The 57,671-nt window shown below is 44.0% G+C and carries 56 protein-coding genes and 1 pseudogene (2 of these 57 cut by a window edge); 27 read left to right on the top strand and 30 right to left on the bottom strand.

The window, feature by feature from the left end:
- Both JGK11_RS06550 and JGK11_RS06555 read left to right on the top strand, forming a co-directional pair.
- Window positions 1-1,024 carry the 3' portion of an adenylate/guanylate cyclase domain-containing protein gene (locus JGK11_RS06550; RefSeq protein WP_293156167.1) on the top strand. 59 nt of this gene lie to the left of the window's left edge, so only the last 1,024 of its 1,083 coding nucleotides appear in the window; the start codon falls outside the window, past its left edge; the stop codon is at window positions 1,022-1,024.
- 548 nt (window positions 1,025-1,572) lie between these two features.
- A complete protein-coding gene (locus JGK11_RS06555; protein WP_293211033.1) occupies window positions 1,573-2,826 on the top strand; it encodes a URC4/urg3 family protein in 1,254 nt (417 codons plus the stop codon).
- Between the two features lie 492 nt (window positions 2,827-3,318).
- Here JGK11_RS06555 and JGK11_RS06560 read toward each other — a convergent pair whose 3' ends face one another.
- From JGK11_RS06560 to JGK11_RS06570, 3 genes are all read right to left on the bottom strand, one after another.
- Window positions 3,319-3,780 (bottom strand): helix-turn-helix domain-containing protein, encoded by a 462-nt coding sequence (locus JGK11_RS06560; protein WP_293182419.1) that lies wholly within the window; start codon window positions 3,778-3,780, stop codon window positions 3,319-3,321.
- A 142-nt stretch (window positions 3,781-3,922) separates the two neighbouring features.
- On the bottom strand, window positions 3,923-4,498 hold the full coding sequence (locus JGK11_RS06565) for a DUF4360 domain-containing protein (RefSeq protein ID WP_293182417.1): 576 nt from the start codon (window positions 4,496-4,498) through the stop codon (window positions 3,923-3,925).
- Window positions 4,499-4,703: 205 nt separating this feature from the next.
- The gene (locus tag JGK11_RS06570; protein ID WP_293211035.1) at window positions 4,704-5,057 is read right to left on the bottom strand and encodes a hypothetical protein; all 354 of its coding nucleotides are present in this window, start codon (window positions 5,055-5,057) and stop codon (window positions 4,704-4,706) included.
- A gap of 151 nt (window positions 5,058-5,208) precedes the next feature.
- Between JGK11_RS06570 and JGK11_RS32825 the strand changes: the two genes are divergently transcribed.
- Window positions 5,209-5,391, top strand: coding sequence for a hypothetical protein (locus JGK11_RS32825; protein WP_325315263.1), 183 nt, complete (start codon window positions 5,209-5,211; stop codon window positions 5,389-5,391).
- 308 nt (window positions 5,392-5,699) lie between these two features.
- Window positions 5,700-5,846, top strand: a complete 147-nt coding sequence (locus JGK11_RS06580; RefSeq protein WP_293156176.1) for a hypothetical protein — start codon at window positions 5,700-5,702, stop codon at window positions 5,844-5,846.
- A gap of 439 nt (window positions 5,847-6,285) precedes the next feature.
- On the opposite strand, the gene JGK11_RS06585 is transcribed toward JGK11_RS06580, so the two are convergent.
- Window positions 6,286-8,205, bottom strand: coding sequence for a hypothetical protein (locus tag JGK11_RS06585; protein WP_293197103.1), 1,920 nt, complete (start codon window positions 8,203-8,205; stop codon window positions 6,286-6,288).
- 38 nt (window positions 8,206-8,243) lie between these two features.
- Window positions 8,244-9,623, bottom strand: coding sequence for a glycosyltransferase family 4 protein (locus JGK11_RS06590; protein ID WP_293190293.1), 1,380 nt, complete (start codon window positions 9,621-9,623; stop codon window positions 8,244-8,246).
- 76 nt (window positions 9,624-9,699) lie between these two features.
- Here JGK11_RS06590 and JGK11_RS06595 point away from each other — a divergent pair, with 76 nt between their 5' ends.
- Both JGK11_RS06595 and JGK11_RS06600 read left to right on the top strand, forming a co-directional pair.
- Complete coding sequence (locus tag JGK11_RS06595) at window positions 9,700-10,170, top strand: tetratricopeptide repeat protein (RefSeq protein WP_293182411.1); 471 nt, start codon at window positions 9,700-9,702, stop codon at window positions 10,168-10,170.
- A gap of 121 nt (window positions 10,171-10,291) precedes the next feature.
- Window positions 10,292-11,272, top strand: a complete 981-nt coding sequence (locus JGK11_RS06600) for a glycosyltransferase (RefSeq protein WP_293211037.1) — start codon at window positions 10,292-10,294, stop codon at window positions 11,270-11,272.
- Window positions 11,273-11,459: 187 nt separating this feature from the next.
- Here the strand turns inward: JGK11_RS06600 and JGK11_RS06605 are convergent, their stop codons facing one another.
- Window positions 11,460-11,711: a hypothetical protein gene (locus tag JGK11_RS06605; RefSeq protein WP_293211039.1), complete on the bottom strand. Its 252-nt coding sequence runs from the start codon at window positions 11,709-11,711 to the stop codon at window positions 11,460-11,462.
- A gap of 197 nt (window positions 11,712-11,908) precedes the next feature.
- Here JGK11_RS06605 and JGK11_RS06610 point away from each other — a divergent pair, with 197 nt between their 5' ends.
- Window positions 11,909-12,139 carry a hypothetical protein gene (locus tag JGK11_RS06610; protein ID WP_293211042.1) on the top strand — a complete coding sequence of 77 codons (231 nt, stop codon included), beginning with the start codon at window positions 11,909-11,911 and terminating at the stop codon, window positions 12,137-12,139.
- A 65-nt stretch (window positions 12,140-12,204) separates the two neighbouring features.
- Here JGK11_RS06610 and JGK11_RS06615 read toward each other — a convergent pair whose 3' ends face one another.
- The 4 genes from JGK11_RS06615 to JGK11_RS06630 form a co-directional block, all read right to left on the bottom strand.
- Window positions 12,205-12,495: an antibiotic biosynthesis monooxygenase gene (locus tag JGK11_RS06615; RefSeq protein ID WP_293211044.1), complete on the bottom strand. Its 291-nt coding sequence runs from the start codon at window positions 12,493-12,495 to the stop codon at window positions 12,205-12,207.
- A gap of 13 nt (window positions 12,496-12,508) precedes the next feature.
- Window positions 12,509-12,775 (bottom strand): type II toxin-antitoxin system YafQ family toxin, encoded by a 267-nt coding sequence (locus JGK11_RS06620; RefSeq protein ID WP_293211046.1) that lies wholly within the window; start codon window positions 12,773-12,775, stop codon window positions 12,509-12,511.
- A gap of 2 nt (window positions 12,776-12,777) precedes the next feature.
- A complete protein-coding gene (locus JGK11_RS06625; protein WP_293211048.1) occupies window positions 12,778-12,984 on the bottom strand; it encodes a hypothetical protein in 207 nt (68 codons plus the stop codon).
- A 132-nt stretch (window positions 12,985-13,116) separates the two neighbouring features.
- Window positions 13,117-13,833 carry a DUF4336 domain-containing protein gene (locus JGK11_RS06630; RefSeq protein WP_293211051.1) on the bottom strand — a complete coding sequence of 239 codons (717 nt, stop codon included), beginning with the start codon at window positions 13,831-13,833 and terminating at the stop codon, window positions 13,117-13,119.
- Window positions 13,834-13,962: 129 nt separating this feature from the next.
- Here JGK11_RS06630 and JGK11_RS06635 point away from each other — a divergent pair, with 129 nt between their 5' ends.
- Complete coding sequence (locus JGK11_RS06635; RefSeq protein ID WP_293211069.1) at window positions 13,963-14,649, top strand: diacylglycerol/polyprenol kinase family protein; 687 nt, start codon at window positions 13,963-13,965, stop codon at window positions 14,647-14,649.
- 349 nt (window positions 14,650-14,998) lie between these two features.
- Here JGK11_RS06635 and JGK11_RS06640 read toward each other — a convergent pair whose 3' ends face one another.
- Together JGK11_RS06640 and JGK11_RS06645 are read right to left on the bottom strand one after the other, a co-directional pair.
- Window positions 14,999-15,148, bottom strand: coding sequence for an isochorismate synthase (locus tag JGK11_RS06640; protein ID WP_293182399.1), 150 nt, complete (start codon window positions 15,146-15,148; stop codon window positions 14,999-15,001).
- Between the two features lie 95 nt (window positions 15,149-15,243).
- Window positions 15,244-15,378 carry a hypothetical protein gene (locus JGK11_RS06645; protein WP_293182397.1) on the bottom strand — a complete coding sequence of 45 codons (135 nt, stop codon included), beginning with the start codon at window positions 15,376-15,378 and terminating at the stop codon, window positions 15,244-15,246.
- A 154-nt stretch (window positions 15,379-15,532) separates the two neighbouring features.
- On the opposite strand from JGK11_RS06645, the gene JGK11_RS06650 reads away from it, so the two are divergent.
- From JGK11_RS06650 to crn3, 7 genes are all read left to right on the top strand, one after another.
- Window positions 15,533-16,936, top strand: a complete 1,404-nt coding sequence (locus tag JGK11_RS06650) for a nicotinate phosphoribosyltransferase (protein WP_293182395.1) — start codon at window positions 15,533-15,535, stop codon at window positions 16,934-16,936.
- A 156-nt stretch (window positions 16,937-17,092) separates the two neighbouring features.
- Window positions 17,093-17,692, top strand: a complete 600-nt coding sequence (locus JGK11_RS06655; protein ID WP_293190241.1) for a nicotinate-nucleotide adenylyltransferase — start codon at window positions 17,093-17,095, stop codon at window positions 17,690-17,692.
- A complete protein-coding gene (locus JGK11_RS06660) occupies window positions 17,653-18,402 on the top strand; it encodes an NUDIX domain-containing protein (protein ID WP_293190239.1) in 750 nt (249 codons plus the stop codon). Before JGK11_RS06655 ends, JGK11_RS06660 begins: the two co-directional genes overlap by 40 nt.
- Window positions 18,403-18,603: 201 nt before the next feature.
- Window positions 18,604-18,909 carry an isochorismate lyase gene (locus JGK11_RS06665; protein WP_293182391.1) on the top strand — a complete coding sequence of 102 codons (306 nt, stop codon included), beginning with the start codon at window positions 18,604-18,606 and terminating at the stop codon, window positions 18,907-18,909.
- Between the two features lie 208 nt (window positions 18,910-19,117).
- Window positions 19,118-20,875 carry an NAD+ synthase gene (locus tag JGK11_RS06670; RefSeq protein WP_293211053.1) on the top strand — a complete coding sequence of 586 codons (1,758 nt, stop codon included), beginning with the start codon at window positions 19,118-19,120 and terminating at the stop codon, window positions 20,873-20,875.
- Window positions 20,859-21,812: a DUF192 domain-containing protein gene (locus JGK11_RS06675; RefSeq protein ID WP_293211055.1), complete on the top strand. Its 954-nt coding sequence runs from the start codon at window positions 20,859-20,861 to the stop codon at window positions 21,810-21,812. Before JGK11_RS06670 ends, JGK11_RS06675 begins: the two co-directional genes overlap by 17 nt.
- 276 nt (window positions 21,813-22,088) lie before the next feature.
- A complete protein-coding gene (gene crn3, locus JGK11_RS06680; RefSeq protein WP_293182385.1) occupies window positions 22,089-22,418 on the top strand; it encodes a CRISPR-associated ring nuclease Crn3/Csx3 in 330 nt (109 codons plus the stop codon).
- A 78-nt stretch (window positions 22,419-22,496) separates the two neighbouring features.
- On the opposite strand, the gene JGK11_RS06685 is transcribed toward crn3, so the two are convergent.
- The 3 genes from JGK11_RS06685 to JGK11_RS06695 form a co-directional block, all read right to left on the bottom strand.
- Window positions 22,497-22,895, bottom strand: a complete 399-nt coding sequence (locus tag JGK11_RS06685; protein WP_293211057.1) for a hypothetical protein — start codon at window positions 22,893-22,895, stop codon at window positions 22,497-22,499.
- Window positions 22,896-23,005: 110 nt separating this feature from the next.
- Window positions 23,006-23,197, bottom strand: coding sequence for a hypothetical protein (locus JGK11_RS06690; protein ID WP_293197108.1), 192 nt, complete (start codon window positions 23,195-23,197; stop codon window positions 23,006-23,008).
- Between the two features lie 84 nt (window positions 23,198-23,281).
- Window positions 23,282-25,687 carry an ATP-binding protein gene (locus JGK11_RS06695; protein WP_293182379.1) on the bottom strand — a complete coding sequence of 802 codons (2,406 nt, stop codon included), beginning with the start codon at window positions 25,685-25,687 and terminating at the stop codon, window positions 23,282-23,284.
- Window positions 25,688-25,906: 219 nt separating this feature from the next.
- Here JGK11_RS06695 and JGK11_RS06700 point away from each other — a divergent pair, with 219 nt between their 5' ends.
- Window positions 25,907-26,164, top strand: coding sequence for a hypothetical protein (locus JGK11_RS06700; RefSeq protein ID WP_293156235.1), 258 nt, complete (start codon window positions 25,907-25,909; stop codon window positions 26,162-26,164).
- A gap of 588 nt (window positions 26,165-26,752) precedes the next feature.
- Here JGK11_RS06700 and JGK11_RS06705 read toward each other — a convergent pair.
- On the bottom strand, window positions 26,753-27,886 hold the full coding sequence (locus tag JGK11_RS06705) for an adenylate/guanylate cyclase domain-containing protein (protein ID WP_293182377.1): 1,134 nt from the start codon (window positions 27,884-27,886) through the stop codon (window positions 26,753-26,755).
- 367 nt (window positions 27,887-28,253) lie between these two features.
- On the opposite strand from JGK11_RS06705, the gene JGK11_RS06710 reads away from it, so the two are divergent.
- Together JGK11_RS06710 and JGK11_RS06715 are read left to right on the top strand one after the other, a co-directional pair.
- On the top strand, window positions 28,254-28,436 hold the full coding sequence (locus JGK11_RS06710) for a hypothetical protein (protein ID WP_293182375.1): 183 nt from the start codon (window positions 28,254-28,256) through the stop codon (window positions 28,434-28,436).
- 165 nt (window positions 28,437-28,601) lie between these two features.
- The gene (locus JGK11_RS06715) at window positions 28,602-29,531 is read left to right on the top strand and encodes a phosphoribulokinase (RefSeq protein ID WP_293197109.1); all 930 of its coding nucleotides are present in this window, start codon (window positions 28,602-28,604) and stop codon (window positions 29,529-29,531) included.
- A 124-nt stretch (window positions 29,532-29,655) separates the two neighbouring features.
- Here JGK11_RS06715 and JGK11_RS06720 read toward each other — a convergent pair whose 3' ends face one another.
- The gene (locus JGK11_RS06720; protein WP_293182371.1) at window positions 29,656-29,844 is read right to left on the bottom strand and encodes a hypothetical protein; all 189 of its coding nucleotides are present in this window, start codon (window positions 29,842-29,844) and stop codon (window positions 29,656-29,658) included.
- 110 nt (window positions 29,845-29,954) lie between these two features.
- Between JGK11_RS06720 and JGK11_RS06725 the strand changes: the two genes are divergently transcribed.
- Window positions 29,955-30,935 carry an ABC transporter ATP-binding protein gene (locus tag JGK11_RS06725; protein WP_293182463.1) on the top strand — a complete coding sequence of 327 codons (981 nt, stop codon included), beginning with the start codon at window positions 29,955-29,957 and terminating at the stop codon, window positions 30,933-30,935.
- Window positions 30,936-31,105: 170 nt separating this feature from the next.
- On the opposite strand, the gene JGK11_RS06730 is transcribed toward JGK11_RS06725, so the two are convergent.
- The 4 genes from JGK11_RS06730 to JGK11_RS06745 form a co-directional block, all read right to left on the bottom strand.
- Complete coding sequence (locus JGK11_RS06730; RefSeq protein WP_293156254.1) at window positions 31,106-31,342, bottom strand: hypothetical protein; 237 nt, start codon at window positions 31,340-31,342, stop codon at window positions 31,106-31,108.
- 352 nt (window positions 31,343-31,694) lie between these two features.
- The gene (locus JGK11_RS06735) at window positions 31,695-32,489 is read right to left on the bottom strand and encodes a YdcF family protein (protein WP_293190229.1); all 795 of its coding nucleotides are present in this window, start codon (window positions 32,487-32,489) and stop codon (window positions 31,695-31,697) included.
- Between the two features lie 406 nt (window positions 32,490-32,895).
- A complete protein-coding gene (locus tag JGK11_RS06740; RefSeq protein ID WP_293156260.1) occupies window positions 32,896-33,219 on the bottom strand; it encodes a hypothetical protein in 324 nt (107 codons plus the stop codon).
- An 87-nt stretch (window positions 33,220-33,306) separates the two neighbouring features.
- Entirely contained in the window at window positions 33,307-34,866 is a 1,560-nt protein-coding gene (locus JGK11_RS06745; protein WP_293190227.1) for a bifunctional aminoglycoside phosphotransferase/ATP-binding protein, read from the bottom strand.
- 179 nt (window positions 34,867-35,045) lie between these two features.
- Here JGK11_RS06745 and JGK11_RS06750 point away from each other — a divergent pair, with 179 nt between their 5' ends.
- From JGK11_RS06750 to JGK11_RS06770, 4 genes and pseudogenes are all read left to right on the top strand, one after another.
- Window positions 35,046-36,062 carry an adenosine kinase gene (locus JGK11_RS06750; protein ID WP_293182365.1) on the top strand — a complete coding sequence of 339 codons (1,017 nt, stop codon included), beginning with the start codon at window positions 35,046-35,048 and terminating at the stop codon, window positions 36,060-36,062.
- Between the two features lie 619 nt (window positions 36,063-36,681).
- Window positions 36,682-37,585: pseudogene (locus JGK11_RS06760) on the top strand (IS630 family transposase).
- Between the two features lie 109 nt (window positions 37,586-37,694).
- Window positions 37,695-40,760: a poly(A) polymerase gene (locus JGK11_RS06765; protein WP_293211059.1), complete on the top strand. Its 3,066-nt coding sequence runs from the start codon at window positions 37,695-37,697 to the stop codon at window positions 40,758-40,760.
- 228 nt (window positions 40,761-40,988) lie between these two features.
- Window positions 40,989-42,098, top strand: a complete 1,110-nt coding sequence (locus JGK11_RS06770) for a hypothetical protein (protein ID WP_293182359.1) — start codon at window positions 40,989-40,991, stop codon at window positions 42,096-42,098.
- Window positions 42,099-42,545: 447 nt separating this feature from the next.
- Here JGK11_RS06770 and JGK11_RS06775 read toward each other — a convergent pair whose 3' ends face one another.
- The 4 genes from JGK11_RS06775 to JGK11_RS06790 form a co-directional block, all read right to left on the bottom strand.
- Window positions 42,546-45,230: a PAS domain S-box protein gene (locus JGK11_RS06775; protein ID WP_293190224.1), complete on the bottom strand. Its 2,685-nt coding sequence runs from the start codon at window positions 45,228-45,230 to the stop codon at window positions 42,546-42,548.
- A 20-nt stretch (window positions 45,231-45,250) separates the two neighbouring features.
- Window positions 45,251-45,556 carry a CpeR family transcriptional regulator gene (locus JGK11_RS06780; protein WP_293182355.1) on the bottom strand — a complete coding sequence of 102 codons (306 nt, stop codon included), beginning with the start codon at window positions 45,554-45,556 and terminating at the stop codon, window positions 45,251-45,253.
- A gap of 557 nt (window positions 45,557-46,113) precedes the next feature.
- Window positions 46,114-46,866 carry a phycobilisome rod-core linker polypeptide gene (locus JGK11_RS06785; RefSeq protein ID WP_293211061.1) on the bottom strand — a complete coding sequence of 251 codons (753 nt, stop codon included), beginning with the start codon at window positions 46,864-46,866 and terminating at the stop codon, window positions 46,114-46,116.
- 334 nt (window positions 46,867-47,200) lie between these two features.
- Entirely contained in the window at window positions 47,201-48,061 is an 861-nt protein-coding gene (locus tag JGK11_RS06790; protein ID WP_293182351.1) for a phycobilisome linker polypeptide, read from the bottom strand.
- 394 nt (window positions 48,062-48,455) lie between these two features.
- On the opposite strand from JGK11_RS06790, the gene JGK11_RS06795 reads away from it, so the two are divergent.
- Window positions 48,456-49,181 (top strand): response regulator transcription factor, encoded by a 726-nt coding sequence (locus tag JGK11_RS06795; RefSeq protein WP_293182349.1) that lies wholly within the window; start codon window positions 48,456-48,458, stop codon window positions 49,179-49,181.
- A gap of 547 nt (window positions 49,182-49,728) precedes the next feature.
- Here the strand turns inward: JGK11_RS06795 and JGK11_RS06800 are convergent.
- On the bottom strand, window positions 49,729-49,962 hold the full coding sequence (locus tag JGK11_RS06800; protein WP_293182347.1) for a ferredoxin-thioredoxin reductase variable chain: 234 nt from the start codon (window positions 49,960-49,962) through the stop codon (window positions 49,729-49,731).
- A gap of 48 nt (window positions 49,963-50,010) precedes the next feature.
- Between JGK11_RS06800 and JGK11_RS06805 the strand changes: the two genes are divergently transcribed.
- Window positions 50,011-50,142: a hypothetical protein gene (locus tag JGK11_RS06805; RefSeq protein WP_293182345.1), complete on the top strand. Its 132-nt coding sequence runs from the start codon at window positions 50,011-50,013 to the stop codon at window positions 50,140-50,142.
- Window positions 50,143-50,212: 70 nt separating this feature from the next.
- On the opposite strand, the gene JGK11_RS06810 is transcribed toward JGK11_RS06805, so the two are convergent.
- The 4 genes from JGK11_RS06810 to JGK11_RS06825 all read right to left on the bottom strand — a co-directional run bounded on the left by JGK11_RS06810 (window position 50,213) and on the right by JGK11_RS06825 (window position 55,029).
- Window positions 50,213-52,996 (bottom strand): DUF3536 domain-containing protein, encoded by a 2,784-nt coding sequence (locus tag JGK11_RS06810; protein WP_293197113.1) that lies wholly within the window; start codon window positions 52,994-52,996, stop codon window positions 50,213-50,215.
- 976 nt (window positions 52,997-53,972) lie between these two features.
- The gene (locus tag JGK11_RS06815; RefSeq protein ID WP_293186869.1) at window positions 53,973-54,389 is read right to left on the bottom strand and encodes a VOC family protein; all 417 of its coding nucleotides are present in this window, start codon (window positions 54,387-54,389) and stop codon (window positions 53,973-53,975) included.
- A gap of 147 nt (window positions 54,390-54,536) precedes the next feature.
- On the bottom strand, window positions 54,537-54,830 hold the full coding sequence (locus JGK11_RS06820) for an antibiotic biosynthesis monooxygenase (RefSeq protein WP_293186868.1): 294 nt from the start codon (window positions 54,828-54,830) through the stop codon (window positions 54,537-54,539).
- A gap of 4 nt (window positions 54,831-54,834) precedes the next feature.
- Window positions 54,835-55,029, bottom strand: coding sequence for a GrpB family protein (locus JGK11_RS06825; protein WP_293186867.1), 195 nt, complete (start codon window positions 55,027-55,029; stop codon window positions 54,835-54,837).
- A gap of 46 nt (window positions 55,030-55,075) precedes the next feature.
- Here JGK11_RS06825 and JGK11_RS06830 point away from each other — a divergent pair, with 46 nt between their 5' ends.
- Both JGK11_RS06830 and JGK11_RS06835 read left to right on the top strand, forming a co-directional pair.
- Complete coding sequence (locus JGK11_RS06830) at window positions 55,076-55,510, top strand: hypothetical protein (RefSeq protein WP_293186866.1); 435 nt, start codon at window positions 55,076-55,078, stop codon at window positions 55,508-55,510.
- A 10-nt stretch (window positions 55,511-55,520) separates the two neighbouring features.
- Window positions 55,521-57,671: the 5' portion of a ParA family protein gene (locus JGK11_RS06835; RefSeq protein WP_293211063.1), read on the top strand. 537 nt of this gene lie beyond the right edge of the window; only the first 2,151 of its 2,688 coding nucleotides appear in the window; the start codon lies at window positions 55,521-55,523; its stop codon lies beyond the right edge, outside the window.

A 57,671-nucleotide genomic window follows, 5' to 3' on the forward strand; every position in this document is an offset into this window, starting at 1 on the left:
AGTTAAAAAATTATCTCAGTCGGACTTAAGTAGTTTGTTGAACGAGCATAAAACTTTTATTTCAGATATTAGTACCAGAAATGAAGGAAGTTTGATCAAAGGCGAAGGTGATTCATTTTGGCTGATTTTTCCCAGCGTCACAGCAGCCGCGATGGCAGCCTTAGAAATGCAGCAAGAATTGAGAACCCAACAATCTAGCAAATCGAACGACGAACGATTGGCTATTCGCGTGTCGATTACCTTGGGAGATGTCTTGCATCAAGATAAAGATATCTTTGGCGATACGGTCAATTTAACAGCGCGTATAGAATCAGTAACTCCCCAGGATGAAATATATTTGTCCCAAGCAGCATGGCTGGCGCTCAACAAAGCAGAAGTGCAAACATCTTTTGTCAATGAGTTTTCCTTGAAAGGGATGAGCGAACCTGAAAAGGTTTACAAAGTTGACCAAAGTTACAAGACGCGAATTGTGGAAAATCAAGCAATAATTAAAGCGGATTTGAGAGGTTTTATTGCTTATCAAGAATCTAATTCTATCAGAGATGTTGAATATTTGCTCACCAACTTTGATACTTTTGAAAAAAACATTTGCGAAGAATACGGTGGCACAATTCGCAGTATTGTTGGCGATTCGCATTTGTTGACTTTCCCAGAAGCTCACTCAGCCCTAGCGGCCATGGAAAGTTTGTGCGAAAATTGGAAACTTTTTATACACGGTCATAAAATACCTTGCGGTTTGTCGGTGGGAGTTGCTAAAGGAAATTTGTATATATTTCGCTCTTGCACTTACGGAAAAGATATTAACATTGCCGACAGGCTGGAAGATTTAAGCAAAATAGTATCTCCAGCTACTGAAAAAAATTCGGTAATAGTTTCAGACCAAATAAAACGCGAAGTTAGTGGCTCGAAGTGGGAATACAAGCTGATCAAAATCGATAAAAATGCGATTTTAGATAATCTGTTAGATTACAGTCAGTTTGACTTTTTTCAGGAAAATGATGTTTACCGATGTTTAGTTGTTTAACACTCGGCTGCCGTTCTACGATAGTTGGTAGTGCCCACGAAAGTCCGCTCCATTTTGCGGACTTTCGTGGGCACGTGCGATCGAATGTAATTACGGTTAATCGATCGGACACGATATAATCCTGTGTCGGGAGATAGTGAGGGAGTTGAACTTTCTGTTGATAGTTTCCCTCTCTGACTGCGTTTATCAAGTCCTAGAAACTCCGCAAAGTTCGATCGACTACTTTCAGGGTATGTTGGGCTATATCAGTATTCAACTATTGATAGTCCTCGTTTCCCTTGCAGTAGTAATAGTTACACTCGTAGCGAAGGTGTTTGCCAGATTGGAAGCAATACTGTCTGACTGTATAAAACCATACACTGTAAAGGTTTTTACTCAACCGACAGAGTTCTCGCAAGGTGTTAAACTCTTTGGTGGCAAGTCCGCGTATCTGATTTTTTGAGTCAGGTACATAGAGCTTTCCCTAGAACTATGGCTAGTCTAGGAAAAGCCTAGCCAAAATGTAAAGCCGATGCTCAAAGCACGGGGTTTCAAACCAAAAATTTTCGATGAAGTTGAATAATATTGAGCTAGAGGCTGTAAAATATCTGAGAACACCAACTGCGATTCGCCAAAAGTGCGATCGGCTTTTTAACTTAGCCTCCGAAAATAAACTCAATTTCTTCTGTGTCGATTTATCCGAACTCGACAAAGCAGCAAATTATGTAATCGACACAACCCGCCAACAGTATCCCGATTTTAATATTCCGTTTCACAGTCAGTGGCGGCATTTTGAAGCCGGCAACCAACCGCGCCTCGCTCAATTCGATGCAGCTTTAACAGAATTTTCAGTCATAGAACAAGCAAAGATAAAATTTGATTTAGCCATTGTCAGCGTTTTACTCGATGCCAGTACCGGCGCAGATTGGCAGTATTGCGAAGCAGAAACCAAAGAAGTTTATCGCCGTTCAGAAGGGTTGGCAGTAGCCACTTTTCGGATGTTTTGTCAGGGTATTTTTTCCAGCAATCCAGATTTTCCTTGGCAAGCCGATTTTCGCGGGCTTTCTCAATTAAAATTAGAAACCTTAGCGGCCGGATTTCAAGTAAGTCGAGACAATCCGCTAGTTGGTTTAACAGGCAGATTAGAATTGTTGCAGCGTTTGGGGAATGCAATTTGCCAACATCCATTATTGTTTGGCAGCGAGAACCAGCGTCCCGGCAATTTGGCACAATACTTGCTTGACAGTCTGGTTTCTGGAGTCAAAACTGTGGATTGTGCTAAAATATTGAGCGCTGTTTTGACAGGTTTTGGGGAAAATTGGCCGGGAAAATATGCCATTGGTGGCGTTAATTTAGGTGAGGTTTGGCGGCATCGGGCTTTGCAAGGAGAAAATCTGGGAGATGAATTTGTGCCGTTTCACCAACTCTCGCAGTGGTTGACTTATTCGCTGTTGGAACCGCTGCAAGAACTCGGTTTGTACGTCGTGCGATTGGACGAGTTGACGGGATTAGCGGGGTATCGTAACGGCGGTTTGTGTTTGGATATGGGGCTGTTACGGGCAAAAGATTCGGCTATTTTTGAGCAGAAGTATTTGCCGGGTTCGGAAGTTGTAGTAGAATGGCGATCGCTCACTGTGATTCTTTTAGATAAAATTGCAGCAGCTATGCGATACAAGCTGGATTTGAGTGCGACAAAATTGCCACTGGTGAAGATTTTGCAGGGAGGAACTTGGGCGGCGGGGCGAAAAATTGCCACAGAATTGAGGGCTGCTGGAGTACCGCCAATTCATATTGAAAGTGACGGGACTTTTTTTAATAGTTGACAGTGGACAGTTGACAGAAGTCAAGCGTGAAGTCAGAAGAAGGAAGGTTCGGAATGCAAGTCCGATGGCACTGAAAAAGTCTAACTGAATTGTTGTAGCAAGGATTTTTTAAAGCTGTATTTTTTTGCCAAGAAATCGTGGTTAAGCGAATTCTAGTTTAATATTAGTCAATATTGATGTTAATTATTAGGTACGTTGTTGCGCTTAAGCGCTCTTTATAATACAATACAGTTTACTTAAGATTGTCCTTATTGCTTTATATCTAAGAAAGAGCGCTCAAGCGCAACTACGTACCTTTATTGCAGTATCTATTTTTCAGAGGAGTTTCACGAATAGCAGTATATTAGTCAACTGTATTGCTTTATATCTAAGAAAGAGTATATTAGTCAACTGTATTGCTTTATATCTAAGAAAGAGCGCTTAAGCGCAACTACGTACCTTTATTGCAGTATCTATTTTTCAGAGGAGTTGTTTTTAAATTCGATAGCTGCATCATTTTTTTTTGTTATTCAAACGCCTTGGTGCTTTTAATTTTGCTTTCATGCGATAGTGTAATTGCTTGTGTAATGTTTGATATTTGACTGATATTTGATAGTTATCTTCTACCCAGGCCGCAATTTCTTTGTAAGTTGTGAATTCACAGGATTCCTCACTTAACTTTTCTGCAATTCCTGCTATTACTGCTGAGGGAATTATTCTGGGTCTACCAGTTGCTTGCCGTATTTTTAACAGTTCTTGCAGACCGCCAGCACTATATTGTTTTAACCATCTATGTACAGTAATTCTATGTACACCTAAACGTTCAGCTACATCTGTAAGGCTTTGGCTATATCCAGCCTTTAACCAATAAAGTGCCTGGATTTTTGAGCGATTAGTCAAGGTTCGTTGCTGCGACAGAAGTTGTTTTAATTCCTCGGCTGTTACATCAATTCTTTCTTGGTAGTTTACTTTCATAGAACATTCCTCAAAGCCTAAGCGTCATTGTAGCATATCTTTGGGTAAATTCTCTAAGCTTTAGCAGTTTTGATGAGCGCACAAATGACCCGATTTCGTAAAGAAATCGGGTCATGCGTGTTATGTTTTTTAGCGGTTATGGTTAGCGGCAAGTGCGATATTTGACGTGATAAACTAAACCGCGATGAGCTAAATCGAAGGAGTCAACGGTGGCTGTGCCGGCACCGCGGGCTGTCATCGAAGCATTTACTCGCATATTTACACTGTCGCCACAGCGAGACCACACATCTGCTACAGTGGCTAAGCTATCTCGAACGTTGTAGTTGGTTTCGCCGTTGAAAGTGCGAGAAAAAACTGGGCCCTTGGCTCCAGCAAAAAAGTATTCTGCTCTGAGGTTTCCGCTGGTTTTAGGAGCAACGTAACCGCGATAATCGGCATCGTAAATCGAAATTTGGAAGCCTTGGGGTACTTTGATGGGAATGCTCAAATTGCAGCTTTTCCGGGTCTCTGCTGAGACGTTTCCTTGGGCTACAAACTTATCAAATAGGATGCTGAGTTCTTGACCGTCGGGGCTGACGCTGACGCTGGCGGATCTGTCTGGGCAACCGCTACCGCCGTAGCTTGCACCTAATATTTGAACTGATGGGTTAGCAGCCAAGGCTGGGCTGATAGCAGCAGTGGTTAATACTGTGGCTAGCAATAGTTTTACAAATTTCATGGATGTTCTCCTTAATGTTTTTTTGTTAGGACAAACCTGAATTATTCAAGGAAGATTGAGGCGATACCCTTCCAATTAGGAGATGGCAAGCCTTTACTGAAAAGGCAGTCAGACTCTGACTGGGAGCTAGATCGCTGTACCTGGCTCGGAGCTTGATCAAGTAGCATTAGTTGATGGACTAATACTTGTTTTGTCCTGATACTTTCTAAGATTCATGGCATTTAGAGATTGTTCCGGAAAATTCGATGATAAAAAATTGATTTTTTTTTACAGGTGTTTGCGGGAACAAAGCTCTGTTTTTTTTGTCTGCTGCTGCGCGGAAAAATGTTTTTTCAGCAGCAAATATTTTCCCGTGGCTATTTGTTGAGAAAAGATGCTTGCATTCTGGAATTATAGGCTTTGTAGCTGTAGTGAAATGATCTGTGTGGTAGCGGGTAACGGTAAAAAAGAGGAGAGATGTATTCTCAGGCAGATCTAGGTAGGGAGAGATGATAGTAAGGTAGATTAACTCTTCACAAAAAAATGAGTTAGTGTTATCGACCATCTTTTGATACAGCACAAGTTAACTCTCGTGCTGCAAGCTCAAGCGCACACGGGAAAATTTCGTTAACTGCTGAAAGAAATTGGGATGCTGCTAGCCTGTGAGGTGACGCGAGATTTGCTGCTGAAATACGAAGAAATGGAAATGCCGATCGCTAAAGTGAGATGTTTTGATTGTCGATCGCATTCTGGTTGCTGCTAACTCAGCAGTGGCGGCAGTCGATCGGCTTAAACAAGTGAATCCGAAGTCTATTAAGTTTTTGTCCTTGCTGGCGGCGCTGGAGGGAATCGATATTGTACTGGGACTTGCAGATGTGGCGATCGCCTTTATTGCCCTTTGTAAATTGAATTAAATATATTTTTGCTGTATATGCTAATACATTCATTTAACAAAACTTTGTTAACATGAATCTTGGTTTGATATTGCCATAATTTATAAATAGTTACATCTTTATGTCAGGAAAAACCTATATATAGCAAGGATTACAGGATTCTTAAGATTTTATTCACAAATTGCATTATCAAGATGTATTTACTGCATCTAATCGTTAAATTCTATGTATTTAGTATAACTAATGGCAGCAATTACTACATAAAATAGAGGTATGATGCTCACTGCTTACGATCGACTAATAACTTTTTTTGAACGAGGAAAAAAACAATGGAGACTACAGCACAGAAGCAAGCCCCACATCAGACTGCTGAGGAAGTGAAAATTAACGATATCAACAGCTTGGAGTTTGAGCTTTGGGCTAAAGCGGTCAAACGACAGATGATTGCAGCACTCTCTAAAAAGGCCGCGATCTAACATCTCTGGGTTTTTGTGTGCAAGTGGTGTAAATTAACTTAACAAAATTGTTGTCTGCATTGTTGTCCGATCTCTATAGGGGGAGATCGAGAGAAGAGAAGGAGAGGGGGAGAGGGGGAGAGGGGGAGAGGGGGAGAAGAAAACTTTTTGCTTCTTCCTTGTTTTGAACGCACGGGTGGCCGGAAACTGGGTTTTTTTGCGGAAATACTTCTGTTGCGACGGGCAGAAATGGTAAAAAAACTGGTTTCTTTGTACCAAGAGTGTGTCCGTGACTTTTATTTCTGCCGAAGGTTTTTTCCCGGATTACCAGAAAAACATGGTTTAAAGCCTCTGCCTTAAGCGGGAGAAATTAAAACAAGACTATTCATTACTCGAATCCTCAAACTTCCAGGTAGAGGTCGCCCTCAACTGTCAACTGTCAACTGTCAACTGTCAACTGTCAAGATCGCTTATCAACCGCCGCTAGCAATCGCAGATTTCCGTCTTGAATCTGCACCGCTTTTACGGTTCCCACAGCGACTCTTTGTTGACCGTTAGCCATCGCTACTTCTATCTTAATCTTGGGGTCAGCCTGCAAGCCCAGGCGCCCCCACAACCATTTGATTTGAGTAGCAGGAAAAGAGCGGACTTCTACATCGGCAAAGGGCGGATTAACCCAGCGGGTTCCGTCGTAAAAACTGGCTACTTGTACCTGATACCAAACTTGTTCTCCGGTCAATTTTAACTCGTTTTTCGCTTCTGGTTCCAGCCACTCAGCGGGATTAATACTGCTAATTAAAGTAGCAGAACCCATAATTTGACTTTTGTGGTATTCTAAACTTTCAGCTTGAGAAATTGCTTCCTCAAGTTTATTGACCAAATTGCGAATTCTAGTTCGAGTTTCGCTGTCAGTATCTGGTTGCTGGTCGAGCCAATTCATCGCCTCGCGAGTTCCGTCTTGAGAGGCTACAATCAGGGTGCCCCAAGCTTTGACATCGGCGTCAGCGGCATTGACTCTCAAGGCGGCGTCTACGCGGTTCATGATCCGCCCGCCTTCATTTTTGAGGGTGGTGGCAATTTCGTGAGTGTTGCTGGGATCGGCTTCAAATACTTGCAAAGCTTGACTCCAGCGGCCGTCTATCAATTCTGCGAGAACTTGTTGGCTGGGACTGGCCCAAGATGCGATCGCCTGAGCACGAGTAATTTTAGCATGAAATTCGATCGTCTCTAGTTGAGCTTGGGCGACTGCGGGCCAATTCTGACCGGCTTTGGCTTTAGCTGAACGCATGACATTTAATCCGGGAGACCAAAGTCCGCTTTTTGCCAGTCGCAGCCCATTTTTATAAGTCTGGTCATTGAAGGCAAATTCTTCTAAGGAAATCGCGGTTAATTGAACTGGGTTCGGGATAAATTTGCGCGAACCAATTTGATAAATGGTAAATTGCGGTTCTAAACCAATTGTTTGGTCGATCGCCAACTGGGGGTTTTGCCCCTTAACAATTTGCTGCCAATTCGGCGCTTGTCCGGCCGCACTCGCCCAATCCAACAGCGAGATTAAATGATTTTGACTGGGGTTGTAGCGAACGACTTGTCCGTAGGGAATTTTCTTGTCGCCCCGCACGAGTTTACCGCTGACATTAAACCAAATGCCCAATTCGGGGGGCTTGCCGTCAAAGCGGCGCAGTTCTGTTAGCGGTAGCGACTGATTTGAGGCTTGATTGTTGGATCCAGAGTCATCCAAAGAAGCAATGACAAAAGATTCCGCCGGGCCTTCTATATTCACAGAACTTGCTAGCTGAAAATACTGTACGGTATCGGAATCGCGATCGGGAAGTTGCACCCGCTTGTACACGCGAAGTTCGACAATTTGACGGCAAGGATTTTTGCAAACTGTAGAAGCATTAACTGTTCTTTCCACCATCACCGGCAACAGCAAATCGGAAATAGAATTATCTGCGGATTTCTCAACAGGAAGCGGTAGGGGTTCGCCGGTGATGAATCCCAATTTGCGGATGCTGGCTTTGATTTGATCGAGAGTTTGGATGGTATCTCTGCTACCTGTAGGCAGGCGCGACCATCCGGGTACAAACTGAGATATCAATCTGTTCCCGTTGGGATCGACAATTAGCTGGTAACTCAGCCAAGCGCCACCTCCCATCAAAGCTGCACAGCCGCACAAGACGCTGAGGGCTGTCAAATTAGCTACCAGTCTTTTCCAAGGATATCTGGCGGGAGTTGGGGAACCAGGTATGGGAAGCTGGGACTCTTGAAGTTTTTTGGCGCGTCGGTTTTGGCGGCGGCGTCTTGTCGGAGAAGGAGTAACTTTGCGATTTTCTGGGGGTTTGGCTCGATTTTTTGAGGAGTTTATTTTGTGTTCCATCGTCGAAATTTTAGAATTTAGATTTTAGAATTTAGAGTTTAAATTTGGAATAGCCGATCGTACTGCCGACCTATGATATCCCAGGTATATTGGCTTTCAACGAGCGATCGGGCCCTCAGAGAGAGTTCCTGTCTTAGCTGATAATTTTCAAACAAACTGGTAATCGCCTCAACATACTCCTGAACTTCGTTTGCCCGCAAGGCCCTTGTCGGGGAAGGCCCGCCACCGACGGTTAAACCCTCCAAACCTCGATCGCTAGCAACTACAGGCGTTCCAGCCGCCATCGCCTCCAAAGTTTTATTTTTAATTCCAAAACCAATCCGCATCGGCACCACACAAACAGCAGCCTGATGCAAATATTCTGCCACCCTTTGCACCCTGCCTACTACTTGAATTCCCGGAAGTTTCCCCAAGGCGAGGACTTCGGGAACTGGCGAGGTGCCGACTAGGGTGAGGGTAGCATCGGGATACCGCTGCTGCAACTTTGGGAGTACCTGCAAACTGAGAAACCTGGCCGCGTCTATATTGGGCAAATTGTTCATGGCGCCTGCAAAGATTAAGGTGTGTCCTCCTGGATCGATCGACCGATAGGGAAATTCTGCCAAATCCACGCCGTTAGGAATCACATCAATGGGAGGGACAAAAAAATCTGCTTTCCCTCCGAGGCTGCCAGAGGACAGCAATTCTAGCAGTTGCTGCTTGTCTGTGGATGTGGTGGCGACAATACGGGAGAATTTGGTACAGTAACGTTTTTCGTAGCGGGCGAGTAGCGGTAAATTTAGTCGATCGCGCAGGGGTTTTTGGGAAGTCCCGGTGGCTAACATTTCCCTGCAAGTTCCCCAAACGGAACTGTGAATATTTGCAACTGTTAGCAGTTTTTGCCGCCATTCTGGACGCACATAAATCTCGTTAACGCTGTGCTCGCAGGTAACAGCATCACATTTGCCTGCTATGACTAAATTGTCTGCCCAATTTTGCATTGCTTGAGAGTAGCTGGAGATTACGTTCGGAGGCGTCCCGGATAACAAAAATTGACTAAATCTGTGGAATTTTCCTATTATTTCGTTCATTTTCTCATCAATCCCCTGATTGAGGGGAGGAAAGAATTCTTCCTCAATCCCCCCCTTGTTAAGGGGGGGAGGAAAGAACCCCCCCTCAGTAGTCTCCTGATTGAGTCTTAGCCCCCCCTTAGCAAGGGGGGGTTGGGGGGGTGTCTGCGGGTGGAGGAAAACTGCTAATTGTGTAACTTGTTGCCTCAATGCGTCGATTTGTGAGTCAGTGACATCTGGCGATCGCACAGTACCAAGAATTACATCATGCCGCCGGCTCAAGTATTGCAACAAATTAAATGTCCTTACCTGAGTTCCGCCGCGGCTTGGCGGATAGGGAAAAGTTGAAGAAAGCATCAAAATTCGCATGGGATGTTGAATAAATAAAGTTGCCACTGTCACGATAAAATTGATTGATAAAACCTGTTTAACAATCCTCCCACCTATGGATGAATTATCTGTTAAGGCGCTGCTCGAAGATTTGAAAAAGTCTGACGAAAGCGTGCGCGATCGGGCTACTACAGAACTCTGGCGCACTTGGTTTAACCAGAAGGGTGACTACGGGATGCAAGTTCTCAGGCGATCGCAAGTTTCCCTAGATGCAGGAGATGTTCGGCACGCTTTGGATTTGCTGACAAAACTGATTGCGGAAGCGCCGGATTTTGCTGAAGCTTGGAACCGGCGCGCCGTACTTCACTATACCCAAGGCAATTATCAAAGGTCGATCAAAGACTGCGAAACAGTCCTCCAACTAAATCCGGTGCATTTTGGGGCGTTGCACGGTCTGGGTTTGTGCTACGCTGCCCTGGGAGAATACAGAAGTGCTATTCGAGCTTTTCGTCGCGCTTTGGAAATTCAACCTTTTGCATTGGTGAATCAAAAGTTAATTCTGGAATGTACAGCTCGTTTAAATTAAAAGACATAGGGCATAGGGCATTGGGCATTGGGCATAGGGCATAGGGCATAGGTGGTTTCTTTCCCTGAACTCAATTGCGAATTTTTTTCGCAATCTCAATCCCAAATCTAAAATGGTTTTAATGCCGAAAATTAGTGTTTGCATTCCTACTTGCAATCGAGTGCATTTGCTGGCTAGTGCGATCGCCAGCGTGCTAGATCAAACTTATACAGATTTTGAGTTAATTGTCTGCGATGACGGTTCGACGGACACGACTGCGCTGTTGATGTCGGAATTTGTCGTAGCTTGCGGGGCTCCCAGCCATCGCCCGATTCGCTACATTCGCCACCCGCAGAATATCGGCAAAAGTAATAATATGCGATCGGGCTTTGCGGCGGCTAGGGGCGAATATTTTATCAAGTTTGACGATGACGATCGCCTGAGCGCGCAATTTCTAGAGCGGACATCTGCTATTTTAGATAAAGACCCCAGCATTGATTTTGTCAGTACCGACCACTGGGTCATTGATGTCAACAACAACATTGACGAAAACCAGACACAACTGAATTCGCAGCGGTGGGGCCGCACCGAGTTGTCGGCGGGAATTATTGAAGATTTACTTGCTACAGTTTTTCTGAGGCAAAGTTTGCAAATAGGCGCAACTTTGTTTCGGCGCCGCGCGCTGGAAACAGTCGGATTTCTGCGGCCCAATTGGCAAAATTGCGAAGATAACGATTTGTTTGTGAGACTTGCGCTTGCGGGCAAAAAGTGCTATTACTTGCCCGAGCTGTTGATGGAGTATCGATTTCACGCAGGACAGCAAGGATGCGATCGGGCAATTCCCTATTTGAGCGATAAATTGCGCTATTTGACCAGTTACGAATTTGATTCCGAGAAGTTGGAAACAGTCAGGCTCAAGAGGATTGCAGAAACTCAATTAGCGCTTGGTTTGCGGTTAATTGAGGTGGGTGAAACTGCAAAAGGGCGGCGGATGGTGCGAGCTGGGAAGTCGGTTTCTGAGACTAAAATGTGGGCTGCTTTGGGATTGTCGCTGCTGCCAATTGAGTGGCGGGGGAGAGCTTTTGCGGCCGTGCGAGAGTTGGTGAATAGTGCTGAATTTTGAATTTTAACATCTATAGCAATCGATCTGATTCTCACAAAACAACGCCCCCTTGTCTTCCTAGACTCCTTGTATAGCAAAATTTTCAGGTTTTTGAGATCTAGAAAATCAATTAGGATTGCTATAGTCGGGTTTCCTAATTTAACCTTTAGATAGCGGAAGGCATTGCGGAGATGTTTGGAGAATCTATTCAAGCATCTATTAAAGCTGTACTAGCTATATTTATTGCTTCTAAAAATTCACTAAGTGGAAACTTCAATTCCGCTAAAAAATCGGGATGAACATATTGTGAGTATATATCTATTTCCATTTTTTCGACACTTTTATCTTTATTGATTTGTGCAACCTGTTGTCCCTTATATTGTATTTCAACAGTCATTTCATTATATTTAATGTCACTAAGATAAATGATTTCAAAACCAGAATCTAGATTTATAGCCATTTTGAACCTCTTAATCTACAAATGTACCAAAACTACCATCTGCTTCAAACCTGATTCGACTTCCATCAGGAACTATAGCCTCAATTTCACCTCTTCCAAGTCTAACAAAAACAACATTTGGATGATTTAGTATCCGATCGTGCTATGATATTTATACACTCAAGCTAAGGTCTGTACTTTGAATAGGAGAAATCGCTATGCAGATACCAGAAAATCCCAGTAATGATGACATCAGACAAGCATTAATTGAGCTAGGCAATAAAGTTGATCGCCTGGAATACAAATTTGACGCATATCAGAAAGGAACTGATGGTATGGTAAGGATGGCTACAACTATTATTATTGCTACTGCTTCCGTCGTTGTTTTGTCTAGTCTTAGTCCCGCAGTAACAGCCATAGTCACAGCATTGTCAGCAGGAAACGGATAGTAATAATTAGGAATCAAATGCCTTGATATTATCTTGACATTATACAAAGGCGATCGTGAGTTGTTTCACAATACTCCTGAATCTAATTGGTCTAGATAAATAAATTCAGGAGCTTTAACTCCGGCTTCTTCTCTAATTTTAACCAGTGCAGGCGACTCAAAAAATGCCCTGGCATCTGCTGTTGATGTCCACGCGGAGAAATGAACAATTTTGTTGGGTTCATTCTCATACTTCAAAACCTGATACGAGCGCTCGCCAGCTTCTTTTCGGATATTTGCAGCATTGTCAAATACCTTTTTCCAAGCTGCATAATTTTCGACTTCATGAATAATTAAGACATATTGTATACTAATCAAACCTATTTTCCTCTCAATACACTTGATCGTGACTACCAATATCTACAAACACAGTTTTACCATCTTCCGTAAAGTAGAATAGCACCCTTTCGTCATAATCTACGGTAAAACTCCAAAAATCATTAAGTTTCCCCGACAGTTTGTGAGTTTTCAAAGTCGGATCAAATGGATCTATCGTGAACAGCTCTAATTTTTGCCAAAACCTTGCCTCTAAATCTGCATTGCCTTTAATACGCTTTTTGAAAGCACGTTTAAATGAAGAACTGAAACTGACTTCCATGATTACTCCTCTATCAGTTGTTTCAGTTCATTGATGTTGGCAGAAAATTTCAGCAAACCTTTTTGTTGTTCGACTTGCGCCGACTTAAAATTCTCAGAGATCTCCTCACGGCGTTCTTCACGGAGATATTGTTTCAACAATAGTTGAATTTCCTGCTTCTCATCAGCGGAAAGAATTTTTATAGCTTCAACTACATCACTGAAAGTCATAGTCTAAAAATCCCTATCGTGTTTATTCGATTAATCTAACATGAAAAAAGTAAACGCGGTTTCAACTGCCGAGTCTACTTCATGAACGATCGAGACATCCTGCACAGGCATAAAACCTATTTTTCTCTAATTTCAAACATTCACAGAGCAACCTAAAAACTGCTCGTACCCCTCTTTAAACTTTTGCTTTCCCTGAGTCTCGATGATGCTGCCGTGAGCGACAATCACTCGCTCAAAGTCCCAACCTAAAACCTTCTTAACTGACTCTCTCACTTTTTCTTTATCCTTTGTCGCAATTCGCTCCAGTATCGATGGACTCAAATTTTTATATCCGCCGATCGCTCTGCTCGCAAATTGTGTGACGATTGGGAAGCTCTCGTCAAAGTGAAAGGCCGTGTCAGTTAAGATCAGAGTGCGGCTTGCAGCATGAAAAAATACACATTCATTGAGTGAATCAAAACCGCTTAAACTAAGGGTTCTGAATCCATCAAAAAATACATATTCTAGCCCCTTCCATAAACTATTTGCTTCACCTTGGATGGTTCGATCGATCGCCAAATCTGGTTTTTTAGCTTCCAAACCCGGTGCAGCCCAGAATTTCGCGTTTGGGTAGAGCTTTTTGAAATTGGCTGCAAACAAATAGTGATACAGATTGGGCGCTATGATGTGGCTAACGGTTCCCTGTTCGCTAAGCTGACTCACGATTGTATCATTGACTTGAATCGGAGAAATAACGACTAACTCGCGATTAGCCAGCCGAATCACGGTCATTCTCGTGCCAACGCTGAGTCCAAAGTACCGTAACGGTTGTTCGGCAACCCAAATATCTCGATCGATTTCTCTGAGCATCTCAAACCTTCAGCAGCTTGCGAAACAGAGTCAATTGTAGCGCTTTTTGACATCGCACCCTCAACGATCGCGATCGCGCTTTCCATTAAAGTAGTACATAGTGCCCGATCGCAGTTTTTCCTAAATATCGTGTTTATATTGTCTGAAATTCCGACTGTGTGGTTGCAAATTTCCCTCGTGGGAGCCTGGTTGGGCGTGATTTTGCTGGTAGCTGAAGGCTTAAACCGCTTTACTGCTGTCGATGCGGAGGTATCGCGCAAGGTGGTTCACATCGGTACAGGGAACGTGATTTTGCTGGCTTGGTGGCTGGAAATACCCGACTGGGTGGGGATTTCGGCTGGTTTTTTGGCTGGTGCGATCGCCCTAATTTCCTACCAAGTTCCGATTTTGCCAAGTCTGAACACTATCCACCGCAAGAGTTTCGGGACTTTTTTCTATGCTGTCAGTATCAGCGTTCTCGTCGCTTGGTTTTGGCCGCTACAACATCAAGAATACGCTGCTTTGGGCATTTTAGTGATGGCTTGGGGGGACGGATTGGCCGCTGTTATTGGGCAGAAATACGGCAAACATCTTTATCGAGTTTGGGGAATGCAGAAGAGTTGGGAAGGTTCTGCAACTATGTATTTGGTGAGTTTTGCTGTTAGCAGTTTGATTTTGCTCTTCGTGCAAGGCAATATTTGGCAAACTTGGGCTGTGTCGGCTGTTGTAGCTTTGGTTGCTGCTACTTTGGAGTCGGTGTCTAAGTTGGGAATTGACAATTTGACTGTGCCAATCGGCAGTGGGGCGATCGCCTTTTTGCTCAATCAATTTTGGTAATTGGTTCGTAGTGAGGACTTCAGTCCTCATAAAACTCAAAACATCAACGTCAATCGATTTTAGATTTTAGATTTTAGATTTTAGATTTTAGAGGCGACCCCACTGATAAATTCGGGGGAAGAGAGGATTTTCGATTTTTGATTTGGGATTGATTCCACGGATAAATCACGTGGCGGGTACCACCTTTGAAAATCTTGATCATTACTACCAATTTTTAACGGCAAAACCCCAGCTAAACAAAGTTTAGCTGGGGGAAATTGAAGATATTTCAAAGTAGTTGAAAAACTTACCGTTATTGGGTGAGGCGAATGTCTTTGCCTATCTCACTAGAAATACTCCGATCGCCTTTTCATCTGTCCCATTTAGAGCCTTTGGGTGGCGTACCTTCAAAAGGCTGAACGCCAGTAGCCGGATAATCGTCATCGCTCCGTCTAAAAATCCTCGATGCAGCTTCCGAAACGTAACGCATTGCGCCTACCACAGATTTAGAAAGATTCATAAGAACCGCCTCTCTTTTCTGGCTGTTGATACTTTATAGATTAGTCTGAGTTTCTGCCCTGCGATCGCTTTAGCAATATTTGTTTGAATTACTTATTAGTCTGCAACATCGAAGCAAACTGAAGCTTTTACCAATTCAGTGTTTTGGTCGATCGCCCCAATCTCCTCATATATATTTTGCGATCGATTTGCTGAGATTGCTAAATGCGAACTTTTTAGTGATTCTACCATAATTATTTTGTACCCATCTACACAAAAACCCCTATTAGAGGGCATAAATCATAAAATATTCCGACTCTCTCTGAAATCTTAATCAAACCTTTACAAAAAGATATGGTATTTGTCACTATAATTAAATAAACAAAGTTTGTCCGGGGTTTTTTTGATGAAAACTGCGACAGAAAGCCTGCACGTCACAGGTTTTGAGGAAATCTTAGAAGATCGGGAATTGACGGTTTCTCCAGCAGATTACAGCCTGTTGACCGATCTCTACCAGCTAACGATGGCGGCTTGTTACGTCGGGGAAGGCCTCGACGATCGCCCTGCGAGTTTTGAATTGTTCGCGCGGAGGCTACCAGATGGTTTTGGTTATGCGATCGCCATGGGTTTGGCTCAAGTTCTAGACTATCTAGAAAAATTGCGGTTCTCCGAGGCGCAAATTCAGGCTTTACAGTCCACCGGAATTTTTGCCGGGGCCCCCGAGCGATTTTGGGATCTACTCGCTTGGGCCCGCTTTACTGGGGATGTGTGGGCGGTACCCGAGGGGACGGCGGTATTTGCCAATGAACCTCTCTTGCGGATCGAGGCTCCTCTGTGGCAGGCTCAGTTAGTCGAAACTTATTTGTTGAATGCAATCAATTATCAAACTTTAATTGCGACGCGGGCTGCGCGGCTGCGCGATGTGGCGGGCCCGGAGGCTAAGTTGCTGGAATTCGGGACGCGCAGGGCTTTTGGGCCTCAAGCTGCTGTCTGGGCTGCTAGGGCCGCTTTGGCTGCTGGGATCGATGGTACTTCTAATGTTTTGGCTGCTTTGAAATTGGGCCGCAAACCTGTCGGTACGATCGCCCATGCTTTAGTAATGGCTGTGTCGGCTCTCGAAGGCAGCGAAGATGAGGCGTTTTTAGCTTTTCACCGCTATTTTCCGGGGGCGCCGCTATTGATCGATACTTACGATACTGTGGCGGCGGCGCGGACTTTAGCATCGCGAGTCAACAGCGGTGAAATGCCCTTGGAAGGCGTGCGGCTGGATTCGGGGGATTTGGTAAAATTGTCTCGGGAAGTGCGATCGATCCTTCCGGGCGTGCCAATTATTGCTAGCGGTGATTTGGACGAACACGAAATTGCTAGATTAAAAAGTGCGGGTGCTTGCATTGACGGTTACGGTTTGGGAACAAAGTTGGTCACCGGTTCGCCTATCAACGGTGTTTATAAGTTAGTGGAAATAGACGGAATGCCCGTGATGAAAGAGGCCAGCGGCAAGGTAACATATCCAGGGAAAAAGCAAATTTTTAGAACCATGAAAGATGGAGAAATTATCGGAGATTGTTTGGGACTGGCAGCGGACAATATTTACAATTCGGAGCATCATTTACCATTAATGCAATTGGTTGTCAAGGATGGCAAACGATTGCACGAACCCGAAAGTTTGGAGGATATCGCCAAACGAACTGCTGCTTCTGTCGCCAGTCTCCCGGCAGAAACTCGCCAATTAAATAACCCGATTTCGCCACCGATGGAAATTTCTACAGATTTGCAGACTCTCACTCAAAAAACGAAAAAGAGTCATTAGTTATTTGTGTCAACGTCAGACTAAAACTTATGAAATATCTCGCTTATAGCATCGATCAGGTACGTTGTTGGGCTTTAGCCCTCTTTATAGATATAGATAAAGAGGGCTAAAGCCCAACAACGTACCTATTTCCCCATTACCCATTCCCAATTCCCTATGCAAAGAATTGCCTTGTTTGGAACCAGTGCCGATCCACCTACTGCGGGACACAAAACAATCTTGAATTGGCTTGCTCAGCATTTTGATTGGGTAGCAGTTTGGGCGTCGGACAATCCTTTCAAGTCGCACCAAACATCCCTAGAACATCGATCGGCAATGCTGCTGTTAATGATTCAAGAAATTAATTCGCCCAGACACAACCTTTGCTTGCATCCAGAACTCAGCAGTCCGAGGACGCTAGAAACCGTGGAACAAGCAAGATTGCAGTGGCAGGATGCAGAGTTGACGATGGTAATAGGCTCGGATTTGGTGGGACAACTGCCTCGCTGGTACAAATTTGAACAGTTGTTAAAAGAAGTAGAGTTACTGATAGTACCGCGGCCTGGTTATCCGTCAGAACAGTTAGATTTGTGGCAGTTGAAGCGCATGGGTGCAGAAGTGGCGATCGCATCTTTGAACGCTCCCGATGTTTCTTCAACTTCCTATCGGGAAACAGGAGACACGGAAGCCCTGACTCCGACTATCGAAGATTACATTAATCGGGAGCATTTGTACGCATGGCACGAGGCACAAAAAAGAGCGAAGGTTGCTCATTAGCTGACTTTAAAGTAGGAGTAGATAATGTAATTTTCTCCGTCGATACCGTGCAGAACCGCTTGTTGGTGCTGTTGGTAATGCGGCAAGACGAACCGTTTATCGATTCTTGGAGTCTTCCCGGTACTTTGGTACGGCACGGAGAGTCTCTGGAAAATGCAGCTTACCGGATTTTGTCGGAAAAAATTCGAGTAGAAAATTTGTATCTGGAGCAACTGTATACTTTTGGAGAACCGGGACGCGATCCGAGAGAATTCACCAGGGGCGATCGCTATCTTTCGGTGAGTTACTTTGCTTTGGTGCGGTTTGAAGAAGCTGAATTGATTGCTGGAAGTGTAGTTGCAGGTGTCGGGCACCGCGTCGGCGGCATTGCTTGGTATCCCGTCCAACAAGTTCCGAAGCTAGCCTTCGATCACAATCAAATTCTCGAATACGGATACCGGCGACTCCGCAACAAACTTGAATACAGTCCCGTAGCTTTTGAAGTTTTGCCAGAGCTTTTTACTTTGAGCGATCTGTATCAATTGTATACTACTATTTTGGGGGAAAATTTTTCTGATTATTCTAATTTTAGAGCTCGATTGTTGAAATTGGGCTTTTTGTGCGATACCCGTGTTAAGGTTTCGCGAGGTGCAGGGCGTCCTGCTAGTTTGTACCGCTTTGATGCTGCCGCTTTTGCTCCTTTCAAAAATAAGCCCCTAGTGTTTATATAGCTGTTCCTTGGATGACCTCGCCTAAAAATAGCCGCCACCGACGCTTGCTGAGAGTCGATCGCCAAATTTTAGACTAAGGTTAAATCTCTCAGATTAATCCGTGGAGTCAATCTAAGATCTAAAATCTAAAATCTAAAATCGACTGACATTACGAGTTCAATTGAGTAATATGAGAAAACAATCTATTAAGGAGTGCAGCAGATGAAAGACCCAGATCAATGTGCTAATATTCATGAAGTTCGCGAGGAAATTGATATCATCGATCGAGAAGTGATCGATGCTTTGAGCAAGAGATTTCAATACGTCATTGCAGCAGCCAGGTTCAAAACGAGTGAAGCGAGCGTTAGAGCGCCCGATCGCTTTCAGGCTATGTTACAACAGCGACGCGAGTGGGCTTTGGAATCGGGTTTGAATCCTGATGTGGTAGAAAAACTCTACCGGGATTTGGTCAATCATTTTATTGAGGAAGAATTGAAGCGTTACAAATCTGATTCAGTTGACAGTTGACAGTTGACAGTTGACAGTTGACAACGACCTCTACCTAGAAGGAAGTGGATTGAAGTAATGAATCGTCTGATTTAACTTTCTCCTTAAAAGGGAGAGGCTTTCAACCAATTCTTTCTGGTAATGTTTCCCTACATTCAAGTCTAAGACTATAGGAAATTGAGTCCGCGCGAGCGGACTGCTAGCAAGATTTATTAGGTGACTTGGTAATATGAAAATTGCGATCGCACAACTCAACCCTACTATTGGTGATATCTGTGGCAACTCCAACCTAATTCTGGAGGCAGCGAAACAAGCGCAGATTGAGGGCGCCAACTTATTACTAACACCGGAACTTTCGCTGCTGGGTTATCCGCCTCGCGATTTGTTGATGAACCCGAGTTTCATTGCAATTGCTGCCGCATATTTGGAACAACTAGCGCAAGCTTTGCCACCGGAGTTAGCAGTCATTGTCGGCACTGCCGTACCTAATGCTGATGCTGTGAAACTAGGCGAGAAGTTATTGTTCAACAGTGCTGTTTTGTTGCAAAATGGCGCAGTGCAACAAGTTTTTCATAAACGCTTGTTGCCTACCTATGATGTATTTGATGAAGATAGATATTTTGAACCGGGACAAAACAGTAATTATTTCACTATTGGTGAACTCAAAATTGGTGTGACAATTTGTGAGGATTTGTGGAACAATGAGGAGTTTTGGGGTAAACGCAGTTACGCGGGCGATCCTATTTCCGATTTGACAAAATTGGGCGTGGATTTAGTGGTGAATTTGTCGGCATCGCCTTATTCTGTTGGCAAGCGGGGAGTGCGATCGGCGATGTTGCAGCACAGTGTCATCCGTTCAGGAATACCGATTGTTTATGCTAATCAGGTAGGGGGAAATGATGATATTATTTTTGATGGTAGCAGTTTTGCGGTGAACCGTCAGGGGAATTTGATTCAAGTATTGGCTTCTTTTGAAACTGATTTTGCAGTGCTGGAATATGATGAAAACAAACAAGATTTGCTCGGGGGTGGGAACAGGCAAGATGCCCGTTCCACAAGTGATTTAATTTCCACAACTGATTTAAGTTTTGAACCGCCATTCGGGGATGCGGAAATTTGGGCGGCTTTGGTTTTGGGAGTCCGAGATTATGTTCGCAAATGCGGTTTTTCTAAGGTTGTACTTGGTTTGAGTGGCGGGATAGATTCGGCTTTGGTGGCGGCGATCGCCAGTTGCGCGATCGGGCCCGAAAATGTGTTAGGGGTGCTGATGCCTTCTCCTTACAGTTCGGATCATTCGGTTAATGATGCTTTGGAGTTAGCCCGAAATCTCGGAATTGCGATCGAAATGTTGCCGATCGGCGATTTGATGAAAACTTACGATCGCACTCTCGGCGATTTGTTTCTCAATACCACTTTCGGAATTGCCGAGGAAAATATCCAATCGCGCATTCGTGGCAATCTGTTGATGGCGATTTCTAATAAATTCGGACATTTGCTGCTTTCCACGGGCAATAAATCGGAAATGTCGGTGGGTTATTGCACTCTCTACGGCGATATGAATGGCGGATTGGCAGTCATTTCCGATGTGCCAAAAACTCGCGTTTATTCGCTTTGTCGGTGGCTGAATGCAGGGGGATATGTAGGGGCTGTACTCTCGTCCCCTGACAGCGAAATTATTCCAGTTAATATTATTAATAAAGCGCCGAGTGCTGAACTGAAACCGGGGCAAGTTGACCAAGATTCTTTGCCTGCTTATGATATTTTGGATGACATCTTGCAGCGGTTGATAGAACATCACGAATCTGCCCAACAAATTATCGTGGCGGGACACGATGAAGCCGTGGTTAAGCGTGTAGTAAAATTAGTCAGGCAATCGGAGTTTAAACGGCGACAAGCAGCCCCGGGCTTGAAAATTAGCGATCGAGCTTTTGGTACCGGTTGGCGGATGCCGATCGCCAAATCTTCCTCTTATGAAACGCATCATTAAACGCAAAATGGTTAACATCGGCGGTACTTTCGGCTTCGATTTTCTTCTGGGAACTCCCGGAAGCGATACTATGAGAGGATTTGCAGGGAATGACACTATTCAAGGTTTGGCGGGGAATGACCTGATTTTTGGCGATCGCGACAATGACTCGATCGCCGGAAACGAAGGCGCCGATACCCTGTTTGGAGGTCAAGGAAGCGATACAATCTATGGAGGACAAGGTGAAGATGCGATTAATGGCGATCGGGGTAACGATTTACTAATCGGCGGCGAAGGCAAAGATATCTTGACAGGAGGCGCGGGCGATGATTTATTTGTGATTGAAAGCACCTCTGCTGCATCTACTGTCACCCAAGCCGATGTTATTACAGATTTTGGCAGCGGCAATGATAAAATTGTCTTGACAGAAGGCATCAAGTTTAGCGATTTGAATATTTCTGTTTCCGAGAACCAAACTGTGATGCAAAATAAAAATTCTGGTAACTATTTAGGAGTAGTTTCAGGAAGATTTAATTTGACTGAATCAAACTTTATCTCAATGTTTGGTGGGATAGATATGGGTCAACTTTTACCAGTTTCTGTAAATGCGATTTTGGGCGATCGGGCGATCGGGCTGGAAGTGGCAAAAACTCCCCAAGAACAAGCAATTGGCTTAATGTTTCGCACAGAATTGCCCGATGACAGGGGAATGCTTTTCGCGATCGCCCCCCCGCGGAATGTGCGTTTCTGGATGAGAAACGTGCAAATCGAGCTCGATATGATTTTTCTGCGCGAAGGGGTAGTGCAGGCGATAATTCCCAACGTACCGCCCTGTTTCAGCGACACCTGCCCCAACTACGGCCCCGATGTTCCCGTTGACGGAGTGATCGAGCTCAAAGGCGGTAGGGCGGCCCAGTTGGGACTCAAAGTGGGCGATCGAATTCCAAATTTGCCCTAAAAGGTATAGCCCTTCTCAGATAGGTTCGCGGACGTTGTTGGGCTTGGGCTCTCTTTGTTTAAGCGGTTATATAAGCTGTCAGTCATACCTCATCTTTCTGATAAATGCTATATATGATATCATGTCTGTTTGATTCGGAATTGTATGATGTTAAATTTTGTAGGGGCGGGTTCACCAACAATAATTGCCCATAATCTACAATCTCATAAACCCGCCCCCGCCCATGCTATCGGACATGATATGATTCTGTAAAAACATTCAACATTTTTGCATCCAATGAATCCTATTGAATTAACAATAATCCCCAATCAAACTCAAGACGGTTTAGCCTACCAACATTTACGCTTACGAATTACTACTCAAGACGGTATTATTATACCAGATGATTTACAAGGTTTGAAAATCCCTCAAAATGTTCAATTCAGCCAAGGAATTGTCATTGAAGGTAGAGGAGCAATTTGGCTGTACGGGTATTTAGTGCACGAATGCCATCCTGCTGCTTGGGTTGGATGTTACGATCCGCGACTAGAAGGCGCCGTGGTAGTAGCAACTCATAAGCACGAAGTATCAGTGGGACAAATAATCAAATTGAACTTACCAACTTAGTAATTTGGTTCGTAGTGAGGACTTCAGTCCGCATCCATAGAAGGACTAAAGTCCTCACTACAAACAAATTGTACAACGTTATTCGATAAAACTTTTCAAAATACCGATAATTTTGCCAGGATTGCCCACAAAATACTCATTGATATCGATCGATATAGTTTGTTCTTCTAGCTGCATAAATTTCCAGAGACTTCCCGTTGTCACAACTCCGTAAACCTTCTTAATTTCATTGCCTGTTTGTTGGTTAAACAATTGAGCTGCGATCGTTTCAGCCATACATTGAGCCAAACCAGATTCTATATTATCATTTTTGGCTTCGACTAAAGCAATAACCGGCGCTTCGATAATTAACTGTTCCGGCGATTTGCTAATCAGGAAATCGCAAAATCCGTTTAAACCTCTCAGGCTATCTACCGTAAAATCTTTACCGGAAAATAAAGCTATTCGATTGTCAAATTGTTTTCTGAGTTCAATCAAAATTGGCGCTACAGCGGTTCTCAGAAAGATGAGGTACGTTGTTGGGCTTCAGCCCTCTTAATTTAAGGGTTATATAAGCTGTCAGTCATACCTCATCTTTTTGAGAAAGGCTATACAATCATTTCCGATCGAGATTTGTCCGAGTTAATTGCCAAAGCTAGCGGAATATTGTACTCTAGGGTTTCCGACAAAAACTGGCTGTAGTTAGCCTCTGGAATCTCTGCAAAAAGTCCGAATTGCTCGCAGAGAGTTATTCCAAATTCTGATTTGATTTGTTCGAGCCTAAATTGGCTGTAGGGCATTTAAAAGACCCTCTAATAAAATAGAGTGGTAAAATTATATTTTATCACGCGATCGCCCAAAGAACATTTAATTTTAATTAATATTTATCCTTTCACTTTCACAGGCAAAACGATCGCAAACTCAGTGCCAACTCCAGACTGGGACTTCGCCTCGATAGTGCCGCCATGTTTTTCTACCACAATCTGATGGGCAATTGCCAACCCCAATCCCGTTCCTTTCCCGACAGCTTTTGTCGTGAACAAATGGTCGAATATCTGTTTTTTTACTTCTTCTGGCATCCCGGTTCCGTTATCAGCAATTTGAATTATAATATAATCTTCCCCAATTAAATTAGTGCAAATCGTGATGCGGTTGGGATTGACAGCAATTTCGTGAAAAGTGCGTCCAATATTTAACTCTTCTAAGGCATCGATCGCATTGGCAAGTAAGTTCATAAAAACTTGATTTAATTGACCCGGAAAACATTCAATTTTAGGGATATTACCGTATTTAGCTATCACTTCAATCTGCGGGCGATTTTCGTTAGCTTTTAGACGGTGTTTCAAAATCAAAATAGCGCTATCAATGCCGTCGTGAATATTAAAAGGAACTTTGTAGTCTTTATCGCCTCGGGAGAATGTACGCAAACTGGTGCTGATGCTGGAAATGCGATCGCACCCGACTTGCATGGAATTAATCATCTTCGGTAAATCTTCCAAGAGATAATCGATATCTATCTCTTCGGCATGGTTCGCAATTTCCGATTTGGGTGCATCAGAGCGATACAATTCTAAGTGTTCTATTACATCCCCGAAACTTCTTTTAGCTTCACTTAAATTGCCCGAAATAAACCCAATCGGATTGTTAATTTCGTGGGCGACTCCGGCAACTAAATTACCTAAAGCCGACATTTTCTCATTTTGTACGAGTTGCAGTTGCGTTTGTTGTAAGTCTTTTAAAGTTTGTTCGAGGCGCTGATTTTGCTCTTGCAAAAGTTCCTGTGCTCGCTTACGCTCGGTGGCATCAACACCCAAACCAATAATCCCGATCCTCTCGCCATCGGATTTTTTTAACTGCACTTTTGTGACTTCTAAATAGTGCAGTTTGCCGTCCACAAACATTAGAGTTTCGTTGGAGTAATGGGGCGAATCTTGGGCAAGACAGGCTGCATCTGAAACCAGGCAATTCGCTGCATTTTCTCCTAGTATATCTTTGTAATGTTCGACAGCTAGTAAAGCGGAGAGAGGCACACCGATATCTTGACAAAAAGTGTTGTTGAAAAAGTGTACTTTTCCATGAGGATTAACCATCCAAATCCAAATCGGAGCGACATCAAGAATCGCTTGCAGCATTTGTTTTTGCTCGGCAAGCTGAACTTCTGTTCGGCTGACTTTTGTTAGCATTCGCTCTAATTTTTGGCTGTAATCCTGAGAATTTTTATATAGCAGAGCATTTGACAAACTGATGGCTGCTTGAGAACACAGGAGATTGAGATATTGCAGCCGATCGCGCGTAAAAACTCTTGCAGTTAACAGATTCTCTAGATACAAAATGCCGACTAACTTGTCTCGATCGAGAATCGGCAAACACGACAGGCTCTGCGGTTGGTATTTGAGGATGTAGGAGTCGGACTCCCAATCACATTGTTGAGGAATGTCCCGCAAAATCACAGGTTTTAACAATTCTTTAACGCAATCAACAATGTTTAGGGGCAGGATATCGCTGTTTTTATCGAGTGTTGCGGATGATAAGTCGATCGCCCGATCGACACCCAAATTGTCGATCGCTCTTGCAGCAGCAATTTCCCATTGATTGCCGTTTTGCAAAATCAGCACTCCTTTGTCAACGCCTGTATTTCTCATCGCCAGTTGTATCAGTTTGGCAATTAGTTGATCGAGATCTCTTTCACTAGAAAGCGCTTGACAAGCTTTTAGCAGAGTTGAAAAATTCCCAAAATCTGAGACTGTCGCCGACACAGACGGATTCATCAATGAAGGTACAGATTGATTTTGTTTGACAGGTATCGCGAAGGTTGCTAATGAATCTGTAGCGAGTTTAGCAGGCTGCAAAATCGCTGACAACAATTGAGGATAGCATTTTTCTAATTCATCAATTTTGGCTCGATCTCCCCAGCGCAGATAGCAATCATAGGTGTCTATCATGTAGACTGTAGCAATTTTTTCTCTTCCCAATGACAGGTAAAACTTAGCAGCGAGTTCGCAAGCAAGAGCTTCTTCATTCAAAAAATCGTTAGCTTTAGCTCCGGCAATAGCTCGATCGTAAAGTTCCATTGCTTCTGTAGTCTTCCCAAAAACGCGAAGCCATTCTGCTTCAACCAGATCTAATTTGTGCTGGTGACTATTCGGGTTACGCTGCGCGAATTCTTTGAGGTTTTTTTGAATTACAAAAACACGTTTTAGGATTTGTTTTCGCTTTGTCGGTGCGGCATCTTCATAGATTGCTAAATCTGCCAGCGCATCGTAAAATTCGTGCATCATAGTTACTAGCATTACAACACAACTTTCCCATGAATCTTGTTGGTATCTCCCTGTCTAACTACTTCGGATTGCGGCTGGAATTTATTGCCGATCCGGCGTCTATTTGTGCTAAAATTTATCCCATTTTATCTGGCAGGTTACTATAAATAAAACTTCCCAGATAGGAATCTTTCATATATTTTAAAATAACTGACCTCCTTTCGATTTCGTCCTGGAATATCTGTTTGCTTGATGACTATTTCGAGCGATGCAATTAACTGTCACGCGATGCAACTCGACGATCGCATTCTGGCACAACCGCCTCGCAGAAGTCCACAACAAATCGGTAACTGCGGGCGTAGGTTTTTATACTGCGGGCAGGAATTGCGCCCGGAATATCTAGATTTTTGGTCGTTTCGCGCCGATCGGGAAACTACAAGAGTTTGCTACAGGCGGGTTAGCGGTTTCAATCGCCCACAGCCCCGAAAGCGGTTCGATAAATCGGTGTAAAATTCGCGATCGGGCGATCTCCAGGCATTACCGCAGTCAAATGTACTGCATCTATTGTTGCATCCATATTGGCTGACCCCAAGCCAGGAATTAAGTTGAACATAGTTAGTGTATCTATCTTAGGGCATAAACAGCGAATTTTCGAGCTTTCGATCTAAAATTCTACTGAGCTGCTACGGAATAGTATTTTATACTGGGACGATCGGGATTAGAGTTAATTACTTACGTATAAGTTTCTGCGGTTAATATTAAATGCCTTATATGAACGCAAAACACTGGTGTCTTGCGTATGAATGCGCCAATGCAGTGTGCCTAAAAATACTTGTTAATGTTCAGTAAATCTAATATATGAGAATTGGAAATTGGGCATTGGGCATCGGCCAAAGAGGGCATCGGGAATTGGTTGTTATTAATTATCACCAACAACCAACAAATAACAACCAACAAATAACAACCAACAAATAACAACCAACAAATAACAACCAACAAATAACAACTGACAACTGACTACTAAGAGGGCGGGCACGGGGGCACCGCCCCTACTAACTACTGACTACTGACTACTGACTACTGACTACTGACTACTGACTACTTTCGCCCGAGCAACAAATAAGTCATCATTTCTCCTTTACCTTTAATTTCAACAGCACCGCGCATTTTAAAGGAAAAATTATCTTTCAAACGCTCATAAACCGCAGCAGTCACCTGAATTTCTCCCGGAATACCGTTTGATTCCATCCGGTGAGCAACATTCACTGTATCCCCCCACAAATCGTAACTAAATTTAGTTAAACCAATGACTCCCGCCACCACCCCACCAATATTTATCCCAATGCGGAGACTAAAAGTTTGATTGTGTTTGAGATTGAAGCTAGCGAGAGCAGCTTGCATATCGAGTGCCATTTGGGCGATCGCCTCTGCGTGATTTTCTTGCGGTTGGGGCAAACCGCCGACTACCATGTAAGCATCACCAATAGTTTTGATTTTCTCTAAACCGTGCTCTAACGATAACCGATCGAATTGACTAAAAATTTGATTGAGAACTTTCACCGTTTCTGCCGCACTTTTTTGAGATGCAAAATTTGTAAATCCCACCAAATCAGCGAATAAAACGCTGACATCCGAAAAGCTGTCAGCAATTATGCTTTGTCCTTCCTGCAAGCGATCGGCAATCGGTTTAGGCAAAATATTTAAGAGCAATTCTTCAATTTCTTCTTTCTGAAATTTGGTTGTTTCCAAGAGCAACCGCGTTTCAATTTCTGCCTCTTCCCGAGAAGCAATTTCCCGCTGCAACATCTGATTTTTATGCGTAAGTTGCAGTTCTAATTCCCGCAGCCGCAATTGATTTTCAACCCTAGCTAGCACTTCTACTGCTTCAAAAGGTTTAATAATGTAATCCACCCCGCCAATATTAAAGGCTTTCACCTTATGAGAAACTTCTACCAAAGCACTCAGAAAAATAATGGGAATGCCGCGAGTGCGATCGCTAGCTTTCAAGCGACTGCAAACTTCATAGCCATCGATCCCAGGCATCATAATATCTAGCAAAATTAAGTCAGGTTGAGTCAACTCCACAGCTTCGAGTCCCCGTTGGCCGCTAGATGCAAGTCGTACTTCATAGCCTTTTTTCGACAAGATTCGCTCCAGTAAACTTAAATTGTTAAGAGTGTCGTCAATAATTAAAATACTGCCCCTGAATTTTTCAAAAGATAGTTGATTCATCAGCTTGCTAGGAAGTTAGTTAAACTTATAGCCTTTCTCAGAAAGATGAGGTACTCATGGGCATCGGGGATAGGGCATCGGGCATCGGGCATACCTCACTTTTTTGAGAACCGCTATAAGATTGGTTTAAATTCAAAACTTACGCACGGTGCATCGAAATCTTTTTTTTCATGAAACTACTTGTTGAAGCAGGGAGAAAGAGCGATTGGCCCTATTTTTGATGTACGAATGCCTCCTTGACTCAAATGTATACTAATTTGTCAGGCACAACAAAAGCTTTGCCAAAAACTTCATGTTGTGGGTAAATTCGATCGCCCTCCATGTAGATTGATTGACTGGTAAGTTGATTGACTGCTTGGTACTCGTTTTGAAAACAAACATATCGCACTATTCCCACCGCTGTTGCAATTTACACTACACTCATGGACTTACTGGCACAGTTGGCGGGGCTAATTTTCCCGAAATTCTTAGTATAGCTGGATTTAAAAGTACGATCGACATGGCGGGCGATCGAGAAATGGGCGTGATTTTTTCGTCATATCATCCCTGAGTCTCTGGTGCCACATTTTATTAAGAAATAATACAATAATTTTACACATGGGGAAACTCGGGAAGGGAGCAAGTCAAACCATGCGATTAGCGATCGGATCGAGTACAATTTTGATAAGATTTAAGATTCAGAAAAAATTTGCTATTGTCCGTCGGGGTAACAACAATGAGCGATCGACCAATCATTCTCGGTATTGTCGGAGACAGCGCAGCAGGCAAAACCACCCTGACGCGGGGAATTGCCCAAGTATTGGGGCCAGAAAATGTCACTGTGATTTGCACAGACGACTATCATAGGTATGACAGACAGCAGCGCGCCGAAATCGGGCTCACAGCACTGCATCCCGACTGCAATTACCTCGACATCATGCAGCAGCACCTCAGCCTGCTGCGTACAGGTCAAGCAATTCTCAAACCCATATACAACCACCACTCAGGTACATTCGATCCCCCGGAATACATCAAGCCAGAAAAATTTGTAATAGTTGAAGGTTTGCTGGGTTACTCAACCCGAACCATCCGCGATTCTTACGATGTCAAAGTGTATCTTGCTCCCCCAGAAGAGTTGCGAACTCAGTGGAAAGTTAAGCGCGATATTATGAAGCGCGGTTATACTGAAGAACAGGTACTTGCAGAAATGGAAAAGCGGGAACCGGATTCAGAAAATTATATTCGCCCCCAGCGCAAATTTGCCGATGTTGTAGTTAGTTTTTACCCGCCAGAAGCCGACAAAGAATCAAATTTGAGCGTGCGTTTAGTCCTGAGACCAACAATTCCTCACCCTGATTTTACTGAGATTTTAGCTCAAGGCAGCGATAGTTTTAAACCGGCCATTCGTTTGGGACTCGATCGCGATATGGGGAAACCAGTAGATGTTTTAGAAGTAGACTCCCACGCTACGAGCGAACAAGTAAACGAACTGGAAAAGATTTTGTGCAACGAAATGCCCCACCTGCGGGGATTTTGCAGTGCCCAAGGCAACCCGGAAATTGGCAAACTAATCGGCACAACTGGCGAAGTTTTGCAAAGTTACCCGCTAGCTTTGACGCAGTTGCTAGTTGCATATCACATGATGAAAGCAATTCATGTGTATTAGTTAGTTGTTAGTTGTTAGTTGGCAGTTGGCAGTTGGCAGTTGGCAGTTGGCAGTTGGCAGTTGTTGGTTGTTAGTTATTATTGCCATAACCAATAACCAATAACCAATAACCAATAACCAATAACTAATGTGAGGGCAAAGTCTGATTAACTGTCGCCAATTGCTGAACTTGCAGCGATACTGGCAACTGACTTTGAGGTGCGGGAACCATTTCGCCTCGGAAGTCGAGGAGAGTGACGAGCAGCAGGTAGGCAACTGCTAGGATTACAGAAATGACGCCGGTGATAATAGCAATAATTTTTGAACGTTCCATATTCAGAAAAATTTAAGTGCAGCTAATCTTAGTTTAACATTAAATGGAGCAATTATTAAGGGACTTATGCAATAGAATATAATCAGGTGCTACTTATTTTTATGACGAAAATGGAACCTGTTATAGATGCGCCAACTTCCACCCAGATGCCAGGGGCTACCCCAGTGGTGCAAACATTCGATCTGGGGAAGTTCTACCGTACTGGCTTCTGGATGAACGAAAAGATTGAATCGCTCAAAAATTGCACTCTGACTGTCTCTGAGGGGGAAACTTTCGGGCTGTTAGGGCAGAATGGAGCGGGGAAAACTACGCTGCTGAAGACTTTGCTGGGGATAGTGCGGCCGACTTCTGGCAGGGCGCTGTTGTTGGGGAAGCCTTTGGGCGATCGCACTGTGAAGCAACGAGTCGGCTATTTGCCAGAAAATCCCTATTTTTACGATTATCTCACGGGCTGGGAATTTTTGCAATTTGCGGCGGGCTTATTTCAAATCCCCCCCTCGATTCAGCGGCAGCGAATTCCGCATTTACTAGATTTAGTTGGGCTAGCTCAATCGGCGGCAATTAAAAAACAGTTGCGCCAGTATTCTAAGGGAATGCTGCAACGGATCGGCATGGCTCAAGCTTTGATTAACAATCCCGATGTAGTATTTTTGGATGAGCCGATGTCTGGTTTAGATCCGATGGGGCGCTATCAGATGCGGGAGATAATTTTATCGCTGAAAAATCAAGGGAAAACGATTTTTTTTAATTCGCACGTACTCTCGGATGTGGAGAAGATTTGCGATCGGGTGGCAATTTTGGCTCGCGGTGAGTTAATCTGTGTTGGTGCGATCGATGAACTTTTGGGTAATACTAAAACTTACCGAGTTCAAGGTAAGGGTGGCCATTTGAATATTCTGCAAAAATGGATACCGGATATGGAAGTTGATAATGATTTATGGTACGGTCATTTGCAGGGACATCCGAAGGACTTTATTGCTAATTTGAGCGTGATGGGAGGGCAGCTAATTGGGATGAATTTGGCTAAGCCTTCTTTGGAAGAGTTTTTTATTCAGCAACTGCAAGAAAGAGGTATTTATTCGAGCAGTTGAAATAGGGATATTTGTTGAAAACGGCTACCGCCGAGGCCAGATCCGATCGATGGACAGGATGAAAACCCTGCCAAGAATAACTTGCTTGTTTTTCTTGGCATCAACCGCCCGAGTTAGGTGATGTTAGACAGGCCATGCAATCGCAGTTTGACCTTAGAATCCCCGCGCTTTTACGTGCCCGGAGTATGTCCGCGACGGAACCAAGCGAATATATTAAAATCTCCCTGCATTTTCTGCAATTCTTGTTGGTGCTGCTTGGCTGTAGCATAATACCACTGGCAATAAAGCTCAAATTCTTGACGGTATTTAACTTCGTCATAAAACTCACGGACAACTTGATGTCTCTGAAAAATTTCAGCCGTTGGAGTCGGTTCTGGGACAATGTTTTGTAGCTCGTGGGGCAACATAATTGTTTGGGGGCGACTGTGGCAAATATTTGGTGTGATTACTTTAATTTAACACATTAAATCCTCGAATTTTAGATTTGGGATTTTAGAATTTATAAGATTTATAAAAAATCGTGCGTTGAGTTAGTTTATTCAGAGATTGTCGTGCTGGTGCGTCGCTGGGTAGATTTTTAGGATCGCAAATTAAATAATTTACAGAAGTTCGTGGGATGGGCGTCCCGCCCGTCCAGAGAGGACGGGCGGGACGCCCATCCCACAAGAATCATCATCAATATTGTTGCATTGATTGTTCTTGCTTGATATTAGTTAAAATTCTGCAATCCAAAATCCAAAATCCAGAATCTAAAATCCATTAAAGCCATCCCCGCAGGCGATATACGATTAAGCCGATGTATTCTTTTAGAGCTTTAGTAGATTGGTGTAGATAATAGGTATCCGGCAATAAGTCGAGGGCGAATGCTAGCCCGTTGCTTTGAGATGTGGCGATATCCTGCTGGGTTATCTGAAAATCTGTTGGTGCTGGGATTACTTTTATTCCCTGGCGCTGAAAAATCAAGAGGGATCGAGTCATGTGCATCGCCGATGTCACTAGCAAAACGGGCTTTTTGATGTTTTTTGCGTCTAAGATTTGCCGCACGTTGACGGCATTTTGATAGGTGTTGTGGGAATCGGGATCTTGCAGAATTGCTGATGCCGGTATGCCCATTGTTTGGGCAATTTCTGCCATATCTGCCGATTCGGGAGAGCCCTCACCTTTCCAATCTACTCTACCGCCGCTGAGCACTAACAGGGGAGCTTTGCCTTGACGGTAAAGTCGGGAAGCGTATATTATACGATCGCCCGCTTCCCCCAATTCTACCCAAGGGCGGGGCGCTAGTCCTGCTTTCACACCGCCACCCAACACGATAATCGCTTCAGCTTGAGGGAACTCGGCGGTTGGTAAATTTTGCCATTCGAGCGATCGCACTAACGATTTTGACACCCAACCGCTACTCCCAAGCAGTAAAATAATTAGAGCCCCAGCCATTGGTGCTGCCGCCCATTTGGGATGCTTCCAAAGCACGATTAAAGCCGCCATCATTAACAGGCAACTGAACCCCAAAGGATAAATAAACAGCGGTAAAAGTTTAGACAGAAATACAAACATTCAGGAAGTAATTAAAATTGCTCGTTAGCGGGAATTCGGAATTGGGAATTGGGAATTGGGCATTGGGCATTGGGCATTGGTAGAGTTATTGCCAAGATTTTATTAATACGAAAACCACAGATTAAAGGCAGATGTACCGAGATAAACGCAGATATGGCTTTTCTCAAAAAGATGAGGTATGACTGACAGCTTATATAACCACTAAACTCAGATAAACTCAGAGGGCTAAAGCCCAACAACGTACTTCATCTTTCTGAGAACCGCTATATTTTTAAAATAGGCAAGCTTGGGAGTGGCAGGGATCTGCTAACTATTTTGGTCTAAAAGTTTAATTTTTATGATTGAGTTTTGAAGTTTACACTGTTAAAATTAAAGCTCAAAACTCAATACTAAAAACAAATCGGTGCTAGCGACGATCCTCAGGCTCTGATAGCCAGTCAAAGAATGAAGTAGGCTCACGCCGGGAGGTTTTGTATTTATGCCCGTCTACTTCCACGACTTCTTTATTGAGGATAGCATCCGAGGTTTTCTCCTTGGAACGTGTATTCGGGTTGAGTAGTAGTTCATTGTGCCACCAAGCAACCATTAAGCCTGCTGCCACGCCGCCGAGGACACCAAGGCCAATACTCACGGGCAGACTACATCCTACTAAGCGAAACCCAACGGTAAACAACACGAACCAGATCAGCGCGGGGTTAAACCCCTTGGAGTCTCCGTTAAATTTTGCCATGAGCTGCAAGTTATTTTTGTAATAATACAGAAAGATATTGACAATATTAGCAGAGAATGAAATTCATCGCGGGCGATCGCACTCCAACTACTTCCCACAAATCAAATTTAATTGTACATCTAAGTCTTGTGCGGTATCTACAACGTTTAGAGAAATTTGCTCTAATTGTGTAAAAGGTTCTGCTTCTGCTTGCTGCGAGGTCAATAGTTCTGCTGTGGCGTCGGCAATATCGCCTCTGCGCTGTTGCAGTCGTTGTCGCAATACTGCCATTGGTGCGGTGCAGTAAACGATTTGCAGGGGCAAGCCGTGGGATTGAGCCAGATTCATCGCATCGGTTCTCCAGTTTTGGCGATCGAACTTAGCATCTAAAATCACATCCCAACCTCGGTCAGCCAGCATTATCCCCAACTCTAACAATCTACCATAAGTCCGTGCCGTCATCTCATCCGAGTACAAATCTTGACCACCGCGTTCATTTAAAGGAATTCCCCCTAAATGTTTGCGAACAGCATCGGATCTAATGTGAATCGCCCCAGTGTGGCGGGCCAAATATCGAGCCGCTGTACTTTTCCCAGAACCAGACAAACCAGACATCAAAGTTAACTTTCCCGAGCGCGGCTTTGTGTATTCCCAAGCCAGTTTGTAGTAATGAGCGGCACTCTGTGAAATCTGTGCTTTTTCATTAGTAGAAACCGCTTCATCGTCCAACATTAACGAAGTTACTTTTGCTCTCACATAAGCTTGACGGCTCAAATACAGCGGCAGCACTTGCAGTCCTTCCCAATCGCCTGTTTGTTCGACGTAAGTATTGAGAAAAACATTTCCTAAATCTCTGCGCCCCCGCGATTCCAAATCCATGACGGTGAAAGCAATATCGTACATGACATCCACAAAGCGAAAATGCTCGTTAAATTCAATGCAGTCAAACAGCAATATTTTATCTTGCCACCAAGCGATGTTCCGCAAGTGCAAATCTCCGTGACACTCGCGAATTTTATTGTTAGCAATCCGTCGCTCGAACAAGTCTTGATTTTCATCAAAAAACGCATCAGTATAATCTTTAGTTTCCCGATATTGACTCGCAGTCTGCGGCCCGCCGATATATTTTTGGGAAATCCGGTAGTTGTTATCTATTGCTGTACGAATCTGAGTGACTTCGCCAAATTTGCGAATGTAGCTATTACTAACTGCCCTGCTGTGAAACCTAGCAACTTCGCGCCCTAAGTCTGCCATAATTTGCTCGGTCAATAGTCCGTGTTCCAACAAACTGAGCAACAGTGAATCTTGAGGAAACTGCCGCATTTTAAGCGCGTATTCTACAGCAACTTGGGTGGGATTTACATCTGGTGAATTACTGCCAAATTGAAACGCATCGCCACTTTGAATAATTGGCAAAACTTCGAGATAAATTTCCGGTGCTGTGCGTCGGTTCATTTCCAATTCTTGGATGCAGAAATGCTGCCGTTTCTCCACAGTCGAATAGTCCAAAAAGCCAAAATCGACTGGCTTCTTGATTTTGTAAGTATAATCTCCAGTCAGCAGGACAAAGGAAATGTGAGTCTGAATTAGTTGCACTGGTTCTGTCACCCCGTGCGGGTAAAACCCGGGCTGCAACATCTGCTGAATCAGAGGTGGGAGACAAGTCATATCGATTTTGGATTTTAGATTTTAGATTTTGGATTGAGGATTTTTAGATTGGGGATTGGGGATTTTTAGATTGGGGATTGGGGATTGGGGATTGAGGATTTGGATTTGGGGATGCAAGGATATTGACTTTCATCCGATTTATTATAGAGTTGATAGTTAGTGTAAACCAAAAATTAGTGATGACAGAAAACAATCAAGAATCCGGTTCCGTAGATGTGTTTGGCGTGGGCAATGCCCTTGTAGACATCCTAGCATTAGTCGAAGATGATTTTGTGGTCAAGCACGGGCTGAATCGCGGCGCGATGACGCTGATGAATTCGGAAACACAGGGGGGAATTTTGCACGATTTGGAACACAATTCGCTGCAAATGCGATCGGGGGGTTCTGCGGCAAATACGATGATTGGTTTGGCTCAGAGTGGCGGTAAAGGCTATTATTCGGGGAAGGTTGCTAAGGATACTAACGGCGAATTTTACCGCCAAGATTTGCTGGAGGCTGGGATTGATTTTAATGTGCATCCTGCTACTGAGTCGAATGGGCCCACGGGTACTTGTGTCGTGCTGACTACGCCGGATGCGGAACGCACGCTGTGTACTAATTTGGGGGTTTCTACTACTCTGGCGGCGACTGATATTGATGTCGATCGCCTGTCTCATTGCAAGTACAGTTATGTTGAGGGCTATCTTTGGGATGCGACCGAGCCCAGAAAGGCTAGTATTGAGACGATGGAACAGTCTAAGCGTCTGGGTGTGAAGGTGGCTTTTACTTTTTCGGATGGCTTTTTGGTCGATCGATTTGCGGATGATTTTCACAAGGTGGTTTCGGAATATTGCGATGTCATTTTTTGCAACTCTGACGAAGTTCGGAGCTTTTTCAAGGAGGAATCTCTGGAAGAGTGCGCTCGCAAGATGAGCGAGATTTCGGATTTGGCTTTTATCACAAATGGGGACAAAGGCTGCATGGTAGTGGAAAACAAACAGATTGTAGATGTGGCTGGATATCCGGTAAAGGCGATCGATACTGTGGGTGCTGGCGATGCTTTTGCAGGCGGTGTTTTGTTTGGAATTACTAATGGTTTGAGCGCTGAAAAAGCGGCTCGTTGGGGCAATTATTTGGCTTCAATGGTGGTGCAGATTCACGGCCCTCGTCTTGAGGGTTCTCAGGCTCATTTGCTGAACCAGGTGATTTCTGGTTAGTAGTTGAAAATGGCGATCGCACTTTTTGTCGTAAAGGGCGATCGCCTGTGGAACTAATCGGATACAAATACATTAATCTACTACTTCAAAGGACAAGGAGAAGTTACCTAAAACGTTCTGTCAGAGTGAAAACAGTTTTATGGTGGAAAGTAGCGATAAATATCTTTCCGGTGAAGCACCCTGGCAAAAGTAACAGTTTCGCCATCAAAATAAAAACCTATTCGATAGTCACCAATCCGAAGCTGATAGGCATTATCATCCCCTTTCAATTTTTTCAAGTTAATAATTGCCTGTAATATCAAGTCCGGTCGATTAACATAACAAAAATTGTTCGTAGTGTGGACTTTAGTCCGCAGTATGTTGCGGACTAAAGTCCACACTACGAACCTTCAATGGGAAATGGGAATAAGCTATAGCCTTTCTCAGAAAGATGAGGTATGATGTTACTGACACTTACTCATGAGGATCAAACAGATAAGACGCGATCGAATGAACTATAATTATATGGTTCAGTAAAGCCCAGCGGAAGCGATATAACACATAATAGCATTGTTCTGACAGCACGAAGAAGTTGACTCACAACACGTTTACTTGTACTCCTCTTCATACATTGTGAAAAATGAAAACGTATTCGATTGATTTTCGGCAAAAAATTCTTGATACTTATCATACTGAACCGATTTCACAAAAAGCAATAGCTAAGCGTTTTTCTGTAGCCCTCAGCTTTGTACAAAAATTGCTTAAACAATATCGTGAAACAAAAAATATTACTCCCCGAACTGAAATTGATTGAAGAAAATAATGATGCCACTCTTGAAGAACTTCGTTATTTACTTTATGGAAAAATTGGATTTTCTGTTAGTATATCGACAATAGCAAGAATGATAAAACTCTTAGATATTACCGTCAAAAAAAAGACTCTATTCCCTTCAGGCAAAGGCACAGAGCGAGTCCAAATACTGCGATGTGAGTTCTGGGAAAAAATTAAAAAGATTAGTTTGAAAGACTTAATATTCATTGATGAATCTGGAGTTAATTTGGCAATGGTTAGATTATATGCTAGAGCTTTGAAAGGTCAGAGAGCCAAGGGGCCAAAGCCAACTAAACGTGGTCAAAATGTCTCAATAATTGGAGCAATGTCAGTGTCTGAAATTTTGACATCGGTTAATCTAATAGGCGGAACTGATGCAATTACATTTGAAGCTTTTATTATCAGAAAACTTGTGCCAAAACTATGGAAAGGGGCTTGTGTAGTCATGGATAATTGTCCCATTCACTTGGGAGACGAAGTGAAAAAAGCTATCGAAAAAAAAGGGGCAAAATTAATATTGTTATCTCCTTATTCACCAGATTTTTCACCAATTGAAAATCTGTGGTCAAAGCTTAAAAATATTCTCCGTTCGATCGAGACACCTAATTATCAAGAATTAGCCAAAGCCATAGAGTTGGCGTTGGGTCAAGTTACATCATCAAATATTTTTAACTGGTTTACACACTGCTGTTATTGTACCTCATCTTTCTGAGAAAGGCTATACCTTATCGACACCCATCGCACCCGACACGATCGCCTTTTTTGTGTAGTACAATATAGTTATATTCGTGGTACACGCGTAACTATAACCGCATCATGCCATGTCACAGCCAAAGTCCCCAAAACCCAAAATGGCGACAATCCGCGAGATTTACGATCGCATTTTATGGGATAGTCGTTTAGACCATCGTGCCTTTAGCCTTGGTTTTAGCGATCGCATTTCTGGTAATATGCGGGAAAAGCCTTTGTCAGAATGGGCAGTCGATGGCGATATTCCCTGGCATCGGATTCGTTATGTTAAATGTGGGGAAACAATTGTTTGGGATCGCGATCGGCTGGTAGACTTGTTTACTACTGGAGAATTACCAGTCGCGGCATGGGTTGTCGCCACGGAAAATATAGAATCGGCAAACCAGCAACTGCAAATCGATCCTCAACAATCAAATCCCACCTTTGTGAAAGACTTCCCGACTAGATCTATTTACCAATACAATCAACAAAATTGGCAAGCCAGGAATTTGCCCTTAGAGTCGGTAACGATAACCAGATTAAAAATTGTCAGTTATAACGTATTATCAGATCTCTACGAGTCAGAACTTACCGAGACAGCCCAGCGAATTCCGATAATTATAGAGCATCTGCGTCAGTGTGATGCCGATATTATCGCCCTTCAAGAAGTAACACCGCGTTTATTAGAAAAATTATTAGCTGAGGATTGGGTTCAGGCTTATCATATCTCCGAATCTCCCCAAGGCGAAACGCTGGAATGGCACGGTTTATTAGTGCTATCGCGATTGCCATTTACTTTAGTAGAATATCGCTACTCGCCACGGAAGCGGGTATTAGTAGGAAAGTGGTTGCTGAATAGTAAAACTCTCAATGTCGCCGCCGTCCATTTCACCAGCGATTACAATAAAAATTCTGAAAAAGTCAGGTATAAGCAACTTAATATCTTGCTAGAATACCTAAACTCACAGCCGGGAGATTGTCTAATTGTTGGCGATTTCAATGCCAAAGACAACGAACCAGCAGAGATATTAACGACAAACAATTTTATCGATCTTTGGCAAACACTGCATCCCGAAGATCCGGGATACACTTTCCATCCCCAGGCTAATCCTTTGGCAGCATTAATGAGTCTAACTGGACTTGCGGGACGGTTAGATAGGATGATGTTACGGAGTCAGAACCGAGATTGGATATCTCGTCAAATAGAATTATTTGCCTGCAATCCCATACCAGATACAGAAGGAAAAATCTATCCCTCAGATCATTTTGGTCTCCTCACCCAACTAGAATCCATCACCTGTTTGCAAACCATCTCACCTGTCTATAAAAGTGCAGTTGTCATCATTCCACCGGATGACATTTTACCTGCAATTCAAAGTATTCGCCGCCGTTGCGATCGGCAATTTCATCGTTGGATGCCTCATATCAATATAATATATGGTTTTCTGCCAGAATCATATTTTTCAGAAGCAGCAGCAGCCATTACCCAAGCACTGACAAAACTAGAACCATTTACTATAACTTTATCAAACTTTGAAACTTTCACGCACTCTTCTAGCTGTACGGCATGGTTAAATCCGATTCCTCAACCTGCCGATCCACTGCATCAATTACAAGCAATACTTCAACAAATATTTCCGCAATGTGATGAACAAAGTAGCAAATCAGCTAACGGATTCACACCCCATTTAACTGTAGGTCAATTTGACACAACCGAAGTCGCCAAAACCGAACTTTCCCAATGGCATCCAGTCAAATTTCAAGTAGACTCGATCGCCCTAATTAGCCGCCGCGATAACGAACCATTCGAGATTAGATATCGGATACCTTTAAAATCAGCAACTCCCTCAGAAATTTCCGGCGCAAAAACAGGAGAAAATGAGTCTAACTTATCGCTAATCCAAATAATCGACCAACTCGATCCCAAACTCACTCAAACACAGACACTGCATCAAGAACTAATTCAGTCGATCGTCACCCAAGCCTGTCAAGAATGTTTAGGCTACCAACCATTATTACAGCAAATTGGATCGGCGCGGATCGGCATACAAAGCAGCCACAGCGATTTAGATTTACTTTGTATAATTCCTGCCCCTTTAACAGGAGAAACATTCCTCAAACAGGTACAAACTAGATTAGCAGGATTGTGCTATTGCTCCCAACTGGTAAAATCGGGGAGAGTACCAGTATTGAGAATGGAAATAGAAGGAGTGGCAGTCGATTTACTCTCTGCCACAACCCTCGGACAATTCCAGATAATTGAACCATTATCTCAAGAGGCTAGACCATTTTTTGATGCCGTCAGTTGGAGTGCCGTAGTAGGTGCTTTGGAAGCGGATTTAATGGTAGATACAGTCAGCCAACATTTGTCCTGGGATTTATTTATAAACTTGTTAAGGGCGGTGCGAACCTGGGCGAAAGCACGTCAGATTCACGGTAATGCTTGGGGATTTCTCGGTAATTTTTCTTGGGCATTACTGACAGCTTGGAGTTCTATTCATAGCGAACACTTAAACCTAGATATATTACTTGCTCATTTTTTCCAAATCCTCAGCCAACACGATTGGACTCAACCAATAGCATTAACTGAAGCCGGAACACAGTATCAAGTACAAAAATCGCGGGAATGGTTGCCTGTAATTACATCGATCGCACCTTGTCAAAACAGTACCAGAAATGTCACGCGATCGACCGCAGAAATATTGCGCCGCGAATTGGGTCGCGGTGCAGAAATTGCGTCGGAAGTATTGGCGGGAAATACCACTTGGACAACTCTATTTGAGTCCGTTGATTTACTGGAACAATCAAATGCGTTTTTAGTATTGACGGTAAGTAGTGCAGAAGTTGGTAATTTAGAAAAATGCGGCGGCTGGATTGAAGGTCACATAATTGGATTAGCGATCGATTTAGAGCAAAAACTAAATATTTCTGTCAGACCTTGGCCTGGAATTCGGAGAAGGCAAAATCTAGTTAGTGTCGTGCTAGGTATCATCTGTAATATAGATGAAGATTCTGGTGCGATCGCCCAAATTAGCAATGAGTTTATCGATCGGTTCAATGCTGCTAACGATTGTAGCAGTATCTTGCAGATCGAGTTGTGCGATCGCGACTCATATCATGTCCAGTCGGGTTGGTCACATTGTACCTCATCTACCTGAGAAAGGCTACAGAACCCATTTGACATCTTTTCTTGAACAAGAAAGGCAGATCGATCGGTCGTCTGGTGTAACTCAATGGTAAAATTGTAATTCAACTGTAGCGCTCCGATGAATTTGCATCCTACATTCCCAAATAAAAACTCAAATTAGCGCCTCCACCGAGTCACTAACCTACCAGCGTTATCTGCGCCTAGCAGTTTTTAAAGAAATGGATTTACCAAAATTTTTATGAATATAAAATGGTCGATAAAAAACTTATTTCGATCGCAGAACTTCTGGATAATTGTGCTAGTTGTGGCCATCTCTAGGATTGTCTTAAATTCGCAGCTTGACGAGTGGATTGGTGTAGCGCCACCTTCAGCAGCAATCGAACGTCTCGCCACCGCCACCACCATGACGCGGGAAGCGCAACAAATTTTCTACCGGCAAACTCCAACCATCGAACCCAAGCAAACCTTCTTTAAAATCTGTCAAACAAAAGAAAAGGTGAAGGATACCTTAATTATCTTTGGGTGCTATTTCACCAACGGTAAATCGGGCAAAATCGCGATTCAGTCGGTTACAGACGATCGATTTCAAGGCGTGATGGAAGTGACAGCAGCCCATGAAATGCTCCATGCCGCTTACACTCGCCTCAGTCCATCGGATCGCGACAAGCTAACACCCCAACTCAAACAAGCTGCTTTGCAAATCAAAAACGATCGCTTGTCTAGCATATTGAAGCAATACCAGCAAAAGGATATAGCTTTGTATGTTAACGAATTGCACTCGTATCTGGGGACAGAACTCGGCTATCTCGGCGATGTCGAACTCGAACAATACTATCAGCGTTACTTTCGCGATCGCCAACAAGTGGTAAAGTTAGCCGATCTGTCTCAAGAGATCGTGCGAAAATTAGATGAGAAATCCCAGCAACTCAAACCTGAAATTGAGACCTTAGAAGCAAGTCTCGCACAAACCAAGCAAACAATCAAAGAGCACAATCTCGAACTCGGATCGAAGAAACGCAATCTAGATGCGTTGCAATTGGATTTAATGCGTTTTAAGGAACAAGCTGAAGAATCTTACCGACAGGGTAACGGCTCTCCAGAAAAGGTGTTTCAGTTTGAACAAAAAAAATCTGATTACAATCAAAAAGTGCAAGAATTTAACGATGGAGTGCGCGAACAGCAGGAGCGCGTTGCTGCTTTTCAAGAGCAATTCGATATTTACAAGCAGAAAGTGAATGATTACAATGCAATTGCTCGTGAAGAAAAAGCCCTCTTCGACGATCTCAAAGCTACCCCACCAGTCAAGCTCGAAGCCCCAGCCGGCCATGATTCCCATCTTGCCAAATGAGATCGTGCTCCTTAGGAACGAAAATTTAATAACTTACACAAGTTTGTGGGATGGGCGTCCCGCCCGTCTTTTCGGGACGGGCGGGACGCCCATCCCACAAGAACAATAAAAACTGTAAGTTTGCTAATCTTAGGAAAGAGCGCTAAAGCGCAACTACATACCTTGACCTATTGGTAGTTTTATATATCCTATCCTGACAGGAGGGTTTTATTGCAGTCACACAAATTAGGTACGTTGTTGCGCTTGGGCACTCTTTGCAAATATTAGGAAAGAGCGCTGAAGCGCAACTACATACCTTAGCCTATTAGTAGTTGTATATATCCTATCCAGAAAGGACGGTTTTATTGTAGTCAGAGAAATTAGGTACGTAGTTGCGCTTGGGCGCTCTTTACAAATATTAGGAAAGAGCGCTGAAGCGCAACTACATACCTTGGCCTAAAACTTTTATTATAATACCAACGGAAGTGTCACCACACAAGTTGTACCAATACCAACTTCACTGGTAATCTCAATACTACCTTGATGCAAGTCAACGCACTTTTTAACCACGATCAATCCCAATCCCGTACCAGGGATAGTTCGGACATTCTTACCTCGGTGAAATGGCTCAAACAACTGCTTTATATCTTCTGGAAAAATGCCAATTCCTCGATCGCAAACCTGGAGTAGCACCTGATGCAACTGAAACTCTAAACCAAGATGCACATTACCTCCCTTAGGCGAATACTTAATCGCATTGGATAATACGTTGGACAGAATCGATCGCAACAATTTTTCATCCAAGCAAACGGGAATTGGATTTCCTTCACAGGTAAAGGTGATGGTATACTGACTGCCAGCGCTGAGCCGCATTTCTTCCACAAATTGTTCGCAAAATTTGTCCAAAACCAAAAATTTTGGATTAAATTCTAGTTTCCCAGTTTCGGCGCGATTGATGGTTAAAATATCGTCGAGCAATTGCACCATATTCCTTACAGAATCCTGAATTCGGTGCAGGTTTCTCAGTCGCTTTTGGGAGTCATTCCATTCGTCTGGGCTGTTTTCTAGAATTTGAGCTGCTGCTAAAGCCGTACTGAGTGGAGTGCGAAATTCATGGGATGCCATTGAAAAAAAACGGGTTTTCAGAATACTCAGTTCTTTTTCGCGCTCCAGGGCTAACCGAATTTCGTCCAGTCGTTTTCGTTCGGTGATGTCACGAGTATTGACGATAATTTGTGTGGTGGCTGCATTGTTTATAAAAGGCTGGCTAATCGCTTCCAAGGTTCGCCAAGAATTATCTTTGTGCCGATAGCGGAATTCAATGGGACGGTTGAGTTCTGCACTTTGCCAAGTATTGGTGAGACTTTGATAAGTAGTGGTAAAATCATCTGGGTGAATTGGCTCAAATATTTTTTTCCCCACGAGTTCAGATACTAAATACCCTAAGACTTTTTCCACAGAAGGACTGACATAGCCGATCGTACCATCTGTATCTAGAATCATAATGATGTCTAGAGCATTTTCAATGAGCGATCGAAACCGTTCTTCGCTATGTCGCAGGGCTTGTTCTGCTTGTTTTCGTTCGGTGGTGTCTCGCTGGATGGCGATCCAGTGAGTATACCAACCCGTGCGATCGCCAACAGGAACAATACTAAATTCATTCCAATATTCGGAGCCATTTTTCCGATAATTAATCACTTCAACGGTGACAGATTCCCAACGCGAAAGTGCTATCCGAATTTTGTCTAATTCTGTGCTATCGGTTTTTTTACCCTGCAAAATCCGGGGTGTTTTACCCAAAACTTCTTCTAGGCTATATCCTGTAATCTGGGTAAATGCTTCATTGACATAGATGATGCGAAGACCAACTTCATCGATCGCTTCCGCTTCGGTAATTACGACGCCATCATTTGTGTTAACAACAACTGATTGGAGGAGTCGCACCTGTTCTTCCTGTTGCTTTTGTTCGGTAATGTCGGCAATCACTGCGACAATGCCCTCAATCTGATTCTCACTATTCTTTAAAGGAGCAGCGGAGAAGATAATGTCGATCGCACTTCCGTCTTTTTTGTGGCGGCGCAGTTCGACACTATATGTGATTCCTTGCAGGAGATTGCTGCGGAGAGTGGAATAATTTTCTAATGGATCGTCGATAAAAATTGGGTTGGGATGGTTGATGACTTCTGCTTCAGTCCAACCAAACATCTGTTCGGCGGCAGGATTCCAAATTTTGACGTACCCTTCTATATCCAGCGTGAAGATAGCGCGAGGAGAGGCGCTAATCAGGGTTTTTAGGGTGTGGTTGGTGTGGCGCAGTTCTACTTCGGTGCGCTGTCGTTCGCCAATTTCGTCTCGTAGAGCGACGTTGGCTTCAGCTAATTCTTCGGTACGTTGTTGGACGCGCTGTTCTAGTTCGGCGTTGAGTTGTTGAAGCTGTTGGTATAATTCTGACTGTTGAATGGCGATCGCCACCTGCGTCGCTAGTTGCTGCATTAACTCCAATTCCCAGGTTTCCCAGATGCGGGGGCGATCGCACTGGTGAGCAATCAATAACCCCCAAAGATAGGGTACAGAAGGATTCCCCTCAACCTGCCGATTTTCTTGGATGATGGGGACAACCAATTTTGCTATGACTCCAAATTGTTGAAGAAAATCAGTCAGACAATTTTCGAGATCGGCTTCTTCAAGATTGGCAATGAGGCGGGTTTTCCCCAGAGAATAAGCCTCATGGTACTCGCTGGGAAAGACTTCTGCTGGGAAGGATTTTCCTAAAATGACGGGGTAAGGGGGTAAAACGGCTTCGTTAATGGCGCTACCCGTTCCGTCTGGCCACAGGCGGTAAATGAGAACGCGATCGGCTTCCAGAAAGCGTTGCACATCTGCTACCGTGGTTTCTAGCACGTGGTCTAAATCCAGGGATTGTCGGATGTGTTGAGCAATTTGATTGACTAACCGTTCGCGATCGGTTTGTTGGCGCAGCACCCCTTCGGCTGTTTGTCGTCGGGCTACTTCCTGTTTGAAGCAGGGGCAAATTACTACCACAACTAAAACGCCGATCGCAACTAGAAAAATGTTACTTAGCATAGAAAATGGTTGGATAATTCCTATGAAAATCAGGATGCCACCAACAGACAACAACAATGCTACAACCATGCTAACCAGTATCAGCCAGATCAAGAGCTTGGATCGAACCTAGTCTGGAAACTACCATATTTAAACCAGTATTGCTTGAGGTTGTGACAAGGCGTATGCAAACTGGCTTTGGCACGATATAGAATGACTTGACGGTGATCGCCCATCCAAATTTTGTCGATCGGCTGAACCGAGATTAATGTTCCTCCTAAAGCCGTAATCGACTCGGTAAATCGCTCAATAGCGCTATAGTCTATAGTTTCAAAGATGTAAAAATTGCCAGAACAAATTAAATGACGGCTGCGAATCCAGCATTGCAACTTTTTTTGGGCTTGTGGTGGCAACATTCTAATATGATTGAGTATCAATACTTCGGACAGTTTTAGGTGCTAATCGAGTACATGAAACCTAGGCTGGATCTATTGTGAACTATTTTTTCCAAGTTTGTTTTTAATGGCAACGCAGAAAAAAAATTAAAAATTGCAGGGCTGGTACTGTCCAACTTACAGAGGCTTTAAACAAACTGTCTTAAGTATTGGAGTATAGAGAATCATGGCCGATCGAAAAAACGTGATGAGGATTTCAAATTAAATTTCTCCAGCTAGTTTATCAATAGAGTTGGCATTCTCCAGAATTGGGCATCCTCCAATTCTGGAGATGTTTACGGCTCTCAAGATGAGGAAATACCAGTTATCCCAAATTATACAGTAACAACAGTAGGTTGATTGTAGAATATCGACCCAAAGATGTAGATTGTACAATTATTTTGAGAAACTGATATAATCTCAATTTCTATCCAATTGTTGCTAGAAATTTAGAGATAGCTGAATCTAATTAGAGAAGCCAGAAAAACCCTCTAAATATGACTTAAATCCATCTATTAAACTTCTTGTTTTTGTTGGATTTAGAGAATCTCAGTGATGCTGACAATTTTGCCAGAGGTGCGATTGATCCGCTGAATTTGCGGACTCATATTGTCTCCTGCCACAATGTATGTCGTGTTACTGAGGCGCCGAGGTCTGTCGAATTTCGACCCTGTTACCACAATTTTGAACATTTTTTCGGTTGCGACATAAGCGCCTCCTCGACTGGTTGAGGGCTTGATGGCGTTAGCGCTGTTGGTAGCAACGGCGTAGACTAACTGAGAAGCTTTGACGGCACTGTCGATTTGGGCGAAACCCCGATCGAGCAGCGACATCCGATTGTAACCTAGTTGCTTGGTATTTGCTTCGCTGCTTCTGCCTCGGTAATAGGGAACAACGTTTTCACCAAAAGCGGTTTGATACTCGTCGCTGTCGAGATAGGAGTCAATTTCGGCATCGTAGCCTTGCTCAACACAGCGGATAATGTGTTCAGAAATTTCTGTTTGATCTTGTGGTGCACGACCTAGCAGGTGCAGGAAATTGAGTTCTACAAATCGATAGGGAGCGCACTTTTGAAAATAGCGAGTGCTATAAAAATCAGATTTAGCAACCAATCGGACAAATTCACGCACGGAGATGCTGCGATCGCACAATTGAGATTCCGCAGTTACCAAGCGCTCGCTTTCCATCACGTGGGGATTGCCCAAAACCTGCTTGTAGACGGCGCGAATCACAGCTTGCACCTCATCTACACCGCTGGTTGGCCACAGTTCACATTTTGTCGAATCTGCCATTGCAATTAATCTCCTTTACAGATAATAGTTGGTAGTAGCTGAAATCTTGCACCACTGTCAATAACAGGCAAGATGCCTGTTCCACAAAGAGTGGATTTCTTGTGGAACAGGCATCTTGCCTGTTCGTAAAATGTTAATTGAGAATGGTTCAATATGTCAGTAATACACCGCTTATATCAATTCCAGTTGTACCGGAATGATTGTTGATTTTTGATAATTGATTGTTGATTGTTGATTGAAGCAAAGCTCCGAATTCTCATTACAAGCCCCGAATAATTCTTCAATCTAAAATCTAAAATCTAAAATCTAAAATCTAAAATTGATCGACTTTCAACTAGACAGGGGTGATACTAGCGATCGTCCCACCTTGTTTGTGAATCCGTTGATAGGTTTCGGATAGCTCGTTAAACGACACCAGGTAAACTTGGTTGCTGCGGCGAAACTTGGAAATCCGATTCACCACATTGGCGCGATAGCCGGTAACTTCAATGCGATAGACTTTTCCGTTTTCATCCGATCCAGCGCCATGACGAGTCCGAGCGCTACCGGATGGATTGCGGAATGTCGATCCGCTGCTGGCTGGAGAAATTACGGCGGTTGGCGTGCCCTGAATTACTAGGGAATTCAAACGCGGACTCTTACCAGCCAGATTTCCCTTCAAGCTGCTGCTACAAGCACCTCGCACCAACTCGAAGGTATGGGTAAACTGCACCATGCTTTGACAAGCTTCGGTTTTGTATCCCCGGATGTAGGGAACAATGTCATCTCCAAAAGTATTCTGGTATTCATCGCTATCGAGATAAGAATCGATCTCAGCCTCAAAGCCCTTGGTATCCAGAATGGTACTTTTGCTCCGCATTTCTTCGAGATCCAGCGGAGGGCGACCAAGTAGATGTCTGAAGTTGAGTTCGATCGCCCGATAGCGAGCACAACTATCGAAAAATCGCGATCGATACAAGTCAGACTTTGCAACCCGACGCACAAACTCCCGTACCGTCAGTTCATCGCGTTTAAACTGCGACTCACAAACGGTGAGGCGTTCGCTCTCCATGACGTAGGCATTTCCCAAAACTTGTCGGTATACTGCCTGAATGATGGTTTCAAGGTCTTCATTGGAGTTACCTGTAACCCGCTCTATTGGTGGGGTTTCATCAAACAGGCTCACTCCCAATCTTGAAGCTGGTCCAAAAGCCATTTAACACTAATCTCCCAAATTAACTATCAAGTGGGTGGGAGAATTGACCCCATCCAAGTGCCGATCCCACCTACAATTACATATAACAAGTAAAGAAATGAGTCAGAAAATGGTAAAGAAATCGGAAAGATTCTCAATAAGTAATAAATCGTGATTTTTGGCAATATTTGTTAAGAAAGCTTTGGCCAATGGTTTCTGAGCTTCCCTTGGGTCAAAACTTGTTGACATCTCGATCGCAAATCGGTAAAATTTGGGGCCCAAATGCGAATAAGATGTTGAGGAGCCAGCATGGCGATCGCCCTAGCCCTATTGGTATTAGAGCGCTCTGGTTCGCTAACTCAATCTTGTCTAAAAGTCAATAAGTGGCTTTGTACTTTCCCCCAGCCTCTTGATTATGAGGATTCTCTTGGTTGAAGACGATCTGCGCCTTGCAGAAACGTTGGCAGAAGCCTTGACAGACCAGCGCTATGTTGTTGATATAGTTACCGATGGGGAATCTGGATGGCATCAAGCAAAGATGCTCAACTATGATTTGCTGCTGCTAGATTTGATGTTACCAGAACTTGATGGAATTAGTCTCTGCCATCGATTGCGATCGCACGGCTATACTATGCCTGTCCTGATGATCACAGCCCGTGACACCCTCAGTGATGAAATTAATGGGCTTGATGCTGGGGCTGATGATTATGTAGTCAAACCCGTGGACTTGCAAAAACTATTTGCTCGGATTCGAGCCTTATTGCGTCGAGGTAGTAGCACTTCTGGGCCGATTTTAGAATGGGAAGAAATTCGCCTCAACCCCAGTACCTATGAAGTTAGCTATAGATACACCCCACTCCATCTCACGCCCAAAGAATACGCGCTTCTGGAACTTCTGTTGCGAAATGGTCGCCGTGTTCTCAGTCGAAGTGTCATGATCGAACACGTCTGGTCGTTGGAATCTCCACCAGAAGAAAATACTGTCAAGGTTCACATCAGAGGTTTGCGTCAAAAACTCAAAGCTGCGGGAGCTGCTGAAGATTTAATTGAGACGGTTCACAGTATGGGGTATCGTCTCAAGCAATCAGATTCCAGTACAAATATGATAAAAACCCCTCTGGAATTGAAAACTACACGGTAAAAACATTCACTTAATTGAGGGGGAGACGGGGAGACGGGGGAGAGGGGGAGACAAGGGAGACGGGGAGACGGGGGAGAGGGGGAGACGGGGAGACGGGGAGACGGGGGAGACGGGGGAGACGGGGAGAGGGGAAGAGAATTCTCGATTGTCATCGAAATATAGAATTTAACTGCGGCACGCAACAGCTTAGGATCTCGAATTAAATAATTTACACATATTTGTGGGATGGGCCAGAAGAACAATAAAAATTGTAAGTTATTTAATTCTCATTCCTTGGCAGAGATAAAGGACACGGCAGTGCCGTTTCCCTACGGGGCTCTTACGGTTTACTTCATCAACGTGGACTCTGCTGTAATATCATGTCCGGCCTATTATTAATATGGTAAGGGCCCTTTCAACAACAATACCCGCCAATAATTGACAAGCTCAAAAACCCGCTCTTGCCGGCATATTATTATGGTAAATCGCTCGTCCAGGATATAATAAGCAGAACCCCGACTTCTTTAATAAAAAGTCGGGGATATAATAGCACAAAACAATACTAAAGCTAGGCTTCAGCAGAAACCAATTCGACTTCATCTTCTTTGAAGTGAGCTCGAAATTTTTTGTCAAACTGAACTAGCACCGGCCAATTGGCACTGACAGGTCTGCCGTGCCATTCGTGAACGATCGCCACGATTTCTCCTTCCATACCCTTAATCTCAACTGGTTGACTGCGATTTTCCGGGTGGTGGTAGACAACAACAGAGTTTTTAACGCAAACGCGATCGCCAATTTTCATAGCTAAAAAATTTAGTGTTCTTTCTTCAAAACTCTACAAAGCCTGCAAGTGCAGAACACTTGTTGGCTTTGGGGACAGTCTTTTCATCTTCCCACAGAAGTAGAGCGAATACTCAAAGAAAATTGGCGGTTGTTTGTCGGTACTTCGATTCCGGGAAGCCTGAATGCCGATCGACTCTAGCTCGATCCCCACCGCCCGATCGGCATTTAAACCGATCGGGCGGATTCTGCTGTGCCGGAATTGATCCAGGCTAATCGACCAGCGATCGGCTTAACTGATCCAACCAACACTCAACATCAACGGCGAGAGTTTGACCCAACTCCAGCAACTGCCGGATCGAAGACAACTCCCAGCCACCGTCTGAGCCGACGATATCTAAAGCAACCGGGTCAACCTTATTTTCGCCGTCCGAAGTAGCTTGCCGTTGCAGCCAGCCCAAACACAGAGGCACAATTTGACTGTACAGAGAATCGAAATACAGTTCCTGCGATTTGTCCAAACACAAACCCAGACTCAGCCGATCGCCCACAGCAATCAAACGCTCGATGTACCGGATATCGGCTTCTAACTCCAGAGGCGATCGTTCATCTACGCCCGATCCTGCTTGCAGCAGCGTGTCTAGCGATCGCCAAACCAGCCGTTCCAAAATTTGCTTAACTTCAGGAACCTTCAACCGACTGCGGAGGAGACCGGCTTCAGTGGCGATCGCTTCAATGTCAGCCAGCAGAGGTTCCGCGTCTCCGGTTTCCAGTTCCAGCGCCTTCGCCGCCGTCAAACAGCGGTGTCCCAAAGCCACCTCAGCAGCCACTTGCAACTCAACCGGCACCGGCAACTCATCGCGATGGAAAGCCATCATCACCCCGTAATTTTCCCGATAAACCTGAGTGTAAAGTTGATCCAAGCGAGTCAAATTTTCTTGACTCAGCAACTGGACGATGCGGTGGCGTTCCTCTGCGAACAAATCCCGCAAGCTAAACGACTGATCCCCAAACAACCGCACCATTTCCAGAATCGCGTGGGCCGCCGAAGCTTCTTGCAGAACTCCAAACAACCGCTCTTTGAGCATATTGTAAGACCGGCGGCTGCCAAAAGGCTGAATGCAGCAGTGGAAATCCCAGCCCCCAAGGTGGAATGCAGCAAACACAAACACGTCTGTTTCCCGGGTAATTTCCGAGGTTAACTGCAATTGACCCACAGCCAGAGTCATCGAACCCATGCGCTGAATTTGGAAATCTTGCTGTTCGGCCTGATAGCAGTAAACTCGCTGTTCGCGGGGATATTTGGCAAACAGAGCACTAATCGCGTAGTGGGCGGCGACTTGTTTGAGACTGACTTGGGCTGTTGTCACCAGTTGGCGGTAAACTTCTGCGCCTGTTTTGAAAGAGTCAACGTTGCTGGGTATTAGGGCTAGTCGATCGATAAAATCCTGTTCTAGCTGAACACCAGCAACTTCCCCCGCCAATTCCAGCGCCCTGGCGGCGTAGCGCAAAATTTGCACGCCTTCGGGGCGAGAGACTTCTTCAAAAAACCAGCCGCAGCTAGTGAACATTAACAAAGTGTGGCGCTGCATTTCCAGCAGGCGCAGGGCGTCTACCTGTTCGGCGGCATCCAGTTCGCGAATTTGATGGCGTTGGAGGAAACTGTCAACATTCGCGGGCGATCGATCGCGGATGACATCAATATATTCATCTCTGGCTTTCCAGGGATCGCAAAACAGCTTGCGCCCCGCTTCCTCATAAATCGGAATCAGTCGATCGCGCAGCCAATTCAAAGTATCGCGCAAAGGCTTGCGCCACAGGAGATGCCACCCGCCGCCGCCACCGCACCCACAATCATCTTGCCAGCGATCGACCCCGTGAGAACAACTCCAAGCCGTCACCGGTTTGAGTTCCACTTCCCAAGTGCTGGGATTTTGACCTAAATAATGAGCATAATTCGTCACAGTCCAGCCGCGGCGGGGAAACTCCTCTGTGAAAGCGTAGGCGAGACATTTTTCCGTACTGTTTTTGTGGTGGCCGAAAGTTTCGCCATCTGTGGCCACGGAGATTAATTGAGCCGGTCTGTGGTCTCCCCGCACTGCTTGACCCAAGCGCCCAGCCAAGTGGTGGCTGCTGCTGAGAACGTCATTGAAGCCCATATCCCGCGAGATCGGGCCGTCGTAGAAAAAGATATCGATGTAGGGAGTGTGAGGATTTGGGGCTGAGGACTGCTGGCCGTGTCCGCGAGTAAAGTGGTAAGTGCTCAGGGGCGAAAGTTGGTGGTCAGCCATCAACCGCATTTCCGGCTTCAAATAGCAGCGGTAGGGGCGAGTCGGATCGATTTGGCCGCCGCCGACTTCGTGCCATTCGCCATCTGTTTGTTGCTCTCCTTCTTGGTTTTGCGCGATTAGCGGGCGGCAGCGTTCGGCTTGGGAGGGGGCTAAGACAATAAAACGAATGCCTTCAGCCACCAAAACTTCCAGGGTGGCGTAGTCTACGGCGGTTTCGGCGAGCCACATTCCTTCGGGATGGCGATCGAATCTAGAGCGAAAATCTGCGATCCCCCAGCGAATTTGGGTGTATTTGTCTCGCTCGTTCGCCAGCGGCATGATGATGTGATTGTACACTTGGGCGATCGCGTTGCCGTGACCGTTGAGGCGCTGACAGCTTTTGCGATCGGCTTCCAGAATCCGTTGGTAAACTTCGGGATCGTAGCGTTCCAGCCAGCTCATCAGAGTCGGGCCGATGTTGAAGCTGAGATATTCGTAGTTGTTGACGATCCCGGCGACTTCACCGCGATCGTTGAGTATGCGCGCAAAGGCGTTCGGGCGGTAGCACTCGTTGTCAATGCGTTCGTTCCAGTCGTGGAAGGGAGAGGCGCTCCCTTGGCGCTCGATCGCGTCTAGGTAAGGGTTTTCTCGGGGGGGTTGGTAAAAGTGACCGTGAATCGTCACGCACACTCCAGTTGCAGTTGCGGCGGTGCTTTGGGTTGCAGTCGTTACGGTTGGTGCAGACACAGAGAGCACGTTGGACTGAGTTTTAGAAATCGAAACCATGCGATCGAATCCTCAAGTAGTTAAAGACATGAAAACCAGCCTAATCAGTAAGTTAAACCTTACGCAGCAGGCGTTTGGGCTAGGCATCTGTAGGTGCTAAATTTTGCCAGATAATTTTTGATTCATTTGTAGTATTGCGAGCAAAGCATTCGTTGCAATATACCAACCGTCGATCCCTGAGTTTTTCTGCCAATGCTTTGCTGTTGAAAGAGTTATAAAAGTTAGCTGTTGCTGCTTTGTGGCACTTTCGACCCATTTCAGGTTAGTGCGTGCAGGGCTGCTCGTTGAGAGTTTATATTTACATTGCTGCATCTTAAAGTCTTATTCATTAAATGGCAAGTTTTCCCCGGAAAAATTTAATCTTTGGCGATCGATGGTGGTTGTGCTGTTGAAAGTTAACAATAGGGTGAAACCCCTCAGCAGGCAAAACTTTGGCTGAGGGGGGCTGCTGCACGAAATTGCTGCGTTGTGTCGGCGCAAAATCTTTTGTTGAGTTTTCTTGGTGAAAAGTTACTTTTACCCGACACCAGTAACTTATGGAAGCCAACAGATAGCCTCATTAATGCGATCGCGTGCGTGGGGATTTTCATGTCTTACCTCGACTTGATGCCGACTGCTGAAACAGCCTCGATACAATAATAGACTTGAATTGCATAAGTCTTCGATCGCTCCCTCAAGCGCAGATGTCAGACAGATGCAACCGACGATGCAACGCAGATAATTTCAGGGTGTTTTCCGATTTTTGCAATTCAAGTCTATTTTTTATCGATTGTTGGGGTATTCGAGCATCATTTTTGGTGGGCGGGGAAACAGACTCACATACTCGCGGGGCGATCGAGCAATTGACGGTTGATGCTGCTGCATGGCACATTTACCGTTCAGGACTATTCCAATTATATGCGACTGCTGTCCCGGCTCCTTTCGTCCGCCCTCACCGTGCCGTGCAAGTGCCGTTCAGCCCCTGCACAGCCTATTTTCAGCCAACTTTCTCCACCGTAAATCCAATTTCTTGCCCGTAGGATAGTTCCAGAGTATGACCGTCCGGGTCTCGCAAAAAGGCCCAATAGCCGATCGGATATCCAGAATCTTTTGGTTCATCAACCAGCACACCTTCTTGACGTGCACTATCGCAGAGAGAATCCATATATTCCCTACTCTTGCAACCAACCCCAAGGTGTGCCAGCGGAGACAAAACTGGATGTACAGAGTTTGTCTGAATCAGCACAATTACAAAAGGACGAGTGCCATCAGAAAGCCATACAACAGCAACACCTGCTGCTGCATCAATCCGGCGGTGAACGACCTGCATCCCAGCATACTTCGAGTAGAATTCAATACTTTTCTCAACATCGGAAACTGGGAGTGCGATGTGAGTAAAACCGATATCAATCATTTGAAATTTCCTCCATGCTTTAGACTTAAAACTTTGCAAATACTCCTGGACGCAGCGGATGTTAGAAACCGTTTTTTCAGAAATATATTTCACGGGAACATCATATATTATGTTAAAAACCCGGTTTCTTTGGTCTTAATGCGTAAGTCATGACCAAATGACTTCATAATGTTCGACTGTTGGAAATGGGTCGTAAAAATGATGCAATAAGGAACGCCACATTTGATAATCTGGCGATTCTCGAAATCCAACGGTATGGTCTTCCAAACTTTGCCACCGCACCAGCAAAATATAACGATTTGTGTTTTCTATGCAGCGTTGCAGCTCGTGCGAGATATACCCCGGCATAGAAGAGATAATCGCTGAAGCTGTTTTGAAAGCAATTTCAAACTCAGCAGTCCTATTAGGTTTAATGTCAAGAATTGCAACTTCCAATATCATAGATTTAATCAGATGCTCTCCACTTTGCAGCCTTCATATCCATTGCTTTAATAAATCCAGCTTTTCCGTCCATGTACCCCTGAATATTATCATAGTATTTATTGGCGAGTTCTTGTTTTAGTTCGCTGTATTGCTGCGCTTCTTCAGATCTACTAAAGCGAGATAAACCCTTAGGGGACACAGATTTGATACTTGACACAGTTTCCCGATGCTAGTATCATTTGTTAGTAAACCGTCGAACAAAAATGGAAGATTACAAATCTGCTTTTTTACAGCGCTATCAGGATACCGAAATACTTTGTTACTCTGCCAGAAAAGTGGCGGCCATGCACTTTGCTGGTGTGACGATAGAATGTCTGCTAAAATCAATGATATTCGCTTCCCTACCCAAAAATGCCAAGCGAGAATGGAAAACGGATTCTAACACTCCTGGTCATACACTTACTAATCCAGGACATAGTTTTCAAGATGCTTTGAGACGGCATAATAAGCTGCATGATAGGATTCAGAAATTTCCACAGGTAATGAAATGGCTGGTCACAGTTGAAAATCCCAAAAATCAACATTTTATAGATATGCGCTACTCTGGTAGTGAACCTAACGATCCAGACTATAAGCAGTGGCTGTCTGCATATAAGGGTCTCATAGGTTGGCTACAGAAGCAAGCTACTACACTTTGAGGATACAGAGATGCAGGAAACCTGGCAAATATCACTTAAACGGGAGCTGACAGACTGTTATGTGCAGAGTCCGCAGGAATGGACTGACATCAATATTTCTACTTCTGGACTTTTGAATTTGACGATTGTGAGCAATACCTTTAATGGCTTATGTTTCGAGCGTCGAAAGGAACGAGTACATAGCATCCTTAGGAAATTTAAAATATCCCCAGGTTTTATTTCTTTATATACGGTAGACGAAGCAATTTCCCTGAATTTGTCACGCCCACAGCTTACAAATGGAAGTTCAGTGCAAACTTGGCAAGATTTAGCTTTGTGGGCTGCAAATCCACAAAATCAATCCCAACTTTCTCAACCTGAACCCCGCATTCCTCGAACCATCACATTCTATTCCTTTAAAGGAGGAGTGGGGCGAACAACTGCCTTAACCCATGTGGCTTGGATTTTAGCTATGCGCGGTCGAAAAGTTGTGGCTGTTGACTTAGATTTAGAAGCGCCTGGTTTAAGTACAGCTTTTAGTTTAAACCCACTACCTGAATTTGGTATTGTCGATTATTTTTATGAGCGCTCCTATTTGCCTGAAGAGTTAGAACCCAATATTTTAATCACTAAGATATTTGGTGAAGTTACAATACCTGATGCAACAGGAAGACTCTTTATTGTTCCTGCTGGTTATTTAAGTCTTGACTACATTGCTAAAGTTGATGATCTGCGAGCAACTACTATTCTGGATAATGGTGAAACCCTCTGGTCTATTTTTAGTCGTGAAATTAAAGAACAGCTAAAACCAGATGTGATCTTGGTGGATTCACGTACTGGAATCAATGAATGGGGTGCTTTATCTCTACTCCAGGCTGCTGATGAGGCAATTATATTTTTGTTTCCCAACGAACAAAATCGGCAAGGAATTGATCTTCTTTTAAAATCACTCAATTCTTTTGGCAAGCTGTCAATTAATTTTGTATTTTCACCTGTTCCTGATATCAGTGATACTGGAACGACTAAAGTTACAGAAATTTGGCAGCTTTTACGCAAAGTCATTGAGCGCGAAATAGATCGAGATGAACCAAATGAAAATGGTGATGACTTAGATGAGTCTCAATCTGAAATAGCAGAACCATTAATAGTACCTTACCTTCCCTCAATTGCTCTAGCAGATCGTCATCCTGTAACAGGATTGTTGGATTACTACAATCGAATTGCTAACTTAATTGATGAAGAAACTAATCAAATTCGCTCACAGGAAATTCTAGCTGCAACAGATACCGAACAACGCTGGAAAATTATTGAAAGCCTTCAATTTCGAGCCTTAAATGCTGCCGATCCTACGTCAAACCTTCTCGCTTTATTTCAGAAGACTGCTAATTTTGAAAAATTCTTAGATGAGACAACTTGCCTAATCAGAGGCAGAAAAGGAACTGGCAAGACAGCACTTTACTTGCTTTTATTAAAGCATGAATCTAAGGCTAGACAGCTAGCTCGCGATCGATTAGATTCTGTATTTTTCCTCTCGGGTCATGGTGGATTCCAGAACAGTCGCCCAACACGCAATGAATTTCAAATTATCAATCAAAGTCTAAAAGATAATGAGGGAACTTGGGAGGCATTTTGGCGAGCCTACCTGATATTTCGAGTTTATCAAGCAAGTTATTTAAAACTGCCAGATAAAGGGAGTCAAAAACCTAAATTTGAAAGTATACGCAACATTTTGAAGGGACTGCCGGGAGAAAACTGGCAGTCTGAACATACGCTCGCCTTAATTCAATTATCAACTGATTCGCAGTTGAGACTTGTTTTGTCGGATGTCTTAGACATTCTGAACGAACAGCAACGGGATAAAAATCAAACACTTTGGCTTTTATATGATGATTTAGATGAAGACTTCCCCGAAAAAGATGGAGTGAGACAGCAAGCTTTAAGTGGTTTGTTTCAACTTATTCAGGCTTGCGATGCCCGTCGATTAACATCAATTCGCTTTAAAATATTTATCCGAGAAGACATTTGGAATCGTTTAAATTTTGACAATAAAAGTCACTTCAATGGACGCGATCTTTTTTTGAAGTGGACAAGGGTAGATTTCTTGCGATTAGCTCTTCGCCAAGCCATGCAATCAGCAGAATTTAAAAATTTAGTCGATCGTTCTTCGCCTGTTGAAAACATT

Origin of the sequence: Microcoleus sp. PH2017_34_RAT_O_A, from assembly GCF_020737885.1 — a bacterium.
GTDB lineage: Bacteria > Cyanobacteriota > Cyanobacteriia > Cyanobacteriales > Microcoleaceae > Microcoleus.

Coding starts and splice junctions, on each gene's coding strand:
- JGK11_RS06610 (WP_293211042.1), top strand. CDS start 11,909: ATGCAGATACCAGAAAATCCCAGTAATGATGACATCAGACAAGCATTA.
- JGK11_RS06780 (WP_293182355.1), bottom strand. CDS start 45,556: ATGTTGCCACCACAAGCCCAAAAAAAGTTGCAATGCTGGATTCGCAGC.
- JGK11_RS06705 (WP_293182377.1), bottom strand. CDS start 27,886: ATGAATCAACTATCTTTTGAAAAATTCAGGGGCAGTATTTTAATTATT.
- JGK11_RS06695 (WP_293182379.1), bottom strand. CDS start 25,687: ATGCTAGTAACTATGATGCACGAATTTTACGATGCGCTGGCAGATTTA.
- JGK11_RS06660 (WP_293190239.1), top strand. CDS start 17,653: ATGGCACGAGGCACAAAAAAGAGCGAAGGTTGCTCATTAGCTGACTTT.
- JGK11_RS06560 (WP_293182419.1), bottom strand. CDS start 3,780: ATGAAAGTAAACTACCAAGAAAGAATTGATGTAACAGCCGAGGAATTA.
- JGK11_RS06700 (WP_293156235.1), top strand. CDS start 25,907: ATGACTATTTCGAGCGATGCAATTAACTGTCACGCGATGCAACTCGAC.
- JGK11_RS06670 (WP_293211053.1), top strand. CDS start 19,118: ATGAAAATTGCGATCGCACAACTCAACCCTACTATTGGTGATATCTGT.
- JGK11_RS06565 (WP_293182417.1), bottom strand. CDS start 4,498: ATGAAATTTGTAAAACTATTGCTAGCCACAGTATTAACCACTGCTGCT.
- JGK11_RS06620 (WP_293211046.1), bottom strand. CDS start 12,775: ATGGAAGTCAGTTTCAGTTCTTCATTTAAACGTGCTTTCAAAAAGCGT.
- JGK11_RS06675 (WP_293211055.1), top strand. CDS start 20,859: ATGAAACGCATCATTAAACGCAAAATGGTTAACATCGGCGGTACTTTC.
- JGK11_RS06725 (WP_293182463.1), top strand. CDS start 29,955: ATGGAACCTGTTATAGATGCGCCAACTTCCACCCAGATGCCAGGGGCT.
- JGK11_RS06785 (WP_293211061.1), bottom strand. CDS start 46,866: ATGGCAGATTCGACAAAATGTGAACTGTGGCCAACCAGCGGTGTAGAT.
- JGK11_RS06605 (WP_293211039.1), bottom strand. CDS start 11,711: ATGGCTATAAATCTAGATTCTGGTTTTGAAATCATTTATCTTAGTGAC.
- JGK11_RS06740 (WP_293156260.1), bottom strand. CDS start 33,219: ATGGCAAAATTTAACGGAGACTCCAAGGGGTTTAACCCCGCGCTGATC.
- JGK11_RS06775 (WP_293190224.1), bottom strand. CDS start 45,230: ATGGTTGTAGCATTGTTGTTGTCTGTTGGTGGCATCCTGATTTTCATA.
- JGK11_RS06595 (WP_293182411.1), top strand. CDS start 9,700: ATGGATGAATTATCTGTTAAGGCGCTGCTCGAAGATTTGAAAAAGTCT.
- JGK11_RS06820 (WP_293186868.1), bottom strand. CDS start 54,830: ATGATATTGGAAGTTGCAATTCTTGACATTAAACCTAATAGGACTGCT.
- JGK11_RS06690 (WP_293197108.1), bottom strand. CDS start 23,197: ATGCCCTACAGCCAATTTAGGCTCGAACAAATCAAATCAGAATTTGGA.
- JGK11_RS06585 (WP_293197103.1), bottom strand. CDS start 8,205: ATGGAACACAAAATAAACTCCTCAAAAAATCGAGCCAAACCCCCAGAA.
- JGK11_RS06815 (WP_293186869.1), bottom strand. CDS start 54,389: ATGATTGATATCGGTTTTACTCACATCGCACTCCCAGTTTCCGATGTT.
- JGK11_RS06750 (WP_293182365.1), top strand. CDS start 35,046: ATGACAGAAAACAATCAAGAATCCGGTTCCGTAGATGTGTTTGGCGTG.
- JGK11_RS06770 (WP_293182359.1), top strand. CDS start 40,989: ATGAATATAAAATGGTCGATAAAAAACTTATTTCGATCGCAGAACTTC.
- JGK11_RS06580 (WP_293156176.1), top strand. CDS start 5,700: ATGGAGACTACAGCACAGAAGCAAGCCCCACATCAGACTGCTGAGGAA.
- JGK11_RS06800 (WP_293182347.1), bottom strand. CDS start 49,962: ATGAAAATTGGCGATCGCGTTTGCGTTAAAAACTCTGTTGTTGTCTAC.
- JGK11_RS06645 (WP_293182397.1), bottom strand. CDS start 15,378: ATGGTAGAATCACTAAAAAGTTCGCATTTAGCAATCTCAGCAAATCGA.
- JGK11_RS06655 (WP_293190241.1), top strand. CDS start 17,093: ATGCAAAGAATTGCCTTGTTTGGAACCAGTGCCGATCCACCTACTGCG.
- JGK11_RS06730 (WP_293156254.1), bottom strand. CDS start 31,342: ATGTTGCCCCACGAGCTACAAAACATTGTCCCAGAACCGACTCCAACG.
- JGK11_RS06715 (WP_293197109.1), top strand. CDS start 28,602: ATGAGCGATCGACCAATCATTCTCGGTATTGTCGGAGACAGCGCAGCA.
- JGK11_RS06790 (WP_293182351.1), bottom strand. CDS start 48,061: ATGGCTTTTGGACCAGCTTCAAGATTGGGAGTGAGCCTGTTTGATGAA.
- JGK11_RS06665 (WP_293182391.1), top strand. CDS start 18,604: ATGAAAGACCCAGATCAATGTGCTAATATTCATGAAGTTCGCGAGGAA.
- JGK11_RS06590 (WP_293190293.1), bottom strand. CDS start 9,623: ATGCGAATTTTGATGCTTTCTTCAACTTTTCCCTATCCGCCAAGCCGC.
- JGK11_RS06640 (WP_293182399.1), bottom strand. CDS start 15,148: ATGAATCTTTCTAAATCTGTGGTAGGCGCAATGCGTTACGTTTCGGAA.
- JGK11_RS06795 (WP_293182349.1), top strand. CDS start 48,456: ATGAGGATTCTCTTGGTTGAAGACGATCTGCGCCTTGCAGAAACGTTG.
- JGK11_RS06745 (WP_293190227.1), bottom strand. CDS start 34,866: ATGACTTGTCTCCCACCTCTGATTCAGCAGATGTTGCAGCCCGGGTTT.
- JGK11_RS06630 (WP_293211051.1), bottom strand. CDS start 13,833: ATGCTCAGAGAAATCGATCGAGATATTTGGGTTGCCGAACAACCGTTA.
- JGK11_RS06765 (WP_293211059.1), top strand. CDS start 37,695: ATGTCACAGCCAAAGTCCCCAAAACCCAAAATGGCGACAATCCGCGAG.
- JGK11_RS06555 (WP_293211033.1), top strand. CDS start 1,573: ATGAAGTTGAATAATATTGAGCTAGAGGCTGTAAAATATCTGAGAACA.
- JGK11_RS06625 (WP_293211048.1), bottom strand. CDS start 12,984: ATGACTTTCAGTGATGTAGTTGAAGCTATAAAAATTCTTTCCGCTGAT.
- JGK11_RS06720 (WP_293182371.1), bottom strand. CDS start 29,844: ATGGAACGTTCAAAAATTATTGCTATTATCACCGGCGTCATTTCTGTA.
- JGK11_RS06735 (WP_293190229.1), bottom strand. CDS start 32,489: ATGTTTGTATTTCTGTCTAAACTTTTACCGCTGTTTATTTATCCTTTG.
- JGK11_RS06650 (WP_293182395.1), top strand. CDS start 15,533: ATGAAAACTGCGACAGAAAGCCTGCACGTCACAGGTTTTGAGGAAATC.
- JGK11_RS06830 (WP_293186866.1), top strand. CDS start 55,076: ATGGAAGATTACAAATCTGCTTTTTTACAGCGCTATCAGGATACCGAA.
- JGK11_RS06600 (WP_293211037.1), top strand. CDS start 10,292: ATGCCGAAAATTAGTGTTTGCATTCCTACTTGCAATCGAGTGCATTTG.
- crn3 (WP_293182385.1), top strand. CDS start 22,089: ATGAATCCTATTGAATTAACAATAATCCCCAATCAAACTCAAGACGGT.
- JGK11_RS06810 (WP_293197113.1), bottom strand. CDS start 52,996: ATGGTTTCGATTTCTAAAACTCAGTCCAACGTGCTCTCTGTGTCTGCA.